This is a genomic window from Carboxylicivirga marina, assembly GCF_016612505.1.
Lineage (GTDB): Bacteria > Bacteroidota > Bacteroidia > Bacteroidales > Marinilabiliaceae > Carboxylicivirga > Carboxylicivirga marina.
In genome coordinates this window covers 1-57671 of record NZ_JAENRR010000020.1, presented here as the reverse complement: position 1 = coordinate 57671, position 57671 = coordinate 1, and the positions used below count along the sequence as shown (strand labels likewise).

Sequence of the window (57671 nt, the reverse complement as noted above, 5' to 3'; positions counted from 1 at the left end):
TTTGCGAAGCCTGAATGGAACATTCATAATGTATCATCCTGTACAGGTAACCACACGCTTCATGCCGTAGGTGTAGCGCGTGCCATTAAAACTTATGAGGCTAAAGGGGTCGCTTTTAGTTCACAGGGCGAGTCGTCTGTTTCTGAAGGTTATGTGTATGAGGCGATTAATGGTGCTTCAAAAGAGCATTTGCCGGTGGTGTTTGTTTTCCAGGATAATGGCTATGGTATTTCAGTGCCAAAGAAAGATCAAACAGCCAACCGAAAGGTTGCTAAAAACTTCGAAGGGTTTAAGAATCTGCGGGTCATGTACTGTAATGGTAAAGATGTGTTTGATTCGATGAATACGATGATGGAAGCCAGTAAGTGGGCCGAAGAAAATCAGAAACCAGTGATTGTTCAGGCCAACTGTGTGCGTATTCATTCGCATAGTAATTCTGACCGTCATGATTTGTATCGTGATGACAATGAGTTGGGTTACGTAAAAGAATACGATCCTTTAGCTAAATATCAGCGCTTGCTGATTCGTTACAACCGGGCTACTGAAGAAGAGCTGAAAGCCATTGAAGAAGATGTGGCAGCAGAGGTGAAGGTGGCACATCGTAAGGGTATGGCAGCTCCACATCCTACGCCAGAATCCATACATGACTTTGTTTTGCCTGAGCCATATGTATCAACTAAATACCCTGATGGAACGCATCAATCCGATGGTGAACCTCAGAAGTTAATCCAGGGCTTAAATGAAACTTTAAAGGCTGAGTTCCGACACAACCCGGATACTTATATTTGGGGTCAAGATATTGCCAATAAAGATAAAGGTGGGATTTTCAATGTGTCGAAAGGCATGCAACAGGAGTTTGGTAAAAAACGTGTGTTTAATGCGCCAATTGCTGAAGACTTTATTATGGGTACAGCCAATGGTATGGTACGATATAATAAAGATATTCGTGTGGTGGTGGAAGGTGCTGAGTTTGCCGATTATTTTTGGCCGGCCATGGAGCAGTTTGTTGAAACAACTCACGAATACTGGCGAACAAAAGGACAATTCTCACCAAATATCACGGTCCGCTTAGCATCGGGCGGTTACATTGGTGGAGGTTTGTATCACTCTCAAAATATCGAAGGTGCATTATCAACATTTCCTGGTGTTCGTATTGTGTATCCGTCTTATGCTGATGATGCGGCAGGCTTGTTACGTACCTGTATGCGTTCTGAAGGAATGACCGTGTTTATGGAACCTAAAGCCTTGTATAACGCACCTAAAGCGGCAACGCCAATTCCTGATGATTTTGAGGTGCCATTTGGTAAAGCTCGTACACGTCGTGAAGGGAAAGATTTAACCATATTTACTTATGGCAACACTACTCACATGAGTGTAGAGGTGGCAGAGCAACTATCAAAAGAGGGCTTTGGTGAAATTGAGGTGATTGATTTACGTTCTTTAATACCATTGGATATCGAGGCTGTCATCGCATCAGTTAAGAAAACATCAAAGGCAATGGTGGTTCATGAAGATAAGGTGTTTGGTGGTTTTGGTGGTGAAGTAGCTGCTCAAATTACATCTGAAGCTTTTGAGTACCTTGATGCCCCGGTCAAACGAGTGGGATCAACTTTTACGCCGGTTGGTTTTAATCGTACATTAGAAGCTGCTGTATTGCCAAATAATGAGCGTATTATGGAAGCTGCTAAAGAGCTATTAGCATACTAAATTAACAATTGCATTATGAAGAAAACAGGTATATTTTATAGTTTCAGGTCGGTTAAAACGGCTCAACAAGTAAAAAAAATTACAAAGTTTTTGGGTGCTGATGTTGAGGCAGTGGATGCTGACATCATGACGGGCGAGGACTTCTTGAAATACACGAATTTTATTTTAGCAGTACCAACCTGGTTTGATGGAGAGCTACCCAATTATTGGGATGAGTTTTTACCTGCCATTGAAGATGAAGATTTAAAAGGTAAAAGCTTTGCTATTTTTGGTGGTGGTGACCAGAAAGGTTACCCTGAAAATTTTGTAGATGGCATTGGTTTAATGGCCAAATTCATTGAAGAACGAAATGGTCAATTAGTTGGTTTTACATCTACCGAAGGCTATGATTTTGAGGGTAGTGTGGCACAACGTGGCGACCAGTTTGTAGGTCTGGCTCTGGATATTGAAAACCAGGCAGCATTGACCAATGAACGCATCGAAAAGTGGGCAGAGACCCTGAAAAAAGAATTTAAGTAAATATTTTATTGCTTGATATAAAAGGGATGGCTAAGCTTTTGGTCATCCTTTTTTTATGTCAGTAGATGAGTAATCAGCACTTTAGTACCGATTGCGATCAACAGCAGTCCGCCAATAAATTCCACTTTCCTTTGAAATATACTTCCCAGCTTTAAGCCGATTGTAAGACCTGCAAATGAAAAAATGAATGTCATTAGTCCAATAATGAAGGCCGAGAATACAATATCCACTTCTAATAAAGAAAATGTAAAGCCAACAGCTAATGCATCGATACTGGTAGCTATGGCTAAACTACAAATCGTGCGCTTGCTATAGATGTTTATACAATGAGCCTGCTCGTGCTGTTGAATGGCATCATAAATCATTTTACCACCAATAAAGCATAGCAAAGCGAAAACTATCCAATGGTCATACCTGCTTATGGCTGCAGCAAAATTTGTCCCGAGGCTCCATCCAATTACTGGCATTAATCCCTGAAATAATGCAAATGTCACGCTAATGCGACTCATTGTTGTCGCATTGAATTGTTTTAGCGACAAACCAGCCGTGATGGATACGGCAAAAGAGTCCATTGCTAATGCGCAGGCAAGAAGTAAAAGCGTTATTAATTCCATTGTTCTTTGTTGGGCTGCGAAAATAGATATTTTAAAATAGATTATAAAACAATGGGGATGTACTTTTTTATTAACAATAATTAAGCGGCTTACAATCACATAAAAAATAGATTTCCTACGACAATGCAGATAATTAAAAATTCATTTTTCGCCAGAAATATGCTTAAATCAAATTGTATATGATAAAAAGTAGTCTTGCGGTAGTGTGATCTGATTAGTCATATTTATAGAGGTAAATTGAACGGTTTACAAATGTACATACATAAATAGAGTAGAGGAGGAGGACTCGAGGTTACACATGTGACATTGCCAATCACATCGACAATTCTTATTTGTAACTAACATCAACAGCTTCAGATGTGATTTATAAATATATGTGACAAATCGCAATAATTTTAATAAGCACCAATTTAAAATATACGTAAAGCTAATATAGGTACATTAATAACAGTATATCAAATATATAAGAGCGTTTAGTGAAGTGATAATTAAAGTCATTCCAATAATGCAGTGTATAAATATGCACACAAGGGTAGTAATCCAATCTTATTACACTTTTAATGCTTGTGTATCATATATTTAGTGTGTTTATGTAAAGTATTTGTTTGAAATAATAGTTACCTTTTATAATCAGGTAGTTATAGGTGAACAAGGTCTGAGATATATATGTAAGCGCCTATGGCTTTCTTAAGTAACAAGCATTCATAGATACTCATAATACTCTATTAAATAGACTCATAATGTGTTTAATGGAAGTGATTGTTTGCCAATTATAAAAGTGTTGTTTAGTTGGTCTATTAAGTGAAGTGTTTTAGCATTAAAATTGCTCAGCTTTTCCATATTTACATTAATTACATTTGTACTGAAGGAAGCTTTTGGTTACATTTGTGTTGCAATCGAAGTTTATACCCATATTTACTTTTGTAACAAATGCATTGTTACATCTGTATGCGAATTGAGAATTGACCAATGTAAACAACAAATCTGCTATGAAAGAACGTATAGAAGCAATAATACAACACGAACGATTAACGCCCTCTCAATTTGCAGATGCCATTGGTGTTCAACGGTCAGGTGTTTCACATATATTATCAGGCAGAAATAAGCCAAGTCTCGATTTCTTAAACAAACTTTTAAACAAGTATCCGCATTATAGTGGCGATTGGTTAATAACCGGACTAGGTAACATGTTGTCGGGTGTGACTAGTACTGCTAAGCCAGCAGAGCAATTAAGTATACCTGATTCGGTTGACAAGCCTAAAAGCAGCTTTAAAATGCCTAAGAAGGTACTTAAAGATGAAGAGCCGGCAGCTTATAAAGCCAATCAATCTAAACCGCAAGAACGGCCTCATTTGGATACTATACAAGCTCCTCAAAAGGCTGTGGAACGTATCGTCGTGTTTTATTCTGATAAAACCTTTAGCGAATACAGGCCGGAATAGCGCTTTTTCATAGGCTTTCAGACATGCTTACTTCCTATAGTCAGGTGAATTAATGTAGCATATGTCTTTGTGTTTAGGGTATTGAAGGCCTGGGTAGCTTCTTAGGCTTAATTCCTAATCGCTTAAGCAAAGTAGCTATGAGTCAATCATTAATTAATGGTTCTAACGGCTGACAAATAAGGCTCTATGCACCCTTATGCGGTTAAAAGAGGCCTAAAGCTGATCTTGTAAACTTCCCTTGTGGTCTCGAATATCTTCTGTGGATAGTGTAAGAACTATAACAATTCAATACTTTTTGGTATCTTTGTCCAATTTTAGGCTGATTACAAATGTAAATAGCTGTTTAGTGCGTAATTAATTACATTATAAAGATACATGAAGAAGTACATCGACGATTTTAAGGTCATCCAGAATGAACGCTTAAATGACGAGTATGTCATCCTCACACTTAAGCACCCGGGCAAGATGCCCGAAATGATGCCGGGGCAATTTGTAGAAGTGCGGGTTGATAACGGTCCTAACACCTTTCTTAGGCGACCTATTTCCATTCATGACGTGGATGTGGAAGCCAATACCATGAAGCTTTTGGTTCAGGAAATTGGCGAAGGCACTCGTTTAATGGGGAAATTAAATGAAGGTGACATTTGTAACTTAGTATATCCCTTAGGAAACTGGTTTTCATTACCTGAGAAACCTCGTGTATTATTGGTAGGTGGTGGATGTGGTATTGCTCCTTTGTTGTACATGGGACGTCACCTGAAGGCCAATGGCTTTAAACCACAATTTTTGCTGGGTGCACGCTCTGAGGATGGCTTAATTGCCTTAGATGCTTTTAGGGAACTGGGTGAAGTGCATACCACCACAGAAGATGGCTCTGTAGGTACAAAAGGTTATGTGATTCATCACCCGGTCATGCGCACGCAAACGCCTGAAATTGATCAGATTTACACATGTGGACCAGAGGCGATGATGAAGGTGGTGGCGAAATACGCTAAAAACAACAATATTAAATGTGAGGTATCACTCGAGAATCATATGGCATGTGGCTTTGGGGCTTGTTTATGCTGTATTGCAGATACTTTAGATGGTCATAAATGTACGTGTACTGACGGACCTGTGTTTGACTCAACTTATTTAAAATGGTAGACTTAAAGATAGATTTAAACGGTTTAGAGTTAAAGAATCCTGTCATGACAGCTTCGGGTACTTTTGGTTATGGCGAAGAGTTTATGGATTTCTTTGATATCAGTTGCCTGGGAGGTGTTTTAGTGAAAGGAACGACTCTGGAGCACCGTGAAGGAAACGCTTATCCTCGTATGGCTGAGACGCCACAAGGGATGCTTAATGCAGTAGGGCTTCAAAATAAAGGTGTTCATTACTTTGCTGAGCATATATACCCACGCATTAAGGACTATGATACACATATGCTGGTTAATGTCTCTGGTTCAACCATTGAGGATTATATAAAGACGGCAGAGGTTGTTAATGAGCTGGATAATATACCTGGTATTGAGCTAAATATCTCTTGTCCGAATGTGAAAGAGGGAGGCATGGCCTTTGGTACCAGTTGTCCATCTGCAGTCTCTGTGGTTGAGGCGGTGCGTCAGGTTTATAAGAAGCACTTGATGGTGAAATTGTCTCCTAATGTGACGAATATTGCTGAAATAGCGGCTGCTGTGGAAGGCGCCGGTGCCGACTCCATCTCATTGATTAATACATTATTGGGCATGGCCATTGATGCCAAGACACGCCGTCCATTATTATCGACCATTACGGGTGGTTTATCAGGCCCTGCAGTAAAGCCAGTGGCATTACGCATGGTTTGGCAGGTGGCACAGGCTGTTAAGGTGCCAATTGTAGGCATGGGAGGCATCATGAACACCACAGATGCCATCGAATTTATGTTAGCGGGTGCTTCGGCTATTCAGGTGGGTACGGCTAACTTTATTGACCCTTGTGTGACAGAAAAGATTGTGAAAGGCCTGGAGGCTTATTGTATCGAAAATGGCTTTGATAAAGTCAGTGATTTAGTTGGTGCAATGGAAGTGTAGGTATTAAAACGATAGATAAAGGAGCCCGTCTTTTTGGCGGGCTTTATTATTTCCCAAGCTGTCACATGTGTAAACCGGGAGTATTATTACATATGTAACATTGCAGATGATTATTAACTGTAGGCCTAAGGCATCACGTATTGCGCATTACACCTATACCTATTATTCTTGTAACTTATACTTGGTTAGGCCTTATTAGGCACCGAAATTGTTACACGAATAGAGCATAAACATCAAGAGCAATGTATTATTAGGCCTTATTAGTTTAAAAAACGGGTATAAAAAAAGCCCCGTTTAACGGAGCTTTCGATTGGTGACTCAGCAGGGATTCGAACCCTGGACCCACGCCTTAAAAGGGCGTTGCTCTACCAGCTGAGCTACTGAGTCATCCTTTTTTGCTTTTGCGCTTGCAAATATAGAGTATATCTACTTTCTGTACAAATAAAAAACGTCATATAATCTCAAATAATCAAGAATTGATTTAGCCACTGGACCTTAGCGTAGTGTTTTTTCTGGCGCTTATATTCATAATTGGCTTAAACGATTGTCGAATAAGGCTCCAGCGCTGTGGGTATTGCTCAAATAACTGAAGAATACGTACGCGATTTTTGCGTAAGGCATCGCTTATGGCTGGTGCGGTAATGGGTTTATCCATATTGGAGCCTACATCGGCACTGGTAATGCTTTGCCCTTGCTGCTTCACTCGTATGGCTGCATTTTCTAATCTGTCGAGTAAGAGCATGGTTTTGCTACTACGATTAATCAATTGATTGTTATGGTCGATTATTGGCACCTTCACTTTGGGTTCATCAATAATCAGGTAGGATTCTTCAATGAGTACTTCGTCACCCGGGATTACTGCTAGTAAGTTACATATGTAATGTATACACATGTCAATTGAACTTTTGGCCTGCTCAAAGCTGACATCTGAATGTAGTAGCTTGTTCTGTGCAGCTTCTGATATAACATAATTAATAGCGTCTCTTTGGCTTATTTCTGCTAAGTATGTATTCAGCCAGGATATTTTCCAGTTTGTTTGTTGCTCTTTTAAGGAATTAGCCTCTATATGTCTGGATTTCAGAATAGAGATGGTCTGCTTTCGGAATTGCTCATTGGCCTGATTAGCGGCAAAAAACTCATTTATGGTGATGCTTGCAAACTGACTGGCCATTTTTCCAATGATGGCTTTATGGCTGGGTTCTAATTGTGTATTGCTATCACTCAATCCAAAATTACTGCAGTCATTTCTAAAAAATAAATACGATAATATGGGCGTCTGCGCTGTCTGTATACGAATAAGCAAAATCAGATACTCTGATTCAGAGAATAAATTAAGCTGGTTAATACTTAAGTTATCGCGATTGATAAAAGGCAATAGTTCTGCCCTTAACCACTGATGGCTAATTTTTTCACTTGATATGTGTTGCAATTGCTTGCTTACATCTTGTGTTATTTGAAAAGGCATGGATGTATTATTCGAAAATCGTTGCCACTCAATACCTTCAAACGCCTGTGTGTTTTCTGCAATATAAAAGGTTATAATCCGATCAACACCATCCATAAATGCTTGCCACTGCTGCATCATATAGATGGCAGGGTGTACTTGCTGTGGCTTAGGCGTGGGATGTGGCATGTGTTAATCAGGTATGTATTAAGCAAAAGTATTAAAAATTAAGCAAATAATTAAGTAAAAATTAAGCAAATACTTAAGGTTTAAGTCATTGTTAAGTTGACTGAATTAGCTTAATAAGTTTTTAATGTATTGATACATAGTAGATATTTGTATTGGTGATTGAGTAATTAGAATTTCAATCATTCGTAATTTACTCATTTCTTAAGCATAAATTTAAGTGACTATGGAAACCTACTCTCAATTTATCGAACAATTAGCCGAATGGTTTATGCAACTGTTTTTTGATCCTGCTTATCACTTTACTTCTGATGACAAGCCTAAAAAAGGTAAGAAGCGAAAAGTGGAAACGCTTATGAATTGGTTAAAAAAACAGGGAGAGAAGGTTAAAGCACCAATGCACTCCAAAATACAGGATAGTGTGAGTAATCAACTGTTGTCTATCAAACAACAGGCATATCAATTCGTATCGGGTCTCCGTGGTTTCTTATCGATGCAGGAAGCACTGGTTCAATGGATACATTAAAAAAGCCATCTGCGAATGCAAATGGCTCAAATGTCAAGTACCAGACTTTAATTAAAAATATCTTGCTCACCTATATATCCTTCTTGAATGACAGTCATTTTAATATTCTGACTATTAACAATGCTTGCTTGAAGTAATATCGCCGGTACCAGGCGTTTGCCATTATTGACGGTAATGTGCATGTTTGAAGGGGCTTCACCATCAGAAATCTTAATGGCGGCGTTGGCTGCCGCAAAAGCCAATGATTCAATGGGTTTATAAATGGTAATGGTCTGATAGCCGGCGACAATATTCCTAACTGCTTGAATATCGGCATCCTGACCAGCAAGTAATACTCGCCCATCTTTTTTGTGTTCTTTAAGCGCGGCAATGGCTCCGGAAGCTAAGGCATCGTTACCGCAAATAATGGCATCCACTTCGTTCTTATCTTTCAAATACTGGCTAAGTATACGGTAGGCTTCATCGGGTAACCAAAACTCACTGAATTCATCCAGAACCACATTAATATCGCCTTTATCAATCAGAGGTTGTAATACGTTCATCCACCCCAAATGAAGTAAGTAGGCATTGTAATCGCTGGTCGGACCACTTATTAGCACATAATTACCTTGTGGGGAAATTTTTGTAAGGTAATTGGCCTGTAGTTCACCAATATTAATGTTATCGGTCGACACATAATAATCCAGGTTGCAATTTTTAATCAGGCGGTCATACGAAATAACCGGCACAAAGCTTTGATGGGCAAGCTTGACAATTTCACCTGCTTTTTCAAGATCAACCGGCACTACAACCAGTACATCTACGCCCTCATCGATCATTTGCCGGGCTTGTTCCAATTGTTTATCCGGATCGGAGTCGGCAACAGCAATGACCGCAACACCACCCAGCTCTTTCACTTTCTCTTCAAAAAGGGCCTTGTCCTTATTCCAACGCTCTATTTCCAGACTATCCATTAAAAAACCAATGCGGGGCTTCATATCACACGAAGCCAATACAGCTATGGCAACAAAGCACAATATTGATAGAACTTGCGCACTACGTCTAATGAAGGATTTTGCGGTTCCGCTAATTTGAAGGGCCATATCTTGCTTATTGATTGTGGCAGGCACGGTATTAATGTTATTCGTTTGCATTTTGACGACTCTTTTCATACCGGATATTTTTGAGGTGGATAAATTTGTATTTAATTTACAAAAAATGAATTCCAAAGTAAAGACTGTTGTTCAATTATCATTGGTCTGATAAAAACATTTGGAATTTTCCTGGATGAATGAATCCGGCAGGCTATTAATTAATACGAAGTTTTTTAAGCATAGAATAAATTAAGATGAAGATTAATAATACCCATTACCGTACTGTTTGGTATGATACTGCTAAGCATGTGGTTTCAATGATTGATCAGATAAAACTACCATTTGAATTTGAAATTGTAGAACTTAAAAATTATAAAGAAACAGCAGAAGCCATTCGCAACATGACGGTTCGTGGAGCGGGGGCTATTGGTGCTACAGCGGGTTTTGCCATGGCCCAGGCTTTTGTTTCATGCAGTAACACCGACGAGCTTAAAGCAGCCAAAGCATTTATTGAAGCCACTCGGCCAACGGCTGTGAATTTGTTTTATGCCACTCAAAAGGTTTTTGAGGCCGGCCAAAAAGGTGTTGGTGATGCCATCGAAATGGCTCAAAACATAGCCGATGAGGATGCTGAGTTTTGCCGATTAATAGGTGAGCATGGTAATCAACTGATTCAAAAGGATAATAAAATACTAACGCATTGTAATGCTGGTTGGCTGGCTTTTGTGGATTATGGCTCAGCCTTATCGCCAATTTACGCGGCCCATAAAGCGGGCAAAAATCCTTTTGTTTATGTTGATGAAACCAGACCACGTGGTCAGGGGGCCCGATTAACGGCATTTGAATTATTTCACAATGAGGTTGAACATCGTGTGATAGCAGATAATGCAGCTGGTTTTTACATGTCTAAAAAGCAAGTGGACATGGTGATCACCGGAGCTGATCGTATCACTGCCAATGGCGATGTCGCCAATAAAATTGGCACGCTGGAAAAGGCCATATTAGCCAGGGAGTTTGATATCCCCTTTTATGTGGCAGCTCCGTTTAGCACCTTTGATTTTGATACTTCCTGTGGTGATGATATTATCATTGAAGAACGTGGCGATGAGGAGTTATTGTGCCACGAGGGCTTAGATGAAAAGAACAACTTATGCACCATCCGTATGGCTTCGCCAGGCTCAAAGGGTTTAAATCCGGCTTTTGATGTGACACCTGCCAAATATATCACTGCTTTTATTACAGATAGAGGCATTATTAAGCCATCTGAATTAAAAAATTATCGCTAGTCGTGCGAAAAGTCATGTATGAGCATGACTTTATATGACAAACTATCAAAAAAATAGGGATTGTAATTTTGATTTAAATTATATATCCCTATTTTTGCAATGGATTCACTCATTCGTGACCAATTATATGATGATTTACAATTCTGCAAATATTACCATTACTTCTACTATCACCCCTTGGGGGGTATAGTCTTTTCATATCATCAGGTCAAATCGTATTGTTTTTTATTTTAAATGCCATGTTTAGTTAAAGTGCTGAATGTGTCGTATTTTATTCATAAAGTCGTCAAATCCATTCATGCAAGCTATATTGAGTCAAGGGTACTTTATATTATAGTTGCTTGAATTTGAAAGAATAAGCATATGAAGGTTTTAAAGTTTGGTGGAACTTCAATGGGTAGTGCCATTGCTATTAAAAAAGTTAAACACATTGTAGAAAGCTGTCACACGCCGGTTGTAGCGGTGGTTTCAGCAGTAGGCGGTGTTACCGATAAGCTGGTTAAGGCTTCGGAATTGGCCAAGGCTAATCTGGATTACTCCAAATTAATTACAGAAATTGAAACTTTGCATGGGCAAATTATCAATGACCTTTTTGATGGCAAAGGGCAAGCGAAATTGTCTGCATCCATGTCTGATATTTGGAAAGAGTTGCATCAGGTCTTAAAAGGTGTTAGCCTGACCAATGAATTAAGTACCAGAAGTTATGATACAATTGTTGGTTGTGGCGAGCGTTGGTCTTCACTCATCTTAAGTCACTTGTTGGAGTCGGGCGATTTGTATGATAGTCGCTTGTTTATAAAAACAGAATTAAACGGACAAGGGCATCAGGTGAAGCTTAATGAAACCATGCAGGCCATTGGTGAACTAAAATTCTCACTTAAAGAACGCACTGTATTTCCGGGTTTTATTGCGTCTAATGATGCAGGCGATAATACGACTTTAGGACGTGGTGGTTCTGATTATTCGGCTGCTCTGTTGGCCGCTGGTCTGGATGCCGATGCGCTGGAAATATGGACCGATGTGGATGGTTTTATGTCGGCCGACCCGCGTGTCATTAAACGGGCCTATTGCATCGAGCATCTGAGTTATGCTGAGGCGATGGAACTCTCTCATTTTGGTGCCAAAGTCATTTATCCGCCAACCATCATTCCAGCTTTACAAAAGCAAATTCCTATTCGTGTAAAAAACACCTTTAACACAGCTGCACCTGGTACTTTAATTGATAACCAGAAAGATGAACAACAGAGTGTTAAAGGCCTGTCATCGATTCGAGATGTGTCGTTATTGACCTTGCAAGGTAATGGCATGATTGGCATTTCGGGTATCTCAATGCGTATGTTTACCGCACTGGCTAAGCAAGATATTAATATCGTATTGATATCCCAGGCTTCCAGCGAAAGTAGTATCAGTGTTGTGTTGGCGTCTGCTGATGTGGAGTTGGCACGCCTGGCTCTGATAAAGGAGTTTGATAAGGAAATTAGCCGCCAACAGATTAACGGCGTAAGCGTGGAGAAAGAAATGGCTGTGGTGGCCATTGTGGGTGAAGGCATGAAGCATACTTCGGGTGTGTCTGGCAAGTTATTTAACGATGTCGGACGTAATGGTATTAATATTTATGCCATTGCACAGGGGGCTTCTGAGTTGAATATCTCCTTTGTCATTCATGAAAATGACCTGCGAAAAACCTTAAACGTGGTACACGAAGCGTTTTTCTTAAGTCAGTACCAGGCCATTCACTTATACCAGGTTGGTGTAGGTACGGTGGGCAAAAATTTACTGGAGAAGATCGAGCGTCAGTCTGAACGGCTAATGAAGACGGAGCACTTAAGTATCCGACTGGCCGGATTGGCTAACTCAAGTCAGATGATTTTTAACGACAGAGGCCTGGAGCTGGAGTCGGCCATTGATGTACTCAAAGCATCCAGTCCGGCTACCATCGATCAGTTTGTGGAGCAGATTATTGCCAATAACCATTCCAATAGTGTCTTTGTCGACTGTACGGCCAGTGGCTTGGTGGCTGAGAAGTATCAGCGCTTGCTCGAAAATAATATATCGGTGGTAACGGCTAATAAGATAGCTGGTTCATCGGCTTATGAGCGCTACGATAAACTAAAAACAACAGCACGAAAAAAAGGCGTCAAATACCTTTTCGAAACCAATGTAGGAGCAGGGCTGCCGATTATCAATACCATCAATAGCATGGTGAAGAGTGGTGACCGTATCTTACAACTCGAAGCTGTCTTATCAGGTACTTTAAATTATATCGTTAACAATGTGAGTGCCGATAAACCCTTGTCGGAGGTGGTCATTGAGGCCAAAGAGAAAGGCTATAGCGAGCCGGATCCCCGTATTGATTTGGGAGGTACCGATGTGTTGCGTAAATTATTGATTCTGGCACGTGAGAGTGACTATGCACTGGAAGAGCAGCATGTTGAAATTACGCCCTTTGTGCCGAAAGACTTTTTTACAGATGAATCGGTTAGTGATTTTATCGAACACTTAAAAGGCTACGATGCACAGTTTGAACAAATCCGAAGCGAGGCTGAGAAAAATGGCAAGGTGATTCGTTATGCGGCATCATTGAAAGAAGGACGGGCGAAAGTGGGCTTTATTGAAGTAGATGCCAGTCATCCGTTTTACAATCTGGCCGATAGTAATAATAAAGTGATTCTTCGCTCTGATTATTATTACGATCACCCGATGGAAATAAAAGGCTATGGTGCTGGTGCTGATGTAACAGCTGCCGGTGTATTTGCCGATATTATCAAAGTTGTTAACCTTTAATCCTATAGAGTATGAGTCCAATGAAATATCTGGTTATTCTGGCTGATGGCTTTGCTGATCAGCCCATTGAACGCCTTGGTGGCAAAACACCGATGATGGCTGCCAACACACCTCACATCAATCAATTGTGCGAAATGTCGCGCTGTGGTTTATTAAAAACGGTGCCTGATTCTTTGCATCCGGGTAGTGAAGTAGCTAACATGACCATCATGGGTTACGATGCCAAAAAATACTATCAGGGACGAGGCGTACTGGAAGCAGCGGCTTTGGGCATTGACATTGAGCCTGAGGACTTAGTATTTAGATGCAACCTGGTAACGGTGGAGCAGGCCAAACTGCTCAATCACTCAGCCGGGCATATCTCTACCGAAGAAGCCGATGAGTTAATCGCCACATTGAACGAGTACCTGGGCAGTGAACGGGTTCAGTTTTATACGGGGGTTAGTTATCGCCATGTAATGGTTATTAAAGGCGGACAAAAAGGGGTGTTATGTACGCCACCGCATGATGTACCGGGCGAGTATGTCGAAACGGTTTTACCAAAACCAATGGAAAGCAACGATACGGTTAAGATATTACGTCAATTGATGTTCGAATCCAATGAGTTGCTGAGCAACCACCCGGTTAATATACGCCGTAAAACGGAAGGTAAAGCGGTGGCCAATATGATTTGGCCCTGGTCGCCTGGCTTTAAACCTCAAATGCCAAGTATCAAAGAAATGTATGGCTTAGAAAAAGGCGTGGTGATTTCAGCAGTGGACCTTATTCACGGACTGGGTAAGTTCGGTGGACTGAAATCTATCTTTGTTGAAGGAGCAACAGGCTTGTATGATACCAATTACAGTGGCAAGGCCGATGCGGCTTTAAAAGCTTTGGATGAAGGTCATGATTATGTGTTTCTGCACATTGAAGCACCGGATGAAGCCGGGCACGAAGGGGATGTTGAACTAAAAATACGCACCCTGGAAGACATTGACTCAAAAGTGGTGAGGCCAATATTGGCTTACATGAATGAACATCAAGATGATTTGACGGTGGCCTTTTTACCTGATCATCCAACGCCATGTGAAATTCGTACGCACACGCGTGATAATGTGCCCTTTATGATTCTTCACCCTAATAGTGAAGCCGACAAGGTGAAGGTCTATGATGAAGCCTCCGTGAAAGAGGGGGCCTGGGGGGTACTTAACCAGACTGAGTTTATGAAAGTATTATTATCCGGTAAAAAATAGTTCATGTTATATTATAGCACTAACAATAAACAATTAAAAAGTGGATTAAAAGAGGCGGTTATCAATGGTTTAGCAGCTGATAAGGGCTTGTTTATGCCGGAGGAGATACCGGTTTTACCACCTTCCTTTTTTGAAAAACTGCCTGATTTAACACTGGGCGAAATTGGTTTTGAATGCTTAAAACCTTATTTCTGCCCCGAAATTCCAGAAGCGGATTTTAAGCTTCTTACGGCCGATGCCTTTAACTTTGACGCACCTGTGGTGCCGGTTTCTGAAAACATTGCATCGCTGGAGTTGTTTCATGGTCCTACCTTGGCTTTTAAGGATTTTGGCGCACGCTTTTTGGCCAGAGTAATGGCCCGATTCACCGTGGGTTATGGGCAGGATATTAATGTGCTGGTGGCCACCTCGGGTGATACGGGTAGTGCCGTGGCCAATGGTTTTCTGGGTGTTGATGGTGTGAATGTGTTTGTGCTTTATCCGAAAGGATTGGTATCAGACGTGCAGGAAAAACAGTTTACCACACTGGGACAAAATATTACGGCCATTGAAGTAGATGGTACCTTTGACGATTGCCAGCGATTGGTGAAGACGGCTTTTATGGATGAGCACCTGAAAGATAAAATCACCCTGACTTCGGCCAATTCCATTAATCTGGCTCGCTTCTTACCTCAGATGGTCTATTATTTCTATGCATACGGACAAGCCATTAAGCAAGGTAAGCAGAATATAAGCGTATGTGTGCCCAGTGGTAATTTCGGTAATTTAACTGCCGGATTAATCGCCCAAAAGATGGGCTTGCCGATTAAGCGTTTTATTGCTGCTACCAATATCAATGATATTGTACCCAAATACCTGGCATCGGGACATTACCAGCCGGCGCCAAGCATTGCGACTCCGGCCAATGCCATGGATGTGGGTGATCCGAGTAATTTTGTACGTATTCAGGAGTTATTTAAGCATGATTTAACAAGCTTGCAAACAGTCATCTCCGGCTGTTCGGTGAGCAATGAGCTTATTTTTTCTACTATTAATACGGTCTTTCATTCTTACGCTTATATCCTTGATCCTCACGGTGCTGTTGCTTATCACGCACTAAAGACGGCTTTGAGCAAAGAGGAGTATGGCATATTTCTTGCTACTGCTCACCCGGCTAAGTTCCCCGAAACGGTGGAGGAAATCATCTCACAAAAAGTGGAACAGCCAGAACGTTTAAAAGCTTTTCTCAACGGAGAAAAATGTGTGAAAAATTCGTCAAACGTGTACGAAGAGTTAAAACAAGTGGTATTGAGCAAGGCACTTTAATTGAGTTATTTTTTAAAAAATAAAGTTAAATTTTAAGATGTTTTTAAAAAAAAACTATTTTTACGACCGTTGAAGTGAATTGTATCAATTATAATAAGATTAAAAGAGTATTACTATGAAGTATTTAGCAACTTTAGCCCTTGTGTTATTGATGTCTTTAGGAGCTGTGGCTCAGGAAGAAAGTGCGGTAGAATTGAAAAATCAGGGGAACGAAGCTTTAAGAGCAAAGAATTACAAAGGCGCATTGGAGTTATTTGAAAAGTCAATTGCGGCCTGGGGTGAAGAAGAGATGGACGCAGCAATGGTTTACAATACTGCTACCAGTGCACGTAAAATCAAAAACTACGAAAAAGCTCAGAAATATTATCAGGACTCTAAGAGCTTAGGTTACAAAGCTGATGTATCGACTTACTACATTGCTTCATCATTGAAGAGCATGGGTAAGAACGAAGAGATGGAAAAAGTGCTTTTAGCTGGTGTTGAAGAGTTTGGAACAAGCAAGTATGTTGGTCACATGAAAAAAATGTTGGCTGGTTACTATGTGAAAGAAAGTAACGCTTTGTATACTGAGGGTCAGGAAATCTTAAACTCACGTGTTGATGGTAACCGCGATCAGTGGGATGCTATCAAAGCAAAAGCAAAAATTGTGTTAGATGAAGCAACTAACATAGCTAAAAAAGCATTAGAATATGATGCTGCTAACAAAAATGCACAAGCTATCTTAACCGGAATTGAAAACTTCCTTAAGAGCTAAATAATATTTTTAAAAGTATATAAAAGCGATGGTTATTGTAACTGTCGCTTTTTTTGTAACCCTTTTTCTTAATTGGTGTGTCTTATTATTAAATGCAGTTATTATTTTTGCTGCTCAATCCTTAAAAACAAGTATACAATGAAACAACTATTCGCAATAGGTCTGCTTATGATGAGTCTGATGGCAATGAAGGCCCAAAGTGCTGATGTTCTGAAGAGTGATGCCATCATACAAGAGAGCCGGATGCAATACCTGGCGGCAGCCGAATTATATGACAAAGCAGCGCAGATTTATGAATCAGAAGGAAAAGCGGATGCATTCTCGTATTTTAAAGCGGGACAAAATTACGCCAAGGCCAAGCAATATGCCAAAGCTCTGCCCGTATTGGATAAGGCCAGAGCCAATAACTACGACGAAGCTGATTTGTATTTAAGCTATGGTGATGCTTATGCAGGCCTAAAGAAATTTGATTTGGCTGAAAAAGAGTTATTAGCCGGCAAGGAGAAATATGCAGCCAACAGTGCTGAGTTTACGAAGAAATTGGGATATCTGTATTTTAACTCCGGTCAGTACGATAAAGCGGTGGAGTCTTTAAGTGCGGCCATTGAGCAGGAACCCAACAATTACACTTACCACTATCTACTGGGCTCATCGTATGAACGCTTAAAAAAATACAAAGAGGCTACCGTTGAATTGGAAAAAGTAGTCGCCATAAAGTCCAACCACAAGAACAGTATTAAAAAGCTGGGCGTGATTTATTTTAAGCAAACCGACTATTTGTATACGAAAGAGACGAAGCGCTATGAGGGCATGAAAAACCCAACGCGTGTTGATTATCACAATTCGACCAAGAAGCTGGAGCAGATTGCAAAAGGATATACCAAAGCTTTACCATATTTAGAAAAAGCACATGCTTTTTCACCTAAGGATAAGGCCATCATCAGTTGTTTGAATGTATCATACCGTCGTTTGAAGATGGAGGAGAAGGCGGCTGAAATGAGTAGCCTGTTGAAGTAAAGGATTTTGAATAAAGGATTTAAGGATGGCATCTTTATTGACAGCTTGTTAATAAAGATGCCATCCTTTGTTTGTTGAATAGCTGGTACAGGTGAACACCAGATTGAAATTCTATCCGATTGAGCCAATTCCTCCATAGATTTTCTTATAATTCAAATCAGTAGCATCCTAAATGATTTTGTTTAATTGGCTACACGTCCTGTTGCTAAAGGGCCTCAGCTGGTGAGCCATTAAACTAGGTTGTTTGATGCTAAAAATCGTTTTCTGTTTGAGCGAAGCGAGTTTAAACGATTTCAGTCAAATAACCGTAGTTTTATGAGAGAAGCAGGTGAAGCCTTGATGTTTTTTCCTTAGTTTTTGACATTATCGGAACGATTGAGAATTGAGTATTCTTAATCGTTTCAGCAGTAAGTTGGGTTTGGGCGAATAGCCCAATATCATAAAATAATTAGGACATTGTTGAATTCCAATAACTTAGGACTGAATGGTCGATGCATACATAACACAAGTGTTTTATGCTATTTGTATTGTGCCGTGCCTTCAGCCCTGATAGTGATGCATGGATTTTTCCGCTGGCCTTTGACCTGCGCTTCTACATGTTGCCCTATCAGGGCTTAGGTATGGGTATGTAAAGAAACTTTGCTGCAATAGTTGGTATACATTAAAAAGAAGGGGTGCTATATGATTCTTAGTGGGTGAACTTAGCCTTGATAGTTACGATCGTTGTCCTCTAGCCGGACTGGCTTTTCTGCTGAAATGTTTAAGGATACTTAATTCTTAAACATCCCGATGCCTTGACGCAAAAACGAAACAAAAAAGTCAAGGCTACCGATAAATAACCATTGATTTAGTTGTAGTTACTAAAATCGGCCGAGTGATCTTCGAGTCAAGCTCGAAGCTTCTCGGTCTCATTAAGTACCCACTTATAAATCCATAGTCTTTTATCGGAGGCCATACGGAACAAGGATGTCACATTATCAAATACCCAACCCACTAAAATCCATACGGAGCCAAAAAAGGCTGTACAATTTGCACAGCCTTTTTATCTTATTTTTGTTCACTAAGGGCCTATTAATCTAATGACCTATTGTTCTATGGGCCAATTAATCTAATGACCTATTAAACTATCACTCTTCTTTCTCCTTCGAAAGTTCCACAATCTCTGTGGTTATCTTTTCTTCTTTCTTATCGAAGCCGACCTTAATCACATCACCCTCCGAAACGGAAGCCTGAATGATCACTTCGGCCATTTCATCTTCAAGGTATTTCTGAATGGCTCGTTTCAAAGGACGGGCACCATACTGCACATCGTACCCTTTACTGGCTATAAAGTCCTTGGCTTCATCTGTCAGTTCTAATTTATAGCCTAAGCTTTCAACACGATGATATAAACCTTTTAATTCGATATCAATAATTTGATGAATATTGTCCTTATCCAGATTATTGAAGATTATCACATCATCAATACGATTGATAAATTCTGGCGCAAAAGCTTTCTTAAGTGCTTTTTCAATTACCCCCTTGGCATGGTCCTGATCCGAAACACTGCTCTTTGGTGTAAATCCAACACCGCGGCCAAAGTCTTTCAATTCACGTGTACCAATATTGGAGGTCATGATGATAATGGTATTCTTAAAGTCCACTTTACGCCCCAGACTATCGGTCAAACGCCCCTCATCAAGCACCTGAAGCAGCAAGTTAAAGACATCAGGGTGGGCTTTTTCAATTTCATCTAAAAGTACCACTGCATAAGGGCGACGACGTACCTTTTCGGTTAACTGACCACCCTCTTCGTACCCAACATATCCCGGAGGTGCTCCAACCAATCGCGACACAGAGAATTTCTCCATGTACTCACTCATGTCAATGCGTATTAAGGCATCTGTGGTATCAAACAGGTATTTGGCCAGCACCTTCGCCAGGTGTGTTTTTCCAACACCAGTTGGTCCTAAGAACACAAAGGAGCCAATGGGACGATTCGGATCTTTTAGTCCGGCACGGTTACGCTGAATCGCCTTCACAATCTTTTCAATGGCGGTATTCTGTCCAATCACCGAACCATTCAATTCCTTGCCCATCTTCAGCAAACGGAAGCCTTCAGCTTGTGCAACACGCTGTACTGGAATACCTGTCATCATGGCCACTACTTCTGCCACTTTTTCAGCATCTACACTCTCGCGATGTTGCAGCAAATCCTCTTCCCATTTCCTTTTAGCCGATTCCAACTCTTCCAACAGACCTTTTTCCTTGTCGCGAAAACTGGCTGCCAGCTCAAAATTCTGGGCTTTAACGGCCTTTATTTTATTTTCTTTTATCTCGTCTATCTCATTCTCTATCTTAAGGATGGTCTCAGGTACCACGATATTAGAGATGTGTACACGCGATCCGGCTTCATCCAGGGCATCAATGGCCTTATCGGGCAAATGACGATCAGAGATATAACGCTCGGTCAGCTTCACACAGGCCTCAACGGCCTCGGGTGTATAGTTTACATTGTGGTGATCTTCATATTTCTCCCGAATGTTATTTAAAATCTCCACGGTTTCTTCGGTGGAAGTAGGCTCCACCATAACTTTCTGAAAGCGACGCTCTAAGGCACCATCTTTCTCAATATGCTGGCGGTATTCGTCCAGTGTTGTGGCACCAATACATTGTATCTCACCACGGGCCAGAGCAGGTTTTAGCATGTTGGCAGCATCCAGCGAACCGGTGGCGCCACCTGCACCTACGATGGTGTGTATCTCGTCAATAAACAAAATGATATTCGGATTACGACCCAGCTCATTCAGGATGGCTTTCATGCGTTCTTCAAACTGTCCGCGATACTTGGTGCCTGCCACAATGGAAGCCAAATCGAGGGTGACGACGCGCTTGTCAAACAATACACGCGACACCTTTTTATCGATGATGCGCAGCGCCAGACCTTCAGCGATGGCACTTTTACCCACACCAGGTTCTCCAATTAATATCGGATTGTTCTTTTTACGACGACTTAAGATTTGTGCCAGACGCTCAATTTCTTTCTCACGTCCAACGATGGGGTCGAGGCGATTTTCTTCTGCTGCTTTGGTAATGTCAATCCCAAAGTTATCAAGTACCGGTGTATCCGAACCTGATTTAGCAGCCCCTTTGCTGCCTTCGCCCGAACCACCGCCAGATCCGGAAAATGGACTATCCTGATCATCATCCTCCGGATAGTCGGCTTTCGCCAATGGTGCTTCTTCGTTAAGCATGTCTTTTACCTTTCGGTAGTGAATATCTTCTTCTGCCATAATTTCCCATATTATGCTGCTCTTTTCTTTTAAGAGCGCGATTAGTAAATGGCCTGTATTAATGCGGTCACTCTTTAAGGCTTTGGCCTCCAGATGTACGAGCTTAAGAATGCGCTCGGTCGATTGTAATAAAGGCAGGTTATCGCTCTGAATGGCTTCATTTTCTTTTAAATGGTCTTCCAAAGCTCCTTTCAGGCGGTAAACATCTGCATCTAATCGCTGAAGTATCTCAATGGCGGCGCCTTCACCTTCGCGTAAAATGCCAAGCATCAGGTGCTCGGGCGAAATATAGCGGTTGCCTAGTCTTTCGGCTTCTTCCTTACTGTATGATATCACGTCTTTAATACGTGGCGAAAAGTTTAAATCCATATTTATAGTTAGAATCTTATATTACACAACAAGCGGCCAGCCTTCTTGTTTAGCCAGCCTGTGATTAATTATGAACAATAACCATGCAATTCTTTGGGTATTCATGCTTTTTGCTCGTTCATCTGCCAAATAAGCAGTTTTTTGTCATTGGATGAAATTAATTATTCTTGCGTCAATAATCAAAAAATGTTGATAACATTCCTGAGTATCTTAGCCTTTACAACTGTTGAAAAAATGTGTTAACGATCGTTTTTTCATGTTGTGTAAAATACTTAAATTAGTGCGTTCAAAAAATGGCTGCTAAAAGCCATTTTTTAGTGTTTAGGAATTAATAGCGTTCTAAACATTTTTAATCAAGGCTCAGTATGACTTGTTGAGGAATGGCCTCAGCCTGTGAGCCAAAAAACAGGTATGAAATGACGATTAAAAATTGTAAGCTGTTTAAATCCTTTTGAGATACGAGAAAGGATGAGTTTAAAACAATTTGAGTCATGAGTCCTGGTTTTTTGAGTGAGAAGGGTGCAGCCTGGACTTTTTTTGCTTCGTTTTTTTGTGTCATGACAAAAAATGAAGTCCGGTTTGGGCGGATAGCCCAATTAAAATAATTAGAACATTATTGTTTAGGAATATATAAAACAAACTCATAAATGACTGAAGGAGAAAAAATAATTAAAATCAACATTGAGGAAGAGATGAAGTCAGCCTACATCGATTATTCGATGTCGGTGATTGTTTCGCGTGCCTTACCTGATGTTCGTGATGGAATGAAGCCGGTACACCGCCGTGTTTTATATGGTATGAGTGAGCTGGGATTAGCAGCTAACAAGCCATATAAGAAATCGGCCAGAATCGTAGGAGAGGTGCTTGGTAAGTTTCACCCTCACGGTGACTCATCTGTTTATTTCGCGATGGTGCGTATGGCGCAGGATTGGTCATTACGTTATCCTTTGGTTGATGGACAAGGAAACTTCGGATCGGTTGATGGTGACAGCCCGGCTGCCATGCGTTATACCGAGGCCCGCCTGAATAAGCTGGCCGAAGAAATGTTGGTCGATATAGAAAAAAATACGGTTGATTTTCAGTTGAACTTTGATGATTCAATCAAGGAACCAACTGTACTACCAACCCGCATACCTAACTTATTGGTGAATGGTGCATCGGGTATTGCTGTGGGTATGGCTACGAATATGCCGCCTCATAATTTACGCGACACGATTGATGCCACGATTGCTTATATTGATAATAATGACATTGAGATTGATGATTTAATATCAATCGTTAAGGCACCTGATTTCCCAACAGGAGGTACCATCTATGGCTACCAGGGTGTTAAGGATGCTTTTAACACAGGTAAAGGACGAATCATTACACGTGCCAAGTCTGATATCGAAACCGAAAGCAATGGTCGTGAGAAGATTGTGATCTCTGAGATTCCATATATGGTCAATAAGGCAGAGCTGATCATGAAGATTGCCGACCTGGTTAATGACAAAAAGATTGATGGTATCTCCAATGTCAATGACGAATCAGACCGCCAGGGTATGCGTATCGTTATTGATTTAAAAAGGGATGCCATTGCCAATGTGGTGCTAAACCATTTATATAAGTATACTGCACTGCAAACATCGTTTGGTGTTAATAATATTGCCTTGGTAAAAGGGCGTCCACAATTATTGAACCTGAAAGGGATGATTAAGTGCTTCGTTGAGCACCGTCATGACGTGGTAACACGCCGTACTCAATATGAATTGGATCAGGCCGAAAAGCGTGCACACATTCTGGAGGGATTAATTATTGCCAGTGATAATATTGATGAAGTTATCAAGATTATACGTGCTGCTCAAACGCCGGATGAGGCACGTGAGAACTTAATTAAGCGCTTCGAACTAAGTGATTTACAGGCTCGTGCTATCGTTGAGATGCGCCTGCGTCAGTTAACCGGACTGGAACAGGATAAGTTACGTGCCGAGTACGATGAGCTCATGAAAGAGATTGCACATTTAAAAGATATTCTGGCGAATGTGGAGCTACGTATGGGCATCATCAAAGAAGAGTTGGAAGAAGTAAAAGGCAAGTATGGCGATGATCGTCGTACCGATATTGTTTACAGCTCTGAAGAATTTAACCCGGAAGATTTCTATGCTGATGAAGAGATGATTATTACCATCTCGCATTTGGGATATATGAAGCGTACACCGCTGGCTGAGTTTAAGACACAGAACAGAGGTGGTGTTGGTTCCAAAGGATCAACCACACGTGATGAAGATTTTATTGAGCACATCTATCCGGCATCAATGCACAATACCATGTTGTTCTTCACTAAAAAAGGACGTTGCTTCTGGTTAAAAGTGTATGAGATTCCTGAAGGAACGAAGAATTCGAAGGGTAGAGCCATACAGAACCTGCTGAACATCGAATCGGATGATACAGTGAAAGCATTTATCAAGGTCAAGAAGCTGAATGATGAGGATTACATCAATTCGCACTACATCATGATGGGTACGAAAAAAGGTGTCGTTAAGAAATCCTTATTAAAAGATTACTCTCGTCCACGTGTGAATGGTGTGAATGCCATTACTATTAAAGAAAATGATGAGCTCTTACAGGCGCGATTAACCAATGGTCAGTCTGAAATACTGATGGCAACGCGATCAGGACGAGCGATTCGCTTTAATGAAACACAGGCTCGTTGCATCGGTCGTACAGGTGCCGGAGTGCGTGGTATCACGCTGGCAAATGAGGCCGACGAGGTAGTTGGCATGGTTTGTGTTAAAAATACAGAAGCAGAAGATATCTTGGTGGTATCGGAAAAAGGATATGGAAAACGTTCTAAAACAGAAGATTACCGTGTGACTAATCGTGGTGGTAAAGGGGTGAAAACCATGAACATCAGCGATAAAACAGGTGAACTGATTACCATTAAGAACGTGACCGATGATAATGATTTGATGATTATCAATCGTTCAGGTATTGCTATTCGTTTATCGGTTAGCGAGATGCGTGTGATGGGACGAGCGACTCAGGGGGTTCGTTTAATCAACTTGTCTAAAAAGCAGGATGAAATAGCATCGGTAGCTAAGGTAGCATCGGAAGCGACTCTTGAAAACGAAGAGTTTGCCAAAGATGATAACGATGATACAATAACTGAAAACACAACGGAACAAACTAATGAATGAGGATAAATACTATATTTGCCTCACAAAATCAATCTAAAACTTTTTGAAATGAAAAGATTAGCGCTATTTGCAATTCTAATTTTCAGTATCTCAGCAGTTTATGCTCAGAAAGGCAAGGTTTCGGCTGCCACTAATTATTTGGAAACAAACAATATGGAGGATGCCAAGAAATCAATTGACCTGGCTCTTGAGCATGAAAAATCAATAAACTGGCCAAAAACATACATTGTTGCGGCAAAAGTATACACCGAGTTGGCTAAAGGCGGTCAGGATGCTGAAGGCATCAAAAAAGCTGTGGATTTCTATAAGAAAGCCATTGAGCTTGACGAAAAAGGTGACGCCAAAGGTAAAAGCATCGGTAAATACCAGAAGGATATCAAGTTACAGTTAACTTTTTTCAAGCCTGACTTAACCAATTCGGGTATTGAAGGTTTTAACACGGAAGATTTCAACCAGGCTCTTTATGCTTTCGAAAATGTATTGTATTTCAATGCATTACCAATGTTCCAGGAAGATACACCTGGTATTGACACTGCTATCGTTTACAACTGTGCTTTAGCAGCTTACAATGCTAAAAACTGGGGTAAAGCAGAGAATTTCTTCAACCAGGCCATTGACTTGAACTATGGTGGAGGCGATGCCGTTTTATTATTAGACCAGGTTTACGATGCATCGGGTGATAGCTTAAAAATCCCTGAAAATCTGCAGCGTGGTTTCCAGAAGTATCCTGAAGATGAGCGTATCTTAACGACCTTGATACAGTATTATTTAGATGCTCAGCAGAATGATGCTGCTTTAGAGTATTTGAATACGGCTATTGAAAAGGATCCTGAGAATCCGTCATTTTACTATGCTCGTGGTGTGCTTTATGAAAGCATTGATAAAGATAAGGCCATTGACAACTACAATAAGTGTTTAGAGATTGATGATGCTTTCTTTAATGCTTTGTACAATATTGGTGTCATTTATTATAACAAAGGTGTTGAGCAGCAAAATGTGGCTAACGATAAAACTACGACTAAGGAGTTTAACGCTGCCATGGAAGTGGCTAATGAGTTCTGGGAAACGTCTTTACCATTTATGGAAAAGGCCCATGAAGTGCAACCTAAAGAAGCTGCTGTATTAGAAACGCTTAAAGGTTTGTATTACCGTTTTGAAAGAATGGATAAATACAACGAGGTGAAAGCTAAATTAGAAGCTTTATAATCCTTGCATAAAAGTATAAGGGATAGCCGGTATGATGCCGGCTATTTTTAGATCTATAAAAATAACATAATATCAAATATAAGACAAGGATATAATTTAAAATAATTGAGCTTTAATATGTTGTTATTTAGTATATTAAGGTTTTTTGTGCGATGCTGGTATATTTATATATATCAGATATATTACTGCATTATTGTTAGATAGCGTATTCTGCAGCTGAAATAACCATAACATCCCTGTGTGTTCGCTGTACTGAATCTGGTTATATTGGCTGAATGCCAAGTTTAAAATGCGATGCTCAATGCAATGATTGATGACGCTAACGATATATTCACTTCAAGAACAATAATTGCCTCATTTTTTTAAGCGCCTGAGAATCGTCTCTTTTAATTAATCTGATAGATATATCAGAATAACCAAATCTTAAGGCCCAAGTTTGCCTTATGATTATCCAATCATGGTTCAAATTATCACCATTCAGTTTTGTCACAACATACTTCAAGACATCTACTTTTGATAAATCTTTTTACATGACTGACTTTTTACACATCACATTTGATTGTGAAGTTGCTATAGTCACCTTTGTTAACCAGCGTTCATTATCAACGAAGTTTATGACTAATTTCGGCATTGCTTCACTTAAATAACAGTTGATTATATGGTACGTTAAAAAAAAATGATTTTGACTCCTCGCAACAATTATGTTAATAACCTACCTGTGTTTGAAGCTGTAAATCAATGCTCCACCTGGGGAGCTGGCCTAAGGCCTGAGGGGGAATCACGCAAGAAATGAGAGGTGAGATTTGAGCCATGAGAAAGAACAATTGCACAGCAATACATCCATAAAATTGTATGCAAACTGCGAATACTAATCCTTCTTAATCTGAGTCATCTGTGACAGAAAAATGTTTCTCGCAAAGACGCAAGAAATGAGAGGTGAGATTTGAGCCATGAGAAAGAACAATTGCACAGCAATTCATCCATAAAATTGTAAGCAAACTGCGAATACTGTTCCTTCTTAATCTGCGTAATCTGTGGACAGAAAAATGTTTCTCACAAAGACGCAAGAAAAAAGAAGTGAGAGAAGAGTTTGAAGCTGTAAATCAATGCTCCACCTGGGGAGCTGGCCAAAGGCCTGAGGGGGAATCACGCAAGAAATGAGAGGTAAGATTTGAGCCATGAGAAAGAACAATTGCACAGCAATACATCCATAAAATTGTATGCAAGCTGCGAATACTAATCCTTCTTAATCTGAGTCATCTGTGGACAGAAAAAACATTTCTCGTAAAGACGCAAGAAAAAGAAGTGAGAGAAGAGTTTGAAGCTGTAAATCAATGCTCCACCTGGGGAGCTGGCCAAAGGCCTGAGGGGGAATCACGCAAGAAATGAGAGGTGAGATTTGAGCCATGAGAAAAACAATTGCACAGCAATACATCCATAAAATTGTAAGCAAACTGCGAATACTGTTCCTTCTTAATCTGCGTAATCTGTGGACAGAAAAATGTTTCTCACAAAGACGCAAGAAAAAGAAGTGAGAGAAGAAATAGTAAGCGGCATTAGCTGATAACAATATTAATCAAATTCACTTTATCAATCTATGGTTGAATAAATAACCACGCCCCTGCCCTATATTTTAAATTAAGCTAATGGCGTCCTAAATGTTTTTGTTTAATTCGCTACACGTCCTGTAGGGAAAGGGCCTCAGCTGGTGAACCATGAAACAAGGTTGTTTGACGCTAAAAATCGTTTTCTGTTTGAGCGAAGCGAGTTTAAACGATTTCAGTCAAATAACTGTAGTTTTATGAGAGAAGCAGGTGAAGCCTTGATGTTTTTTCCTTAGTTTTTGACATTATCGGAACGATTGAGAATTGAGTATTCTTAATCGTTTCAGCAGTAAGTTGGGTTTGGGCGAATAGCCCAATATCATGAAATAATTAGGACAATATTGAAATTAAGCATACATACAGACACCTTGTCTTATCGAGTTTTTTATTAATTTCGCGTGTAACTTTAGATGAAGGTTTTGGACAGATATTCGTTATTAAAAAAGATTACAACGACCATTATGGCCGACATTTCTTATTTATGCCCTTTTCTGGGCTATAAAATGGTTGGCATCACACTATATAAGACAATCATACACAAGATGGTAGTTACGAATGACTGGCTTCGTATGCCTATTAACAACAATAATTATACAGGCAAGCACGTTATTTTAGCAACAAAAAATATGGGCTGGTAGGGTAACCTATCCCCTTTTTCGGTGTATACATGCAATAGAAGTCGCCAAAACCTCACTTAAGTATACATTAAGGATTAATGTTGATGACTATCAACCGCTTAAACCATTATTGTCGAATCCAATAAACTCACACCCTGTGACTGAGGAGGCGAAGCCGTGCAAGCCAACGAAGTGTTGACGACTCTTTAGGAGGAAATCCCGATGTTTCGGGAAGGAGGCGAAGCTGTGTTAATAAGAGAATAGATCGCAGCAAGCTGCTTTTAGACAATAGACTGCTCCGCTTATAGAGTTAAAGAATAAAAGTGATGAGATTAAAGTGAAGAGGGAATAATAGTACGTAGAATAAAGAGGTGAGTAAACACCCCCTCCGCCTGCGGCACCTCCCCCTTAAGGTGGAGGAAGTTCCCATAGCATGGATAGTATAAGGGCTTTAATAGCAAGCGATTCATCAATTAAGTACATCATTGCTACCGCACGACTCCGATCGCGTGGGCGACGATATTAAAAAAAGAACTGAGAGAAGAGCGATGAGAGAAGAGCACCCCTCCTAATCTCAGCAAAACAATTATAAAAAATTCGCGCAAATTCGCGTCATTAGCGGACAAGCATTAGTCAAGCTGTAAATCACAATTCAACAATTAACCATTTTAAAACAAACACCCCCTCTGCCTACGGCATCTCCCCCTTAAGGTGGAGGAAGCTTCCAGGGCATGGATAGTATAAGGGTTTTAATAGCAAGCGATTCATCAATTAAGTACATCATTGTTACCGCACGACTCCGATCGCGTGGGCGACGATATTAAAAAAAGAACTGAGAGAAGAGCACCCCTCCTAATCTCAGCAAAACAATTATAAAAAATTCGCGCAAATTCGCGTCATTAGCGGACAAGCATTAGTCAATGCTGTAAATAACAATTCAACGATTCAACTGTCAAACAATAAACTATTCAACTCCTCAACTAAAAAACTATTCAACTCCTCAACTAATAAACTATTAACAGTTCGACATTTTACCAAGCTGCCAATCAAACATCATAAATCAACATTCGTCCATCATAAATCCAAAATGAACAACATACACCCCACTAACATATACCTTAATCGCTCCGACAAAGAGCAGTATCTCAAGCAAAAAGCCAAAGTCATCTGGATAACAGGCCTCTCCGGCTCGGGTAAAAGCACCCTGGCACATGGCTTAGAGCGACGCCTTGCCGAGCGTGGTTACCTCACCCAGGTGCTCGATGGCGACAACATCCGCACCGGTATTAATAACAACTTAGGCTTCACCGCTGAAGACCGCAACGAAAACATTCGCCGCATAGCGGAGATCAACAAGCTCTTTCTCAACTGTGGCATCATCACCATCAATGCTTTTATCTCTCCCACCAACGCCGTACGCCAAATGGCGCGTGAGATTATAGGCGATGACTTTATCGAAATATTTGTAGATGCCTCCTTTGAGACCTGCGCCCAGCGCGACCCCAAAGGCCTCTATAAAAAAGCCCTGGCGGGCGAGATTAAGAACTTTACGGGTTTAGATGCACCTTTTGACCGACCGGAGGATGCGGAAGTAACAGTTGATACCAATAAGTTAAGTATTGAGGAAGGCATTGAGAAGGCGTATGAGTTTGTGAAGAGTGAAGTGAGGTGGTAAGCAGCGAAGCTGCAGAATTTAGAACGCTTCGCTTATAGACAATAGACCGCTACGCTTTTAGACAAAAGAAAATAAAGAGATGAGAGAAGAGCGGTGAGAGATGAGTGGGTTTCTCGCAAAGACGCTAAGGTTAACGCAAAGACGCAAAGAAAGAAGAAGAGAGAGATGAGCGGTGAGTAAACACCCCCTCCGCCTGCGGCACCTCCCCCTTAAGGTGGAGGAAGTTTCCAGGGCATGGATAGATTAAGGATTTTAATAGCATGTGATTCAACAATAAAGCACAATAGTGCTATCGCACGACTCAGATCGTGTGGGCGACGTTCTTTAAAAAAGAACTGAGAAAAGAGCGGTGAGAAGAGTTATCTTATACCATTAAATATTAAAATACACTGGTATAATGCCGACACATATACATAGGGCTTTTAGGAGAGACGCGAACTAAAGGTGTATTTTGAATAGTATCCGGTATTATTCATGATAGAAAAACAGTGATTAGCATAGAGTTTTGTGTCACACTTTTATTACTTGACCGACAGTTTCAATTGTATTAATTTTAGGAGATAACAAAAGACAATGCATACCATCAAACTTAAAATACACGATAAGGTATATAAGCATTTCATCTGGTTACTTAGTAAGTTCAGTAAAGATGAAATTGAGATAATTAGTGAAGATGACGTTTTTCTTAAAACTCAAGAAGAATTGCAAGTTCAACTTGATGAAATTAATGAAGGTACAGCTGAATATTATACGATAGATGAGTTAGAAGAGAGATTAGAGAATAAAATAACAAAACATGAAGGTCGTCTTTAAAGATGCTTTTATTGCCAAACTTGAAGATCAGGTTGATTATATTGCCAACAACAGTCCTGCTCATGCTCGTAAATTCAAATCTGAACTCATAAGCCTTTTAAAACGCATCCCTCAGAACCCTTATCAATTCAGACCTTCAATATATTTTAATGATGAGAACATAAGAGACTTAATATTTAAAGGGTATACTATTGTATTCAAGATTAATAATAACACTATTGAAGTATTTGGTTTTGTAAAATATCAGAACAATCCTTGATATATACAATTAACGGGTTAAGCAGAGAAGAAACAATTGTGCACCACTGCTACCGCACGACTCCGATCGTGTGGGCGACGATCTTAAAAAAAGAACTGAGAGAAGAGCGATGAGAGAAGAGCACCCCTCCTAATCTCAGCAAAACAATTATAAAAAATTTGCGCAAATTCGCGTCATTAGCGGACAAGCATTAACCAAGCTGTAAAGAACAATTCAACGATTAACCATTTTAAAACAAACACCCCCTCTGCCTATGGCACCTCCCCCTTAAGGTGGAGGAAGCTTCCAGGGTATGGATAGTATAAGGGTTTTAATAGCAAGCGATTCAACAATAAAGCACAACAGTGCTACCGCACGACTCCGATCGTGTGGGCGACGATATTAAAAAAAGAACTGAGAGAAGAGCGATGAGAGAAGAGCACCCCTCCTAATCTCAGCAAAACAATTATAAAAAATTCGCGCAAATTCGCGTCATTAGTGGACAAGCATTAGCCAAGCTGTAAATAACAATTCAACGATTAACCATTTTTAAAACAAACACCCCCTCCGCCTTTGGCACCTCCCCCTTAAGGTGGAGGAAGTTTCCAGGGCATGGATAGAGCAAGGATTTTAATAGCACGCGATTCAACAATAAAGCACAACAGTGCTACCGCACGACTCCGAAAGTGTAGGCGACAATTTTAAAAAAGAAGAGAAAAAAGAGCGATGAGAGAAGAGCACCCCTCCTAATCTCAGCAAAACAATTATAAAAAATTTGCGCAAATTCGCGTCATTAGTGGACAAAAAAATAAGCTGCAAATCACAAATCAACATTCAACTCCTCAACTTATAAACTATTAACAGTTCGACATTTTCAGAAGCTGTCAATCAATTCCCCGCCTTTTCAAGGAGGGGTGCCGCAGGCGGGGTGGTTCAAAAACAATTAGTGTTAATTAGTGCAATTCGTGGACAAAAAAATATACAAGCTGTAAATAATAAATGGAGTTTATACCAACTAAAATAAAAGGATTAACCTTAATCAAACCTACTGTCTTCGGCGATAATCGCGGTTACTTCCTCGAAGCTTATAACACCGAAAAATTCAAACAACACATTGGCGATATTAACTTTATCCAAGTAAACGAATCAAAGTCATCCTACGGCGTATTACGAGGCCTCCACTTTCAAAAACCACCCTATACCCAAGCCAAACTAGTACGATGCATCGAAGGTAAGGTGCTCGATGTAGCCCTTGATTTACGACAGGACTCCCCTACCTACGGCCAACACCAATGCTTTGAACTATCAGGCGATAATAAACACCAGCTATTTGTACCACATGGTTTTGCGCATGGTTTTGTAGTTTTAAGCGAAACAGCTATTTTTAGCTATATGGTCGATAACCAATATGCCCCCGACTACGACAGTGGTATTGCCTGGGATGATAAAAGCTTAAATATTGACTGGCAGTTACCAGTTGAGGATATTATTTTATCTGAAAAAGATAAAAAGCTATTAGCACTTAATCAGACAGATAATCCCTTTTAAGCATAAAGCAGTGACAAGTGACGGCATCTCATCCGCTATACTTTCTGAAACAATACTATTTTTGTAGCGTAATGCATAAAATAAAGGCCGTCAAATGTGACTTGCCACGCCGAAGGCGTTGAGTAAGTTATAAGTGAAGAGAGAATAATAGACTGAAGCAGTTTAAAAAGAGGTGAGCGATGAGAAGTGAGCATGTAACATTAAACTCATAAACTGCTCAACTAATTCAAGCGATCAGCCTATTGACACTAAACACCTAAACATTCAACTCTTCAACTTTTTAGATAAAATATAATTTATAATCCGCGCCAATTCGCGTAATTCGTGGACAAATAATTAACCAAGCTGTAAATCAATAATCTTATTAATCTGTGGTTAAAAGAAATTACCAAGCTGTAAATCACAATTCTGCAGTTTCTCGATTCGACAGTTCATCAATTAAACAAATCAACATTCAACTCCTCAACTTATAAACGATTAACTGTTCGACATTTTCAGAAGCTGCCAATCAATTCCCTGCCTTTTCAAGGAGGGGTGCCGCAGGCGGGGTGGTTCAAAAATAATTCGCGCAAATTCGCGTAATTAGCGGACAAAAAAATAAGCTGCAAATCACAATTCAACAGTTCAACAAATAAACAATACAACATTGGAAAAATACGATTTAATTATACGCCCCAAACGCCACGCCTTCGATATTAACTTTAAAGAAATATGGGCTTACCGCGATCTATTGAAAATGTTTGTGAAGCGTGATATTATCACCGTGTACAAACAAACCATACTTGGCCCTATCTGGTTTGTGGTACAACCCATCCTAACTACCTTAATCTACATGGTAGTATTCGGACGTATCGCACAAATCAGTACCGATGGCACACCTCAGATACTCTTTTACCTGGCAGGCATCACCATCTGGAACTATTTCTCAGAGAGCTTTAATAAAACGGCCACTACTTTTAAGGAGAATGCCAATATATTCGGAAAGGTCTACTTCCCTCGCCTGATTATGCCTTTTGCCAAGGTCACAAGCGGACTGATTAAGTTTGGTATTCAGTTTGCTTTCTTTATGATAGTATATGGCTACTATCTTTTTACACAGGAAGGTGCGGTTCAACCCAACTGGAGCATTACCCTCCTACCCGTCTATATTCTGTTAATGGCCATGTTCGGACTGGGAACCGGTATCATATTCACGTCCTGGACCACCAAATACCGTGACCTGACCTTCTTATTAACTTTCGGTGTGCAACTATTGATGTATGCTTCTCCGGTTATTTACCCGGTCAGCACCATTGAGCCAGGCATGATGAAAGACATCTTAATGCTCAACCCCTTCACCCCTATCCTTGAAGGCTTTAAATACGCCTTCTTAGGCGCTGGTCATTTTAGTTGGATGAGTTTAGGGTACAGCGCCACTGTGGCAACAGTTATTTTATTTTTAGGAATCATCATCTTCCATAAAACAGAGCGTAACTTTATTGATACGGTCTAGTCATCGAATTTTCGCGAATTAGCACGAATGATTAGGATGATGTAATAGCTGTATGTACATTTAGGTGAATGTTCTTGAATTAGAAATGTTATGGTAGAAGGTATATTGTTAAAGGATGAAGCATATCGTATCATTGGGGCGGCAATGGAAGTACAATCATCGAATTTACGCGAATTATCACGAATTATAAATGATGATTGAAGGTATACTTTACAAAGATGAAGCATATCGAATCATTGGAGCAGCTATGGAAGTGCACAATGAGTTAAAGAATGGTTTCCTGGAACCAGTTTATCAAGAAGCATTAGCAAAGGAATTTCGGATTCAGGATATACCATTTCAGCAAGAAAGCATGATAAATATTTATTATAAGGGCGATAAGCTAGATAAATATTATAAGGCTGATTTCATATGTTACGATGAAATAATAATAGAATTAAAAGCGTTGGGTGAATTGACTAAAGAACATGAATCACAATTAATCAATTACCTTAAAGCAACAGATAAAAAGCTTGGAATACTTATTAACTTTGGTAAATCAAGCTTGCAATATAAAAGAGTAATAAACAATTTGCTTTAATTTGCGTAAGCTAAATTATTCGTGTCAATTTTATTGGCATTTAATAATTACAAGCTGTAAATCAATTAGTGTAAATTGGCGCTAATTCGATGACAGAATTATTTAAATATGAGTAACACAGTAATCAAAATAGAAAACCGTCAGCTAATTGGCTGGGATTACAAATAGATAAAACTGCGAAAGCAGTTATTCGGGTAAATTAATATTTACTTTGAAATAGACTAAACAAGCTGTAAATCAATTAGTCTAATTAGTGCTAATTCGATGACAGAATTATTTAAATATGAGTAACACAGTAATTAAAATAGAGAATCTCTCTAAAATATATCGCCTTGGTGAAGTAGGCACAGGCACACTAAGCCACGACTTAAACCGTTTCGTTCGTATGAACATACTCGGCCAGGACGACCCCTACGCCAAGGTAGGCCACGTTAACGACCGCACACAAAAAGCCGAGAAAGGCGAATTAGTAGCCGCCCTTCGAGATATCAACCTCGAAGTAAAAGAAGGCGAAGTGCTCGGAATTATCGGTAAAAACGGAGCAGGTAAAAGTACTTTACTGAAGCTCCTCTCCCGCGTCACCTCTCCTACTACCGGCAGCATAAAAGTAAAAGGCCGACTGGCTTCTCTATTAGAAGTAGGTACCGGCTTTCACCCCGAGATGACAGGCCGTGAGAACATTTACATGAACGGAACCATTATGGGCATGCGCAAGTGGGAGATTGACCGTAAACTGGACGAGATAGTAGAGTTTGCCGGTGTAGCCAAATACCTCGACACGCCCACCAAACGCTACTCCTCAGGTATGACCGTGCGCCTGGGCTTTGCCATTGCAGCCCACCTGGAGCCCGAAATATTAGTGGTGGATGAAGTACTGGCCGTTGGCGATGCCGAGTTTCAGAAAAAGGCCATTGGCAAGATGCAGGATGTAAGCCAAAACCAGGGAAGGACAGTGCTGTTTGTGAGTCATAATATGGGCAGTATTCAACATTTATGTAATGGGGTTACAGTAATGAACAATGGCTCTATTATTTATAGAGGAACAACAGATAAGGGAATTGAAAAATACCTTAACCTTAATATTGGTAATACCAATAAATCATTAAATGAAAGAACTGATAGGAAATATTCCGGGAGAATTAAGTTTCAAGACATTAACATACTTAATGAGCAAGGTATTCAAATAGATCAAATACCAACAGGCTGTGCTGTAAGTTTTAGACTAAAAATACAAGCGAATACTAAAGTTGAAAAAGTTGGTCTTCGACTGCTGTTTGTTAATACTAAAGGCCAAACATTGTTTTTGTGTAATAATGCCTATTCTAGCCAGCTTATTAATATTAACAAAGATTTAAATATTGACTGCTTTATACCGAAGATCCCTTTGCCGGAAGGTATTTACTACCTTCATTTAACAGCTTTTTCTGAAAATGGCATAGAAGATGATATAGAGTTTGTAAAGGAAATTCAAATAATCAGTGGGAACTTTTTTGAAACTGGAAAAACTCCAGTGTTAAAAGAAGGCCTATTTGTTGACCATCATTTTGAAATAGATAATGGAAAGTAACTTATCTGAAGCTTCCCTTGCTGATAATAACGTATCAGTCATAAAAGATATTTCTGAAGTAAATAGTACATTAATTGTTGTATTTGGAGGTATTGCATGTAAATTACCAATTCCAGTGTTTGAATTCATGAAATCTTTAGATAAATATAATGTAGACAAGGTATTTATTAGAGATTTTCATCAAGCTTGGTATCAATTAGGGTTAAAAGGACTAAGTACGTCTGTTGAAGAAACAGTTATTTATTTGAAAAAACTACTTAATAGCAGTTATTATAAGAAAGTTATATTCATTGGTAACTCAGCAGGAGGATTCGCTGCAATGTTATATGGCTGGTTAATAAATGTCGATGAAGTACATGCCTTTGCACCACAAACATTTACAAACAAGCTCAACCGTTATATATATCGAGATTACAGGTGGCTAGAGCAAATTAAAGAACTTCACAGTAAACTACCATCAAGCAAATATCAAGATTTAAAAAGGATACAAAAATGTATTCGAAAAACAAAAACGCATATTTATTGGGATTGTAATGATAGATTAGACAATAACCATACGACACGTTTAAAGCATAACAGTATAACTAAATTAGCTTTTAATAAGGGTGGTCATAATGTTATAAAATTGCTTAAACAGGACGGACAACTAGATACAATTTTAGAATCAATATTAAAAAATGATTAAGCAAATATATAGGGCAGTTATTCCCGAAAAATTAAGAACCTACATATATCTCAAACGCTCGGGTAGATATTTCTGGGAAAGACAAATCATTAAAGTTTATTCACACCCTCGATCAGGAACACATTTTTTAGAGGCTTTCTTAGCTAAGAACTTTTTCCAAAACAAAGACTTAAATACTGAAATTGTTAATTGGGGTCATTGGGCAAATCGCCTGCAACGAGAAGAAGGAAATGAATACGGCAAGTTATTTGGTAATCATTCTTTTCCTGGGGATTGGATTATGGGGATTAAACATCCCATGATATATATTTACCGAGATGGCCGCGATGTAGCCTATTCAATATGGAAAACGCCTAACTTCATTAATCCTGATTATAAAGACGTTACTTTTAGTGATTTTTTAAGACTTAAGTTAGACTGGCAAGGTACACCAGGAAAAAAATGTGAACCAAAAGAAACTATAGCACAACATTGGGAAAGGCACATTACAGAATGGATGGAAGTTAAGCATTCAAAGCTTTTAATAATACGATATGAGGATTTAAAGAGCAAGCCACTTGACGTGTATTCAAAAATCCTTAAGAAATACTACCCTGTAAAATACATTGCCCATTGTATTGGCTTATATAAACCAAAGGTGAATGTTATTAATCAACCAGTTGGCTTAAAGCCCAATAAGGCCAAGGCCAAGGGGTGGAAAGATGTATTAATGGAGGACGACAATAATTGGTATATCAGTCAGATACAAAATAAAAGCCTGTTAAATGATTAAGAATCGCCGAATTGCTCTGCTTACCCCTAGCTATAAAGCGAAATCTGAGACGTGGATTTGGCGTCAGATAAATTATCTTAAACCAAACATTTCATTTATTGGTGTTCAAGAAACTACCCCTTTTAAAGAAGAGAGTAATATACCTGTAATAAATTTACTGGAAATACCAGGTGTGAAGCAAAGGGTAATCAACAAACTTAAAAAGGTTGAATATAACCATCAATACTTGCTAAACTACAATCTAAATAAAGTAGAAAAACTCTATAAAATAAATACATATTACATTCACTACCTTACACAAGCTTATAAATTAAAAGAACGTCTATTAAATACAAATAAAGATATCTTTATACACTGTCATGGCTATGATGTATCATGGAAAATGAAGTCTTTAACTTATCCTTTTGATAAAATATACAACGAAAGTTATATTAACTTCGCAAAGGAGATTCAAAAGAACGCAACATATATTGCTAACTCAGACTTTACAAAGAGTAATTTACTCAAAATAGGGATTAAAAAAGAGAACATTAAAGTACTGAAGTTTGGTGTTGAAATACCAAAAAATATTCCAGTTAAAAAAAATACTAGCCCTTTTAAGATATTATTCCTTGGAAGATTAGTTGATTGCAAAGGGCCTCATTTAACGATTCAAGCATTTAATAAGGCCTGTGATATGGGTATGAATGCTGAATTAATATTAGCAGGAGATGGCCCGATGATGTCCACTTGTAGGTTATTAATAAATCAATCACCATACGCTGATAAAATTAAATTACTTGGAGCCGTCACATATAGTGAAGGTCAGAAACTTAGAGAGAAGTGTCATATATTTACTACACATAATATGACTGGAGAATTAACTGGTCAGGTAGAGGCTTATGGAGTATCATTTGTTGAAGCACTAATAAACAAACTACCCGTTGTTACAGGTCGTAGTGGGGGGATTCCAGAAATAGTAAAACACAAACAAGTAGGTTACTTGTTTGCATCAGGAAATGTTGATGAACATGCTAAATATCTATATAATTTATCGAATGATAGAGTCCTCTATTCAAGGATTTCAGAGGAGGCCACTATATATGCCCAGAAAAATTTTGCAATAAACAAAGAGCAAAACAATCTATTTAATATCCTTTAGAAATATATGATTGAAAAACAGCCTCTTACGTCAATAATCATACCATCATTCAACCGAGAAAGTTTCATTTCTGAAACTTTAGAGTCTCTAATCAACCAAACATATAAAAACTGGGAGTGTATAATTGTAGATGATGGTTCTACTGATAATTCAATATCTAAAATCGAGTCATTTTGTAGAAAAGATAATCGATTTAGATTATATGAAAGAAAAAGGCTACCAAAAGGAGCGCCAACATGTAGAAATATTGGCATTGAAAAATCGAACGGCGAATATATCATGTTTCTAGACAGTGATGACATTTTATTTAACTTCGCTCTTGAGCGAAGAACTAACTTTCTAAAATCCCATCCAGAATTAGATTTTTGTATTTCTAATGGTTTAAAAGGAAAGTACCCTATATGTAACAAATCCCAATATAGAATAATTTCAACATTACAAAAATGTAATAGAAATACGATAAATTATTTCCTTCATTTTACGCCACTTTGGGTTATTCATTGTCCACTATATAAAAAAGAATCACTCATAAAAAATGAAATTCATTTCGATGAAGAACTTATCGGATTTCAAGATGTTGACTTTCACATTTCTACTTTACTTCATGGTTTGAAGTTTGAATATTTAACTTCAAATACCTATGATTGTTTATGGAGAATACATGATGGAGATAATATAGGAATGACAATTGATAAAGAGATTAACAATAGCAATACAAAATTATACCTCCTTAAGAAATACTCGTCAAAAAAGGTAAATCTATCACCACTTATATTACAAGTGATGAAGCAGTATCTTTTTGCAAATTTTCCTTCAATACAATCAAATAAAATTATTTCAACATTTATTGACTTGAATATTTTAAAACCATATCAATTGTTTTTATACAAGTTTTATCATTATTTAATTTCAAATAAAATACGTATTTTTCCTAGTTTACTTAGAGTAATATTATTGATATTAGGAGAAAAAAAACACTTAATTCAGCCCCCTAACAAACATTTTTTAGTTAAAAATGAGAAATTACATGATGTTTAACATATAGCACAATTGAAATAATAAGTAAAGACTAAAAACTTTTTTTAGAAATATTAAATGGTAAGTATTGTAATTCCAACATATAACCAAGAACAATATATAGCATATACCCTAGAAAGTGTACTCAAACAATCTTATAATGATATTGAAGTTATTATTTCAGACGATTGTTCCAATGACAACACTGTAAAAATCATTCAGACTTATGCTGCTAAAGATGATCGGATAAAATTGTTAACTGCATCTATTAATAATGGAATATCCATTAACTTCAATAAGGCATTTGATGCCTGTACTGGAAAATATGTTGCTTTTTTAGGTGGTGATGACCTAATGCATCCTGATAAGATTCTGAAACAGGTTAGTTTTCTAGAAAATAATCCTGATTACGCCCTTTGCATGCATGACATGATTATGTTTAATGAAAAGGAGGGCGTAAGATTCAAGCATTCTGACAAATACTATGCTAGTACTAATCCTCTTGATTGGTGTTTATATACAAACTGGTTCTTTAATAAAAGGACAATAGGAATTTTACCATCCAGTTGCCTTGCTAGAGCAGATTATTACCTTTCATCCAGGTATGATTCCCGACTTAAGTATAAGCATGAATTATTGTTTCACCTCGGTATATATTGCAACCAACCTAAGGCGAAGTGGCATTTTATCAATGAAATACTGGGAACATATCGAATTCACAATACCAACTTTTCTTCTAGTAGTGAAAACATTTCCATGATTCCAGAAGATAGCAATGTGTATTATGCCATTGCATCATACAAACACCCACAATTGACGAGAAAGATCAAAAATGCAAAAAAATACTTTTGGTTTAGGCAATTGTTATTTGATTGGTTACCTCAGCAGAATAGAAAACAATATAAACATCAGTTTAGACTAGAAGCTGGCATATTTTTATATTTCTATTTACTTGTTTGTAAGGCACTTTTACGAACCAATCTTTTATTCAAAATCACTAAACCTTTAAGGTTATTATCATTCTACAATAATACTACGAAATGAAGATCTCAGATAAAACAATACTAATTACAGGAGGAACAGGCTCATTTGGCAATCGCGTTGCTAATTACCTTGAACAACAAAATCCCAAAAATATTATCATTTATAGCCGTGATGAAAAAAAGCAATACGAAATGCAGAAAGCTCATCCCGATTATCGATATATCATTGGGGATGTTCGAGATGATACACGCATTAATCAGGCCATGAAAGGGGTTGATTATGTTTTTCATGCAGCAGCACTTAAACATGTACCTGCCTGCGAAAACTACCCCTTTGAAGCAGTAAAAACGAATATATTAGGCCCTGAAAATGTTTGTAGAGCAGCCATAGCTAATAATGTGGAGGCTGTCGTGGCATTAAGTACTGATAAAGCCGTAAAACCGGTCAATGCGATGGGTATTTCTAAATCCATGATGGAAAAGATTGTTGGTTCTCAAAATCAATACCCCATAGATACTCGATTTGCTTGTGTAAGGTATGGTAATGTTATGGGGTCAAGAGGGTCGGTTATTCCATTATTTAAACGATTGATCCAGGAAGGAAAACCATTGACATTAACTGTGCCTGAAATGACTCGTTTTATGATGACATTGGATGAAAGTGTTGAGCTGGTATTGCATGCATTAACCAATGCTAAAGGTGGAGAAGTATTTGTAAAAAAAGCACCGGCCGCAACTGTTCAGTTTCTGGCTGAAACCATGCTGAAGAAATACGGTGATGGCGATTTATCAAGGATAGAAGTGGTAGGAATACGTCCGGGAGAAAAAATGGATGAAGTTTTGGTTAATGAATATGAAATACGAAGAGCTAAAGAAGAGGAAAAGTTCTTCACAGTTTATCCTGAATACAAACCATTTAACATCAATGAAACATACCCGCTTGGCTACGAATACCACTCTGCCAATACACATCGCATAACGGACTATCAGGAGTTATCAGATTTACTTGACCGAATGGGTGATACCGAATTCTATACCTAAACCAAAGACAATGCGTAAACGACCAATTATTATTTTGGGTCATAAGGGAATGTTGGGGCAAATGGCCGTGAAGTTTTTCTCTGGCAAAGGTTATAATGTTATCACGATCTCTCAAAGGTTTGAACCCGAATCACGTTTGGAATTTTTCAACGAAATAAAAAATTATCCGGACGCGATCATTATCAATGCCATTGGAAAAATAAAACAAAAAACAGAGGATACTTCCCCCCTGCTTTGGTCCAATGCAATTCTACCACTTGAGTTATCCAGATCTTTATTGCCAACACAAACTCTATTACATGCCAGTACCGATTGCCTTTTTAGTGGTGATACAGATCATCCTTATAAGGTAAATGCTCATCAGGATGCAATTGATGATTACGGATGGAGTAAGCAGTTGGGAGAACATACCCTTTTAAACAGACCAAATACCTTAATTGCGAGGGTTTCGATTATAGGCACTGACAATGCAGAAACCCCAAAAGGATTATTAGGATGGTTCTTATCACAACCCAATAACGCTAGCCTAAAGGGTTTTACAAATCATTTATGGAATGGTATTACAACCTTAGAATGGTGTAAGCAGATTGAATTAATAATTGATCAGCTTCACGTAAATACACCTTGTCAGTTAATACAGTTTGGAACAGAAGACTTTTATTCAAAATACGATTTATTAAAACTGTTTCAAGAGGTATTTAATACCAATTTCTCAATTGAACCTTTTGAAACTCCACAAAAGGTTGATCGAAGACTTAAACCACAAATAATCGTTCAAAATTTAAATTATCAATTGTGTGAACTAAAAGCCTTTTCAGAAAATGATTGATTGTACAATACTAATTTTAACGTACAAAGGAAAGCATCACCTGAAAGAACTTTTACCTTCAGTGAAAGATGTAATCGAAAATACTACAGGCTATAATATCGACGTTTTAATAGTTGATAATGGGAAAGATGAGATAACAAAATCATTTGTAGAAGAAAACTATCCTGATTATAGATATGAATTTTCACCAGTAAATGATTACTTATTTTCATTGAATTCATTTGTTCAAAACACCACAAGTCCATTTACCTTCATTTTAAATGATGATATGAGATTGGACAAAAATGTTCTAAATGAATGTTTACCGATAATCTGGGACGATCCCTCAATATTTTCTGTGAATTGCAAACTTTTAAATTGGGATGGTAAAGGAGCTCAGAATAGTGTAAGGATATTAAAATATCAAAACGGTTGGGCGAGTAGTCAATGGCTTGAGGAGGATGAGGAGGATAATGAAGTAAGATATACGCTATATGGCGGAGGTGGCTCTGCTATATTCAGGACTGAGATGTTCAATAAAATTGGAGGCTTTAATCAATTATATAGACCTGCCTACGCTGAAGACTTGGACTTAAGTCACGAAGCGTGGCACAGAGGGTGGAAGTCTGTATTTGTTCCACGGGCAATTATATATCATAGAGATGGAGCAACGATCAAAGAACAATACGCCAATCAGAATGATAAGCTCACACAACGGATTAATACCAATAAAATTCTCTGGATGCTCAAGAATTGTAATGAAAAAAACTTTCTAATTTACTTCTTGATTAAATTTCCATTCAGATTACTTTTTGACTGGCGAATAGACAGGAACCACTATAAAGCCCTATGGTTTTCCTTAAAAAAAATACCATTAGCAATTAAATTACGTAACTGTGATTATGAATTCAATGACAAGATTATCAGAGAAAGATATCTTAATCAACCATATAAACCTCAGTAAATTTGGCTAAACAATATATTATATTCTCAGCTGACTTCCCTCCTAAAGATGGAGGAGTAGCTAATTATGCGCTTGAGGTAGCTAAAGCATTATTTAAAGAAGATAAGCTCAGTAAAATATACACATACTCAAATAGTGAGAATACCAGCTCCCCCTTTGATGTTGAAAAAATATCATTGCCTGAACGAAACCTCGGACATAAACTGGGTGATCAATTTTCAGTCTTCAGAAAAATAAATACCCTACTTCACTACAAAGGTATTGAGCGATATACCAATAGAATCTTCAAACAACACACCAAGGATAATACCGAATTTATTGTAATATCTGCTTATGGCTACCAGCAGCTTTTAACGATCAAATCTCTAATCAAATTAAAAATACCTTACAAGCTGGTATTACATGGCTTAGATATAGTGAGTAATTCTAAACAGCTCCCTGGCCTTTTTCATAAAATCATATTAGGCAGTCAAAAAATAATTTGTAATTCCTTAGCAACCAAGGAATTATTAATTTCGACATACAACACTCTAAATAAGCCTATAGATATCCAATACCCCATTATTGATACGGAATACATTGATAATATTAACCTACTCAATACAAATAAATTAGGTTTTATTTTCGATATTGATCTCTCTGAAAAAACAATTCTATTTTCAGCCACTCGATTAGTAAAACGAAAAGGTATCGACATTGCAATTAAAGCGGTAGTTGAACTTAAAAAGAGTTACCCTGATTTAATTTACTTAGTTGCAGGTAAAGGAGAAGAGGAAGAATCACTAACAAAATTAATTGAATATTACCAGGCACATGACTACATCAAACTTCTTGGTTATATAAGTGAGCAGGAAAAGTTTTCCATATTAAATCATAGTTCTATCTTCTTTTTACCTACACAAAGTTTGGGTAATACCGATTTTGAAGGGTTTGGAATCAGTTTTATTGAAGCTTCGTATATGAACAATGTAGTGATTGGAGGAGTACATGGTGGTGTTACAGAATCAATTATCAATAATAAAACAGGTTTTAATATTGATTTTGATCATTCTGAGGGTTTTAATCAATTAAAAGAAAAAATTAAATTATTGCTTGAGGAGAATACGACCTCATCAGGAATTGCTAAGCAGGGTAGAAATTATACAATGACTCATTTTAACAAAATAAACTGTAACACATTCAGCAATTAATATGCACATAATTGCAATAGAATATGAACCATCAACAAAAAGAGGAGGACAAGAAAGAAGTTACTTTGACATACTTACTGGCCTTCAAAAAAAAGGACATACAGTTACACTGGCATATGTGATTAAAGGTGATTTAGTAGAACAATATAATAAACATGGAATTAAGGTTATTCAAATTCCAACCATTAATATTTATAATAAGCTTTGCTTAAAAGAATGGATTAGTTTTTTTAAATCAATCTTTCGAATTAAGAAAGTTAAGGGATCTACTATTTACATTAATCAAATAATGGACTTACCCTTAGCGGCAGTGGTTAAAAAATTAAAAGGTGTTAAAAAACTGGTATGCCATTTACGCCTCCCTCCTCTTTCAGGTGATCTTTCAAAAGAAAAAAATCAGATAAGTCTGTTACTCCCAGGTGTTGATCAATTCATTGTAGCCAATCAGAATATGTTTGAAGCCCATACTCAAATGGGTATTCCTAAAGGAAAAACGACTATAATTCCTAACGGTTTTGATTTTTCAATGACATACTCACAAAAAATAATTAACACAGACAAACTTAAGCTCGCATACATTGGAAGAATTGATCAAACCAAAGGTATTCTGGAATTAATAAATGCACTTCCTGCTATTATCAATAAAAAACCAAATACCCTGTTAACAATTGCGGGTAGTCCAATGAACGTTGATCATCAATCGTATTATGACCAATGTAAAGAGTTGGCCAAAAAGTTAGGCATTTCTGAATCGGTAAAATTTGTGGGATACCAGGCATGTCCGATTGATTTCCTTAGAATGCATGATATTACCATCTTTCCAAGCTTATGGAATGAACCCTTTGGAAGAGTGCTCGTGGAGAGTGTAATTGCAGGTACGCCAGTACTTGCTCATAATATTGGCTCTACACTAGAAATTCTTAACCATAAAAAGGAGTATATTTTTGATAACTTTTCTGAAATACCAACTAAGATTGACAAGCTTATAAAAAATGAATTTGATTTAACGGAACTATATTCCTATCAAAAATCAAAATATTCAATTTCAACAATTTTGAATAAGATTGAAGCAACGCTTTCTAATTAATTTATGAAAAAACATATTCTTTTTATTACTACAGCCAACTTACCTACTAATCCGCGTTTGTTAAAAGAGGTAGATATTGCTTGTAAGCAATATAAAGTTACCGTTATAATATGGAAGTTAGGAAACTGGAGTGATAACCTTAATCAGCAAATGATTGAAGAACGACTTAATATCAATTTTCACTTGCTGGATGCCACCAAAGGACATAAGTTCAATTGGTTGATATTTGCAATAATTGAAAAATTGGCAAGGATATTATATCCATTTCTTAAAAAATCTTTGCTTGCTAATGCAGTTGCGCAAACCAGGAGATCTTTACAGCTTTACAGACTAATTAAAAGACAAAATTTAAAGCCCAATCTAGTGATTGCACATAATTTGGGGGCACTTTATCCGGCATACCAATTATCTTTGAAAAACAATATTCCTTTTACCTTTGATATTGAGGACTACCACCCGGGAGAGTTAATTGAATTCGATACAATTAATGAAAAAGAACGTAGAGAGCTTTTAATGAAAAAAATGCTTCCCAAAGCAAAAGTCTTAACGAGCGCAAGTCCTTTAATTGGTGAACATTCACTAAAGCTTCTTGGGGGGCATCCCAATCATACAGTTATTTTAAATGGTTTTTCGAACAAAGAATTTAGTTCGCCCAAACAACCATTTGGCATTAGCGATAAAAAACTTAAATTAGTTTGGTTCTCTCAAACCATTTCATTTGGTCGTGGTCTGGAGCAACTATTTGGAGCTTTGATGTATCTCGCTAAAGATTCATCAATTAGTGATAATACATTGCAGTTGACTTTAATAGGCGAATTAGACAAGCAATTTGAGCAACAACATATTCAACCATTAATATCAAATACTGGTTGTAAAGTTATTGTTGAAATATTACCACCACTTTCCCAGAAAAACTTGCATAAGGAACTCGCAAATCACGACATTGGTTTAGCTTTAGAGTATAATTCAACCGACATAAATCGACAGATTTGCCTGACAAATAAAATATTTGCCTATGCTCAGGCTGGTTTATATATATTGGCCACCGACACACCAGCCCAAAAAATGTATATAGAGAAGTATTCTGGATTTGGCCTTTTATGTGAACAGTCAGATATGGCCTTATCTGAATCAATTAAATATTTAATTTCAAACGCTGAACATATCAAGTGTAAAAGCGAAGAACGTTTTCTTAATGCAAGAGAACGCTTGTCTTGGGAAGTTGAAGAACAAAAGTTAAATGCTATTTGGAATAATATTGTAGATAAAAATAGATGATGAAAAAAATCTTAATCATATACCCACACTGGATGCCATCCAATCTGGTTGGTGCGCAACGTTCCAGGTTATTAGCGAATAGTTTACCAGAACTCGGTTGGGAAACACACATCTTATCAGTACATCCCGATTTTTATGAAGAACCATCCGTACCTGAACTGACAAAACTGGTTAAAACATCGGTTAAGGTGCATTTTGTAGATGCTCAGCCAATAAATAGTAAAAAACGGATAGTTGGCGACTTAGCATTAAGAGCATATACACAACTTAAAAAGAAAGCGATTGAAATAATCAAAGAAGAAAAAATAGATTTCTTTTGGCTTCCTATCCCCTCCTATTACAATGCCCTTTTGGGTCGACCAATACACAAGGCCACCGGTGTGCCATTTGGTATAGACTATATTGACCCTTGGGTGAATGGCTTTCCCGGTCAAAATAAACTATTTTCAAAAGCATGGATAGCTAACCAATTGGCAAAAGTTATGGAACCCTGGGCTGTTAAAAAAGCATCTCTGATAACAGGTGTTGCCTACGAGTACTATGCACCTGTATTAAAACGTAACTTTCCTAAAGGGAATATTGAAGATTGTGCCATGCAATATGGTTTTGATCCCTTTGATTATTCAGTGGAAATAGAACCCAAAGAAAAATTGTGGGACAAGAACTCTAAGGCACTTATATATGCAGGTGCCTTTCTGCCGAAATCCCATCTATTTATTCAACTACTGTTTAAAGGAATAGCTGAATTAAAAAAGGAAAATAATTTACCTGACAATTTACATCTGTATTTTGTAGGCACCGGGCCTTATAAAGATAAATGTATTCTCGATTATGCTAAAGAATTTGGGATAAGTGAACTAGTAACCGAAAAAAGAGAACGGATATCTTATTTGGAGATTTTGAACTTATTAAAAAGGGCTTTTGGAGTCATGGTAATTGGTAGCACTGAAAAGCATTACACAGCTTCTAAAGTTTTTCAAAGCCTACTTTCAAAAACACCTGTATTTACCATTTTCCACAACGAAAGTGATGCTGCCAAAATCCTTAAACAAATAAAAGCCAATAAGTACCTAACGACATACGCTCCGGAAACCTCTGAAAATGATCTTTATCGTTCCATAAAGGAAAACTTTCGAAACTTTACAGCTGATGATAAAGAATGGAAGCCTGACCTGGAGGCTTTAAGTCCGTATTCGGCAAAAGCTTCAGCTGAAACACTAATCAATGGTATTAATAAAGTAATTGCTCAATAGGATGAAAATACCCCAATTAGCAATTGTCCTAACACACCCCATTCAGTATTATGCACCTATATTTGCTCTGTTAACAAAAAGAGGAGCGTGTAACATCAAGGTGTTTTACACCTACAGCCAGCGTCAGTATGATTTTGTCGACAAAGATTTTGGAACGAATATACAATGGGATATTCCGCTTCTGGATGGTTATGACTATCAATTTATTGAAAACACTGCTGCAAAACCGGGTTTAGATCACTTTGGCGGCATTAAATGTCCTGAACTAAATACTCAAATTGAGAATTGGGGTGCAACACACCTACTTATTTTCGGATGGAATTATCAGGTGCATTTAAAGACAATGCGTTACTTTAAAGGAAAAATCCCTGTTTTGTTTAGAGGTGACAGCACGCTCTTAGATTATGACATTAGAAATATTAATGATATCCTTAAAAGGAATAAGTCTTTAAACTTAATAAATGCCATTAAATCCTTAGCAAAATATAAGATCAGGAAAGCTTTTCTAACATGGGTATATAAAAACATTGATACAGCCTTATATGTAGGTCAAAATAATAAAGCATATTACTTAGCTCATGGACTAAAAGAAAAGCAACTTATTTTTGCACCTCATGCCATTGATAATGAGCGTTTCAGTGATGATAATCTGAAGCAATACGAACAGAAGGCTAAAAGGTGGAGGGAAAAACTAAATATTAATAAAACGGATCGGGCAATCATATTTGTAGGGAAATTCGAGAGCAAGAAGAATCCTTTAATCTTGTTGGAAGCATTCAATGAACTTAAAAAGATTAATAAAAACCTTCATTTGATACTTATTGGTTCCGGTTACCTGGAAAAAGAACTAAAAGCAAGGGTTAATTATAACAACAATATTCATTTTCTTCCCTTTCAGAATCAGTCAATAATGCCGGTTGTTTATCGCTTAGGAGATATACTGTGTTTACCTTCGCAGGGACCTGGCGAAACATGGGGTCTAGTAGTTAACGAAGCGATGGCTTGTAATAGGATTGTAGTGGCAAGTGATAAAGTTGGCTCGGCAGCCGATTTGTTAAAAAACAAAAAATATATATTTAAAGCTAATAATCTTGGTTCCTTGACCAATGCCTTGAAAAAAGCAATAAACAGCTCCGCTTCAGAACTTAATAATATACAGCCCAAAGAAATAATTAAAGATTGGAACTTTAAAGTGATCTGTGAAACCCTTGAAAGTATAGTTATTACGAAATGGTAAAACAATATCAGAATACGATCTTTATTCTAATTGCAGTAGTTATAATTTGTTCTACTCTTGTTGATATACCTTTAGTAGGACTTTTGAGTTTAGGCTCCTTTAGCTTTTCCTTGTTTCTTTTTATTGACCGTTTAGGTAAAACCATTCCTTTACTTGAATTGGCATTTTTAACCGCCAACCTTCAGTTATTAGCTTCTTCTTTTTTGGCCTTTTATATTCAGGAGCCCGATAAAATCTTTTCCCCAAAACTTGATGCTGAAAGTTATTTCAATTATGCACTACCAGGAATTCTCTTATTTGGACTCGGATTGTTTACATTCAAGAGTAATATTAATTCTAAGGAAATTAAAAATAAGCTGCTTCAGTTTGACCTGTTTTCATTTGCTAAACAGCTTGTCGGTATTGGCTATTTAGCTATTATTATACAACCTTTTGTTCCCGGAGCTTTAGCTTACTTTTTTACCCTATTGGTTTTTTTATCTTATATAGGCGGTATCATTGTCATATTTTCTCAAGCAGAGCATAATAGAAAAGTACTTTGGTTAGTAATTGCCTTCTTACCAGTGCTTAGGGATGCTTTCTTTTCTGGTGTTTTCTTCCTGGCATTGGTATGGGTTGCCTTTGCTTTTCTGTATTATATGAACAATAAACCGAACCTTAGTTTTAATAAGAAATTAGCTTGGGTAGCAATAGGTATTTATTTAATCGTTACTCTTGATGGTGCCAAAAAAGATTATCGTGAAGTGGTTTGGAAGGATACGTATCAACAAATAGGCTTTTTTGAAAGAGCGGGATTATTGGCTCAATTAAGTTTCGAACGGCTAACGTTTCAAAATTTAATGGATGATCAAAACTTATCGGCCAGAATCACCCGGGCTAACCAGGGAGCTTTAGTAACCTGGGTAATGGATTGGGTGCCTGAAAATGAAGATTATGCTAATGGAGAAACAATTAAGTCAGCAATTATATCTGCCATTTTCCCTCGGATTCTACTACCTAACAAAGCTAAAGCTGGAGGTAAAGAAAATTTTGAACGATTTACCGGTCACAAGTTGAAAGGGACCAGTATGAACTTAAGCTTATTAGGTGAAGGCTGGGCCAACTATGGCTACTGGGGAGGATTGGTATTTATGTATTGTGTAGGATTTTTTTACTCATATTGCCTTAAACGTTTCAGCAAATTTATTAATCGGTATCCACCCTACTTCTTCTTTATTCCATTTTTATTTATTTATATTATCAAAGCCGAGGATGATTTACTAACACCTCTTAATCACTTTTTTAAGGCCTTAATTGTTTTTATTGCTTTGCATCAGGTTTATTTTAAGAAGTATTTTTCAAAAAATAGACTATTTTGACACTCATTAAACTTAAATGATATTAAACTTTCTTAAGCGAACAACATCCTCAGGAAAAGTCCTTTTGGAGCTTGATGGGCTAAGAGCCTTAGCTATTTTTATGGTGATTTACTTTCACTTGTGGGGGTTTCTAAACCATCACCTGCAAGATAAATTTGAAAACGTTTCTAATATTCTTGATAGCATACTTCATAATGGCGATAATGGTGTTCCTGTTTTCTTTGCTATTAGTGCGTTTATCTTAGGTCTGCCATTTGCTAAGTTTTACATTTTTAGTGAGAGAAGGGTCAACCTTAAAAAATATTTTATAAGACGTTTTACACGGCTTCAACCAACCTATTTTATCGTATTAATGGTTTTTGGATTGTACTATACTGTCACTTCCAAGTATGACTTAAGTACCATTATCAGCAGCTTTATAAGTGGGAATTTTTATATTCATAATATCCTGTTTAAAACTGGGAATTACTTAAACTATGTAAGCTGGTCACTGGAAGTTGAATTTCAATTTTACCTGGTGTTACCGTTATTGGCATTAGTTTTTAAGCTTCCTAAGCCTTTAAGACGAATCCTTTTATTAATTGCCATAATTAGTGGTAGTTATCTTCAGTACAATTACAAATTACTGTCGTTTATAAGTCTGTTAAACTACTATCACTATTTTTTAGCAGGCCTGTTGTGTGTTGATTTATATTTAGATGAGAAAATACAACTAAATATAAATAAAGGCATTGAAGTAATTATTGGAGTTTTGTGTTTGTATGTTATAATCGCAGTACAGCCGCACCATTCGATTGGCTGTTATCTTATACCAATAGCTACTTCAGCAATATTAACTCTAGCTCTGAAATCATCATGCTGGAAAAGCTTTTTTAGTCTACCCTTATTAGCCATGACTGGAACAATGTCATATTCTATGTATTTAATCCACTTTCAAATCATTGCCATTGGAGGCTTAGTTTTATTGTGGATTTTTAATGCGACTAATTCTATTTCATTATTATTACTTGCGGCTATCGTTCTAGTGGTAGTTATTTGGATTTGTAGTGCGATAGTCTTTAAATTTATTGAGAAACCATTTATGAATCCCACTTGGTATAAATTAAAAAAATAATGAAAGTTACCTATTTTCAACGCAAACCCTATGACTTTCATTTTAGTATTGAAAAACTCTTTGATACCATTAGAGAGCATTTATCTGATCAAATAAAATACTCAATATACACCCTTCCATTTTATAGTATAGGTCTGTTTCAAAGGTTTTTTAGTAGTGTTGCTGCATCACGCCAACAGGGTAACATAAACCATATAACCGGTGATATTTATTTTATTACACCTGTTCTTAAAAAGGGTATTACGATTAATACTTACCACGATTTTACCTTTTTAAAAGATAGCAAAGGCATAAAACGCTTTATTTTATGGTACTTTTGGGTACATCTTCCCGTCAAATACTCAAAATATGTAACGGTTATTTCTGAAACTACGAAACGTGAATTACTGGCCACTACTAAATGCTCAAAAGATAAGGTCATCGTTATTCCTAATATCATACCACAACACCTTCAACAACATGAGCATATTTTCAATAGTAATCAACCAAATATATTACATATTGGCACAACCCCTAATAAGAATATAGAGCGCCTGATAGAAGCCATTAAGCATATCAAATGCCGCCTGACCATAATTGGTAAATTAACTAAAGAGATAACGACCTCATTGGAGCAAAATAAAATTGAATACACCAACAAATATCAAATCTCTGATGAAGCATTAGAACAGGAATATATAAACTGTGATTTACTTAGTTTCTGCTCCTTAAATGAAGGTTTTGGCATGCCAATACTGGAGGCACAGGCCATTGGGCGTCCGGTTGTTACCTCTAACCTTTCCTCGATGCCTGAAGTAGCTGGTGAAGGAGCTTGCTTAATTGATCCTTATAGCGTCGACTCAATCAAAGCAGGCATTACAAAGGTTATTAAGAATAAAGTTTATCGGCAGCAATTAATCAATCATGGTTTAGAAAATGTAAATCGTTTCAATCCCCAAACAGTGACAGGCATGTACGAGGCACTTTATCAGAAAATCATTGATGAACAACACAAATAGCGATGAACCATAAAATACTGATTATATATCCCTACTTCTCCCCTGCCGAAAAAGCTGGCGGCATTGTGAGTTCACTTTGTAATCTGGTCAATAACCTCGATAATTACCAATTCTATATTTACACCTCGTGTTATGATTTAGACGGCACTCAATTGGATGTAAAAGTCAATCAATGGATTAACGCCAATGATAACATTCAGGTCTACTATTCGAGTGCTGATGATGCAAATGCAATAAAGGCTGTTTTAGATGAGATAAAACCTGATAAGATCTATATTAATGGTATTTATGGTAACAAGTTTTTTTTTAAGCCCATAATGGCATTAAAAGGAATTAAAAGCAAAGTGATTATAGCGCCCAGGGGTATGCTACATGCAGGCGCTTTAAAAGTGAAAGCACTTAAAAAGAAAGTTTACCTGAGTGCTATTAAGATTAGTGGCTTATTAAAGGGGCTACACTGGCATGCGACCGATGAGCAGGAAGTTAAGGATATACAAATGCACTTTAAAGGTGCTGATGTTACCCTGGCGCAGGATACACCACCTTTACAGCCAAATTTTGCTAACCTTACGCATACCAAGCAACAAGGTCAGTTGAAACTGGTATTTCTCTCTTTAATCACTGAGAAAAAGAATTTACTATTCCTTTTGGAGGTAATGGATAAACATCCACAATTAAATGTTTCTCTGGATGTTATTGGTCCCATAAAAGACCATGCCTATTGGGAAAAGTGTTTGCCATTGATTGAAAAAAACAAAGACCGTATCAAATATGTTGGACAGGTAGCACCAAAAGAAGTTGTCGAGACGCTACTCCCCTATGACTTCTTCATCTTACCTACTCTAGGTGAAAACTTTGGGCATGTTATTTTTGAAGCCTTAACAGCAGGTAAGCCTGTTATTATATCGCATTTTACCCCCTGGAGTAATCTGGAAGCCAAACAAGCTGGTTTTAACTTAGACCTGGATGAGGCTGAATGGCATAATCAACTAACGAAGTTGGTTGACTTGGATAATGAAGGGTATCAGCAAATGGCCCAAGGTGCACAATCCTATCTAAAAGATTATTTAAAATCATATACCCCAAAAGTTGATTATGAGCCTTTGTTTGGTTAAAACATCAAGAATGTTGATTAGAGAAGGTCTTGTACATAGTGCAAGGCCTTTTTTTATGTCTTCATGGTCATGTTATTATATATGGCGCTTTCAGCGCACTATTTACAGCTTCCTGTAGAGTTAGCCTGAGGGTTATCTTTGCGTTCTTTTTTTACTCTACGGTAAAATGCTATTCCAAAGGAATTAATTTGAGTAATTTACATAATCAGTGCTTAAATCTTATTGCAAATAAATCAAATACTCTACTTGGGGAGCTGCCGCAGGCTCTGGGGGTATATATCGCACGTTCCGGTGCAAAATACAACCTACAACTATTAGCTTCGTATTGCACCGATTTATTTACATTTTTTGGTCATAGGGCGCCGCTGCGCTTTGCCCTATGCTATTATATATAGCGCTTTCAGCGAATTATTTATAGCTTACCGAAGAGTCTGGCCACGGATTAACTTTGCGTACTCCTTTAACTCTGCGGTAAATTACACTAAAAATTAATTCGTGTCATTTGTGGATGGAGAGTATGACAACATTATGCTCCCCCATCGCCTTTCAGGCACTTCCCCCAGTGGAAGATTGATTTACAGCTTCCTTAAAAATTATCAGGATTAGTGATAATTCGTGTCATTCGTGGATAAAACTACATCATGTAAATCAATGCTCCCCCTGGGGAGCTGCCGTAGGCTGTGGGGGTAATTATCACACATTCCGGTGCAAATGACATCCTGCACCTATTAATTTCTTGTTGCACCGGTTTGATTCGCATCTACTGAACATAGGGCGCCGCGCCGCTTGCCCTATGCTATTATATATAGCGCCTTCAGCGCACTATTTACAGCTTGAAGATGAACACCCCCATCCCTTACTGGACTTCCCCCAGGGGAAGATTGATTGGCAGCTCCAATAAAAACTCTGTGCTCTTCTTTTACTCTGCGTTTAAATCCAATTCACCTGTTAATTCGCACTAATTAGCGCAATTCGCGGATAAACTTTTACAAGCTGTCCATCAGCCTCCCCATTTGGGGAGGTGCCGAAGGCGGATGGGTGTTTACCACACATTCCGGTACAAAATACAACCTGCAACTATTAGCTTTTTGTTGCACCGCTTTTATTTGCACAATATAGTCATAGGGCGTCGCTTCTCTTTGCCCTATGCTTATATAAATAGCACTTTCAGCGCATTATTTACAGCTTCACTTAGAACCAAACCACGGATTACCTTTGCGCTCTCCTTTAACTCTGCGGTAAATTACACTAAAAATTTATTCGTGGTAATTAGTGCCATTTGTGGATGGAGAGTATGACAACATTATGCTCCCCCATCGGCTTTCAGCCACTTCCCCCAGTGGAAGATTGATTTACAGCTTCCTTAAAAATTATCAGGATTAGTGATAATTCGTGTCATTCGTGGATAAAACTACATCATGTAAATCAATGCTCCCCAGGGGGAGCTGCCGTAGGCTGTGGGGGTATTTATCACACATTCCGGTGCAAATGACATCCTGCACCTATTAATTTCTTGTTGCACCGGTTTGATTCGCATCTACTGAACATAGGGCGCCGCGCCGCTTGCCCTATGCTATTATATATAGCGCCTTCAGCGCACTATTTACAGCTTCACCTAGAACCAAGCCACGGATCAACTTTGCGTTCTGTTTTAACTCTGCGGTAAAATAATATTCTGAAGGAATTAATCTATATTAATCTGCGATTTAAATTATTATATGCTATAAATCCTTACTCCCTTTTGATATGTTCAATTAAGCCTGCCCTGAAAATACAACACTTCTCACTCACAGACAGCGTCCTCTCACTGTTTGATAGCATACTTCTCAACATTTGACCCATTCTTCTCAGGTTTTAGGGCATCCTTCTCAATGTTTTTGTCTGTTTATCTCATAACTTTAGTCACCCTTCTCAATTTATCACTCGGTCTTCTCAAGGTTTCACCTGTTCTTCTCAATAATTCTGCCGCCCTCTCATAAAATGCACTGTCCTCTCAAGGGTTTCAGCGCTTTTTAACGAAAAACCCACCTCGAAAGATGGGTTTTATGAAAGAAATTTATAAGTTCATTTAAATACCGCTTGCTGCATCAGCATTGGCTCTGTGCCGCTTGTTCTTCAGGCGATGGTATTTGCTTGAATAGCCAATCAGGCGATCTTCATCACGCCAAAAAACAAACTTACCACTACGCCTGATATCATCCGTATACCTTTTAAGTAAGGTGTAAATCTTATTTCTATTCATCAAGCTTTCAGTTGCCTCAAACTTCTCACTGTTGGCTGTAGCCCTTATATCACCTAATTCTGATGAGTACTGGCTAGCTTTATTCAACAACTCCACTTTTAATAAAGGATGAGGGTGATTTTTACCAATTACTGCCAAATCATTTAAACCCTGAATTAAATCGGCATCACTATTTCCTGAAGCTATTTCTCTTACTTTATTAAGCAATGATTGATCTTCATCGTACACAAAGAAGCATATATGCACTAACTCTTCCAATACATCATAAGCAAGGGGCTCTGTCTCACGCCACTTCAGTTCAGCTTCTTTTCTTGAGTCATCATCATCATTCCAAATTGATTCAGCATGGCGCAAGGCACCGGCTGCTAGGTTTAAGTTTGTGAAGTGTGTTTCAGGGACACCGACTTCAATCAATGCTTCCTGATCTTTTGAGCACCAACTGGATAAATCTTCCGCTTCATAAACTGCTTGTTTAATAGGCATGTTTGGTTTTAAAATCTCATCGTTTCTAATTTCCGATGCAAGAGGTAATATTACCTCATACTCCTTCTCATTTGACATTTTATTCTAATTTTGTAATGAATACTACAGAATCCTGTCAGCTTCCCCTCAGACTTCCAGGTACGAAAGGAAAGCCGACGGGATTCTTATTAACTGTGTAAATAAATTTAGTAATGTTTACTTATTATAAATAATGACATTCATCATACAGGTGATAAACATTCAATTATACTTGATAAACATTGGCTATTCTTTGACCAAAGTATTCATGGGTGTGTTTTTGACAGGAAGTTATAGCAAATGAATTTTGGAGTGGCCTAATTTTTTAATGTTACGCTTGAAACGGAATAGTCAGGTCACATCGCCTACATAACTATCTCCCCCTTATGAAAAATGGAGAATTGAATCTCAGCTCGGTAATAGAATTCCAAGTATAATAATTCTCGTCAATTAGCGCCATTCGTGGATACATCATACACCATGTAAGTCAAATGCTCCCCCTGGACTGATGCCGTAGGCTGTGCGGGGTATTTATCGCACATTCCGCTGCAAATGACATCCTGCAACCATTAGCTTCATGTTGCACCGGTTTTATTTGCACGACTTAGTCATAGGGCTACGCTTTACCCTATGCTATCATATTTAGCGCCTTCAGCGCATTATTTGCAGCATGGTTGAAAAGCCCCCATCGCCTTTCAGGCACTTCCCCTGGTGGAAGATTGATTGGCAGCTCCAATAAAAACTCTGTGCCCTTCTTTAACTCTGCGGTAAAATAATATTCTGAAGATAT

44 protein-coding genes and 1 tRNA gene (1 of these 45 running past the window's edge) are annotated in these 57671 nt (G+C 38.1%); 38 read left to right on the top strand and 7 right to left on the bottom strand.

Annotated features, from left to right (window positions below; all coding sequences use genetic code 11):
* A protein-coding gene (locus tag JIV24_RS10235; protein WP_200464936.1) for an alpha-ketoacid dehydrogenase subunit alpha/beta crosses the window boundary here: on the top strand, positions 1–1707 show its 3' portion. The gene continues 339 nt to the left of window position 1, outside the view; the window shows 1707 of its 2046 coding nt (coding positions 340–2046); the start codon falls outside the window, past its left edge; it ends in the stop codon at positions 1705–1707.
* Positions 1708–1722: 15 nt separating this feature from the next.
* Positions 1723–2226 carry a flavodoxin gene (locus JIV24_RS10230; RefSeq protein ID WP_200464935.1) on the top strand — a complete coding sequence of 168 codons (504 nt, stop codon included), beginning with the start codon at positions 1723–1725 and terminating at the stop codon, positions 2224–2226.
* A 53-nt stretch (positions 2227–2279) separates the two neighbouring features.
* Here the strand turns inward: JIV24_RS10230 and JIV24_RS10225 are convergent, their stop codons facing one another.
* On the bottom strand, positions 2280–2840 hold the full coding sequence (locus JIV24_RS10225) for a manganese efflux pump MntP (RefSeq protein WP_200464934.1): 561 nt from the start codon (positions 2838–2840) through the stop codon (positions 2280–2282).
* A 989-nt stretch (positions 2841–3829) separates the two neighbouring features.
* On the opposite strand from JIV24_RS10225, the gene JIV24_RS10220 reads away from it, so the two are divergent.
* From JIV24_RS10220 to JIV24_RS10210, 3 genes are all read left to right on the top strand, one after another.
* Complete coding sequence (locus JIV24_RS10220) at positions 3830–4282, top strand: helix-turn-helix domain-containing protein (RefSeq protein ID WP_200464933.1); 453 nt, start codon at positions 3830–3832, stop codon at positions 4280–4282.
* Between the two features lie 375 nt (positions 4283–4657).
* A complete protein-coding gene (locus JIV24_RS10215; RefSeq protein WP_200464932.1) occupies positions 4658–5428 on the top strand; it encodes a dihydroorotate dehydrogenase electron transfer subunit in 771 nt (256 codons plus the stop codon).
* Complete coding sequence (locus tag JIV24_RS10210) at positions 5422–6333, top strand: dihydroorotate dehydrogenase (protein WP_200464931.1); 912 nt, start codon at positions 5422–5424, stop codon at positions 6331–6333. Before JIV24_RS10215 ends, JIV24_RS10210 begins: the two co-directional genes overlap by 7 nt.
* A 311-nt stretch (positions 6334–6644) precedes the next feature.
* Here JIV24_RS10210 and JIV24_RS10205 read toward each other — a convergent pair.
* Positions 6645–6720: transfer RNA gene (locus tag JIV24_RS10205), tRNA-Lys, on the bottom strand.
* A gap of 94 nt (positions 6721–6814) precedes the next feature.
* The gene (locus JIV24_RS10200) at positions 6815–7966 is read right to left on the bottom strand and encodes a hypothetical protein (RefSeq protein ID WP_200464930.1); all 1152 of its coding nucleotides are present in this window, start codon (positions 7964–7966) and stop codon (positions 6815–6817) included.
* Between the two features lie 223 nt (positions 7967–8189).
* Here JIV24_RS10200 and JIV24_RS10195 point away from each other — a divergent pair, with 223 nt between their 5' ends.
* Complete coding sequence (locus tag JIV24_RS10195; protein ID WP_200464929.1) at positions 8190–8489, top strand: hypothetical protein; 300 nt, start codon at positions 8190–8192, stop codon at positions 8487–8489.
* 47 nt (positions 8490–8536) lie between these two features.
* Here JIV24_RS10195 and JIV24_RS10190 read toward each other — a convergent pair whose 3' ends face one another.
* A complete protein-coding gene (locus tag JIV24_RS10190; RefSeq protein WP_234445782.1) occupies positions 8537–9640 on the bottom strand; it encodes a substrate-binding domain-containing protein in 1104 nt (367 codons plus the stop codon).
* Positions 9641–9816: 176 nt separating this feature from the next.
* Here JIV24_RS10190 and mtnA point away from each other — a divergent pair, with 176 nt between their 5' ends.
* The 6 genes from mtnA to JIV24_RS10160 all read left to right on the top strand — a co-directional run bounded on the left by mtnA (position 9817) and on the right by JIV24_RS10160 (position 17940).
* Entirely contained in the window at positions 9817–10848 is a 1032-nt protein-coding gene (gene mtnA, locus JIV24_RS10185; protein ID WP_200464928.1) for an S-methyl-5-thioribose-1-phosphate isomerase, read from the top strand.
* A gap of 363 nt (positions 10849–11211) precedes the next feature.
* Positions 11212–13632, top strand: coding sequence for a bifunctional aspartate kinase/homoserine dehydrogenase I (gene thrA / locus JIV24_RS10180; protein WP_200464927.1), 2421 nt, complete (start codon positions 11212–11214; stop codon positions 13630–13632).
* Between the two features lie 11 nt (positions 13633–13643).
* On the top strand, positions 13644–14864 hold the full coding sequence (locus JIV24_RS10175; RefSeq protein WP_234445781.1) for a cofactor-independent phosphoglycerate mutase: 1221 nt from the start codon (positions 13644–13646) through the stop codon (positions 14862–14864).
* A 3-nt stretch (positions 14865–14867) separates the two neighbouring features.
* Positions 14868–16169: a threonine synthase gene (gene thrC, locus JIV24_RS10170; protein ID WP_200464926.1), complete on the top strand. Its 1302-nt coding sequence runs from the start codon at positions 14868–14870 to the stop codon at positions 16167–16169.
* Positions 16170–16284: 115 nt separating this feature from the next.
* Positions 16285–16923, top strand: coding sequence for a tetratricopeptide repeat protein (locus JIV24_RS10165; protein ID WP_200464925.1), 639 nt, complete (start codon positions 16285–16287; stop codon positions 16921–16923).
* Between the two features lie 138 nt (positions 16924–17061).
* The gene (locus JIV24_RS10160) at positions 17062–17940 is read left to right on the top strand and encodes a tetratricopeptide repeat protein (protein ID WP_200464924.1); all 879 of its coding nucleotides are present in this window, start codon (positions 17062–17064) and stop codon (positions 17938–17940) included.
* A 1127-nt stretch (positions 17941–19067) separates the two neighbouring features.
* On the opposite strand, the gene JIV24_RS10155 is transcribed toward JIV24_RS10160, so the two are convergent.
* On the bottom strand, positions 19068–21581 hold the full coding sequence (locus JIV24_RS10155; RefSeq protein WP_200464923.1) for an ATP-dependent Clp protease ATP-binding subunit: 2514 nt from the start codon (positions 21579–21581) through the stop codon (positions 19068–19070).
* Positions 21582–21930: 349 nt separating this feature from the next.
* The gene (locus JIV24_RS10150; protein ID WP_200464922.1) at positions 21931–22074 is read right to left on the bottom strand and encodes a hypothetical protein; all 144 of its coding nucleotides are present in this window, start codon (positions 22072–22074) and stop codon (positions 21931–21933) included.
* 154 nt (positions 22075–22228) lie between these two features.
* Between JIV24_RS10150 and gyrA the strand changes: the two genes are divergently transcribed.
* The 26 genes from gyrA (at position 22229) to JIV24_RS10020 (ending at position 54138) form a co-directional block, all read left to right on the top strand.
* Entirely contained in the window at positions 22229–24757 is a 2529-nt protein-coding gene (gene gyrA, locus JIV24_RS10145; RefSeq protein ID WP_200464921.1) for a DNA gyrase subunit A, read from the top strand.
* A gap of 48 nt (positions 24758–24805) precedes the next feature.
* Positions 24806–25963, top strand: a complete 1158-nt coding sequence (locus JIV24_RS10140; protein WP_200464920.1) for a tetratricopeptide repeat protein — start codon at positions 24806–24808, stop codon at positions 25961–25963.
* Between the two features lie 3308 nt (positions 25964–29271).
* Positions 29272–29859, top strand: a complete 588-nt coding sequence (gene cysC, locus JIV24_RS10135; protein ID WP_200464919.1) for an adenylyl-sulfate kinase — start codon at positions 29272–29274, stop codon at positions 29857–29859.
* A 573-nt stretch (positions 29860–30432) separates the two neighbouring features.
* A complete protein-coding gene (locus tag JIV24_RS10130; protein WP_200464918.1) occupies positions 30433–30672 on the top strand; it encodes a hypothetical protein in 240 nt (79 codons plus the stop codon).
* Positions 30656–30931: a type II toxin-antitoxin system RelE/ParE family toxin gene (locus JIV24_RS10125; RefSeq protein ID WP_200464917.1), complete on the top strand. Its 276-nt coding sequence runs from the start codon at positions 30656–30658 to the stop codon at positions 30929–30931. The genes JIV24_RS10130 and JIV24_RS10125 overlap by 17 nt, the downstream gene beginning before the upstream one ends.
* 978 nt (positions 30932–31909) lie before the next feature.
* Positions 31910–32458 (top strand): dTDP-4-dehydrorhamnose 3,5-epimerase, encoded by a 549-nt coding sequence (gene rfbC, locus JIV24_RS10120; protein WP_200464916.1) that lies wholly within the window; start codon positions 31910–31912, stop codon positions 32456–32458.
* A 646-nt stretch (positions 32459–33104) separates the two neighbouring features.
* Complete coding sequence (locus JIV24_RS10115; protein WP_234445780.1) at positions 33105–33950, top strand: ABC transporter permease; 846 nt, start codon at positions 33105–33107, stop codon at positions 33948–33950.
* Between the two features lie 193 nt (positions 33951–34143).
* Positions 34144–34530 carry a GxxExxY protein gene (locus JIV24_RS10110; RefSeq protein WP_234445779.1) on the top strand — a complete coding sequence of 129 codons (387 nt, stop codon included), beginning with the start codon at positions 34144–34146 and terminating at the stop codon, positions 34528–34530.
* Positions 34531–34813: 283 nt separating this feature from the next.
* On the top strand, positions 34814–36097 hold the full coding sequence (locus JIV24_RS10105; RefSeq protein WP_200464914.1) for an ABC transporter ATP-binding protein: 1284 nt from the start codon (positions 34814–34816) through the stop codon (positions 36095–36097).
* Positions 36087–36782 (top strand): hypothetical protein, encoded by a 696-nt coding sequence (locus JIV24_RS10100; protein ID WP_200464913.1) that lies wholly within the window; start codon positions 36087–36089, stop codon positions 36780–36782. The genes JIV24_RS10105 and JIV24_RS10100 overlap by 11 nt, the downstream gene beginning before the upstream one ends.
* Positions 36775–37554 (top strand): sulfotransferase domain-containing protein, encoded by a 780-nt coding sequence (locus tag JIV24_RS10095; RefSeq protein ID WP_200464912.1) that lies wholly within the window; start codon positions 36775–36777, stop codon positions 37552–37554. Before JIV24_RS10100 ends, JIV24_RS10095 begins: the two co-directional genes overlap by 8 nt.
* A complete protein-coding gene (locus tag JIV24_RS10090; RefSeq protein WP_200464911.1) occupies positions 37547–38695 on the top strand; it encodes a glycosyltransferase family 4 protein in 1149 nt (382 codons plus the stop codon). Before JIV24_RS10095 ends, JIV24_RS10090 begins: the two co-directional genes overlap by 8 nt.
* 6 nt (positions 38696–38701) lie before the next feature.
* Complete coding sequence (locus tag JIV24_RS10085; protein ID WP_200464910.1) at positions 38702–39733, top strand: glycosyltransferase family 2 protein; 1032 nt, start codon at positions 38702–38704, stop codon at positions 39731–39733.
* A gap of 57 nt (positions 39734–39790) precedes the next feature.
* The gene (locus tag JIV24_RS10080; RefSeq protein WP_200464909.1) at positions 39791–40756 is read left to right on the top strand and encodes a glycosyltransferase family 2 protein; all 966 of its coding nucleotides are present in this window, start codon (positions 39791–39793) and stop codon (positions 40754–40756) included.
* A complete protein-coding gene (locus JIV24_RS10075; protein WP_200464908.1) occupies positions 40753–41736 on the top strand; it encodes a UDP-N-acetylglucosamine 4,6-dehydratase family protein in 984 nt (327 codons plus the stop codon). Before JIV24_RS10080 ends, JIV24_RS10075 begins: the two co-directional genes overlap by 4 nt.
* Before the next feature lie 10 nt (positions 41737–41746).
* Positions 41747–42565, top strand: a complete 819-nt coding sequence (locus tag JIV24_RS10070) for a sugar nucleotide-binding protein (RefSeq protein WP_200464907.1) — start codon at positions 41747–41749, stop codon at positions 42563–42565.
* Positions 42558–43508, top strand: coding sequence for a glycosyltransferase family 2 protein (locus JIV24_RS10065; RefSeq protein ID WP_200464906.1), 951 nt, complete (start codon positions 42558–42560; stop codon positions 43506–43508). The genes JIV24_RS10070 and JIV24_RS10065 overlap by 8 nt, the downstream gene beginning before the upstream one ends.
* A 2-nt stretch (positions 43509–43510) precedes the next feature.
* The gene (locus JIV24_RS10060) at positions 43511–44698 is read left to right on the top strand and encodes a glycosyltransferase family 4 protein (RefSeq protein WP_200464905.1); all 1188 of its coding nucleotides are present in this window, start codon (positions 43511–43513) and stop codon (positions 44696–44698) included.
* Position 44699: 1 nt separating this feature from the next.
* Positions 44700–45785 carry a glycosyltransferase family 4 protein gene (locus tag JIV24_RS10055; protein WP_200464904.1) on the top strand — a complete coding sequence of 362 codons (1086 nt, stop codon included), beginning with the start codon at positions 44700–44702 and terminating at the stop codon, positions 45783–45785.
* A gap of 3 nt (positions 45786–45788) precedes the next feature.
* The gene (locus JIV24_RS10050) at positions 45789–47063 is read left to right on the top strand and encodes a glycosyltransferase family protein (protein ID WP_200464903.1); all 1275 of its coding nucleotides are present in this window, start codon (positions 45789–45791) and stop codon (positions 47061–47063) included.
* Complete coding sequence (locus JIV24_RS10045; RefSeq protein ID WP_200464902.1) at positions 47063–48316, top strand: glycosyltransferase family protein; 1254 nt, start codon at positions 47063–47065, stop codon at positions 48314–48316. Before JIV24_RS10050 ends, JIV24_RS10045 begins: the two co-directional genes overlap by 1 nt.
* A gap of 1 nt (position 48317) precedes the next feature.
* Positions 48318–49553, top strand: a complete 1236-nt coding sequence (locus JIV24_RS10040) for a glycosyltransferase family 4 protein (RefSeq protein WP_200464901.1) — start codon at positions 48318–48320, stop codon at positions 49551–49553.
* Positions 49547–50911 (top strand): hypothetical protein, encoded by a 1365-nt coding sequence (locus JIV24_RS10035; protein ID WP_200464900.1) that lies wholly within the window; start codon positions 49547–49549, stop codon positions 50909–50911. The genes JIV24_RS10040 and JIV24_RS10035 overlap by 7 nt, the downstream gene beginning before the upstream one ends.
* A 16-nt stretch (positions 50912–50927) precedes the next feature.
* Positions 50928–52025, top strand: a complete 1098-nt coding sequence (locus JIV24_RS10030; RefSeq protein WP_200464899.1) for an acyltransferase family protein — start codon at positions 50928–50930, stop codon at positions 52023–52025.
* The gene (locus tag JIV24_RS10025; protein WP_200464898.1) at positions 52025–53023 is read left to right on the top strand and encodes a glycosyltransferase family 4 protein; all 999 of its coding nucleotides are present in this window, start codon (positions 52025–52027) and stop codon (positions 53021–53023) included. Before JIV24_RS10030 ends, JIV24_RS10025 begins: the two co-directional genes overlap by 1 nt.
* Before the next feature lie 2 nt (positions 53024–53025).
* Positions 53026–54138, top strand: a complete 1113-nt coding sequence (locus JIV24_RS10020) for a glycosyltransferase (RefSeq protein ID WP_200464897.1) — start codon at positions 53026–53028, stop codon at positions 54136–54138.
* 2068 nt (positions 54139–56206) lie between these two features.
* On the opposite strand, the gene JIV24_RS10015 is transcribed toward JIV24_RS10020, so the two are convergent.
* The gene (locus JIV24_RS10015) at positions 56207–56941 is read right to left on the bottom strand and encodes a hypothetical protein (RefSeq protein ID WP_200464896.1); all 735 of its coding nucleotides are present in this window, start codon (positions 56939–56941) and stop codon (positions 56207–56209) included.
* Positions 56942–57671 lie beyond the last annotated feature (730 nt).

What these genes read in the sequence shown, in the direction of transcription:
- JIV24_RS10175 (WP_234445781.1), top strand. Translation starts at nt 13,644, where the DNA reads ATGAGTCCAATGAAATATCTGGTTATTCTGGCTGATGGCTTTGCTGAT.
- gyrA (WP_200464921.1), top strand. Translation starts at nt 22,229, where the DNA reads ATGACTGAAGGAGAAAAAATAATTAAAATCAACATTGAGGAAGAGATG.
- JIV24_RS10215 (WP_200464932.1), top strand. Translation starts at nt 4,658, where the DNA reads ATGAAGAAGTACATCGACGATTTTAAGGTCATCCAGAATGAACGCTTA.
- cysC (WP_200464919.1), top strand. Translation starts at nt 29,272, where the DNA reads ATGAACAACATACACCCCACTAACATATACCTTAATCGCTCCGACAAA.
- JIV24_RS10125 (WP_200464917.1), top strand. Translation starts at nt 30,656, where the DNA reads ATGAAGGTCGTCTTTAAAGATGCTTTTATTGCCAAACTTGAAGATCAG.
- JIV24_RS10155 (WP_200464923.1), bottom strand. Translation starts at nt 21,581, where the DNA reads ATGGATTTAAACTTTTCGCCACGTATTAAAGACGTGATATCATACAGT.
- JIV24_RS10225 (WP_200464934.1), bottom strand. Translation starts at nt 2,840, where the DNA reads ATGGAATTAATAACGCTTTTACTTCTTGCCTGCGCATTAGCAATGGAC.
- JIV24_RS10070 (WP_200464907.1), top strand. Translation starts at nt 41,747, where the DNA reads ATGCGTAAACGACCAATTATTATTTTGGGTCATAAGGGAATGTTGGGG.
- JIV24_RS10090 (WP_200464911.1), top strand. Translation starts at nt 37,547, where the DNA reads ATGATTAAGAATCGCCGAATTGCTCTGCTTACCCCTAGCTATAAAGCG.
- JIV24_RS10040 (WP_200464901.1), top strand. Translation starts at nt 48,318, where the DNA reads ATGAAAATACCCCAATTAGCAATTGTCCTAACACACCCCATTCAGTAT.
- JIV24_RS10110 (WP_234445779.1), top strand. Translation starts at nt 34,144, where the DNA reads ATGATTGAAGGTATACTTTACAAAGATGAAGCATATCGAATCATTGGA.
- JIV24_RS10030 (WP_200464899.1), top strand. Translation starts at nt 50,928, where the DNA reads ATGATATTAAACTTTCTTAAGCGAACAACATCCTCAGGAAAAGTCCTT.
- JIV24_RS10035 (WP_200464900.1), top strand. Translation starts at nt 49,547, where the DNA reads ATGGTAAAACAATATCAGAATACGATCTTTATTCTAATTGCAGTAGTT.
- JIV24_RS10080 (WP_200464909.1), top strand. Translation starts at nt 39,791, where the DNA reads ATGGTAAGTATTGTAATTCCAACATATAACCAAGAACAATATATAGCA.
- rfbC (WP_200464916.1), top strand. Translation starts at nt 31,910, where the DNA reads ATGGAGTTTATACCAACTAAAATAAAAGGATTAACCTTAATCAAACCT.
- JIV24_RS10050 (WP_200464903.1), top strand. Translation starts at nt 45,789, where the DNA reads ATGAAAAAACATATTCTTTTTATTACTACAGCCAACTTACCTACTAAT.
- JIV24_RS10130 (WP_200464918.1), top strand. Translation starts at nt 30,433, where the DNA reads ATGCATACCATCAAACTTAAAATACACGATAAGGTATATAAGCATTTC.
- thrC (WP_200464926.1), top strand. Translation starts at nt 14,868, where the DNA reads ATGTTATATTATAGCACTAACAATAAACAATTAAAAAGTGGATTAAAA.
- JIV24_RS10210 (WP_200464931.1), top strand. Translation starts at nt 5,422, where the DNA reads ATGGTAGACTTAAAGATAGATTTAAACGGTTTAGAGTTAAAGAATCCT.
- JIV24_RS10150 (WP_200464922.1), bottom strand. Translation starts at nt 22,074, where the DNA reads ATGACTCAAATTGTTTTAAACTCATCCTTTCTCGTATCTCAAAAGGAT.
- JIV24_RS10015 (WP_200464896.1), bottom strand. Translation starts at nt 56,941, where the DNA reads ATGTCAAATGAGAAGGAGTATGAGGTAATATTACCTCTTGCATCGGAA.
- mtnA (WP_200464928.1), top strand. Translation starts at nt 9,817, where the DNA reads ATGAAGATTAATAATACCCATTACCGTACTGTTTGGTATGATACTGCT.
- JIV24_RS10220 (WP_200464933.1), top strand. Translation starts at nt 3,830, where the DNA reads ATGAAAGAACGTATAGAAGCAATAATACAACACGAACGATTAACGCCC.
- JIV24_RS10055 (WP_200464904.1), top strand. Translation starts at nt 44,700, where the DNA reads ATGCACATAATTGCAATAGAATATGAACCATCAACAAAAAGAGGAGGA.
- JIV24_RS10160 (WP_200464924.1), top strand. Translation starts at nt 17,062, where the DNA reads ATGAAACAACTATTCGCAATAGGTCTGCTTATGATGAGTCTGATGGCA.
- JIV24_RS10165 (WP_200464925.1), top strand. Translation starts at nt 16,285, where the DNA reads ATGAAGTATTTAGCAACTTTAGCCCTTGTGTTATTGATGTCTTTAGGA.
- JIV24_RS10190 (WP_234445782.1), bottom strand. Translation starts at nt 9,640, where the DNA reads ATGAAAAGAGTCGTCAAAATGCAAACGAATAACATTAATACCGTGCCT.
- JIV24_RS10020 (WP_200464897.1), top strand. Translation starts at nt 53,026, where the DNA reads ATGAACCATAAAATACTGATTATATATCCCTACTTCTCCCCTGCCGAA.
- JIV24_RS10140 (WP_200464920.1), top strand. Translation starts at nt 24,806, where the DNA reads ATGAAAAGATTAGCGCTATTTGCAATTCTAATTTTCAGTATCTCAGCA.
- JIV24_RS10025 (WP_200464898.1), top strand. Translation starts at nt 52,025, where the DNA reads ATGAAAGTTACCTATTTTCAACGCAAACCCTATGACTTTCATTTTAGT.
- JIV24_RS10230 (WP_200464935.1), top strand. Translation starts at nt 1,723, where the DNA reads ATGAAGAAAACAGGTATATTTTATAGTTTCAGGTCGGTTAAAACGGCT.
- JIV24_RS10195 (WP_200464929.1), top strand. Translation starts at nt 8,190, where the DNA reads ATGGAAACCTACTCTCAATTTATCGAACAATTAGCCGAATGGTTTATG.
- thrA (WP_200464927.1), top strand. Translation starts at nt 11,212, where the DNA reads ATGAAGGTTTTAAAGTTTGGTGGAACTTCAATGGGTAGTGCCATTGCT.
- JIV24_RS10045 (WP_200464902.1), top strand. Translation starts at nt 47,063, where the DNA reads ATGAAAAAAATCTTAATCATATACCCACACTGGATGCCATCCAATCTG.
- JIV24_RS10095 (WP_200464912.1), top strand. Translation starts at nt 36,775, where the DNA reads ATGATTAAGCAAATATATAGGGCAGTTATTCCCGAAAAATTAAGAACC.
- JIV24_RS10085 (WP_200464910.1), top strand. Translation starts at nt 38,702, where the DNA reads ATGATTGAAAAACAGCCTCTTACGTCAATAATCATACCATCATTCAAC.
- JIV24_RS10065 (WP_200464906.1), top strand. Translation starts at nt 42,558, where the DNA reads ATGATTGATTGTACAATACTAATTTTAACGTACAAAGGAAAGCATCAC.
- JIV24_RS10200 (WP_200464930.1), bottom strand. Translation starts at nt 7,966, where the DNA reads ATGCCACATCCCACGCCTAAGCCACAGCAAGTACACCCTGCCATCTAT.
- JIV24_RS10100 (WP_200464913.1), top strand. Translation starts at nt 36,087, where the DNA reads ATGGAAAGTAACTTATCTGAAGCTTCCCTTGCTGATAATAACGTATCA.
- JIV24_RS10075 (WP_200464908.1), top strand. Translation starts at nt 40,753, where the DNA reads ATGAAGATCTCAGATAAAACAATACTAATTACAGGAGGAACAGGCTCA.
- JIV24_RS10105 (WP_200464914.1), top strand. Translation starts at nt 34,814, where the DNA reads ATGAGTAACACAGTAATTAAAATAGAGAATCTCTCTAAAATATATCGC.